43 protein-coding genes and 1 riboswitch (1 of these 44 only partly in view) are annotated in these 57,671 nt (G+C 73.4%); of the genes, 8 read left to right on the top strand and 35 right to left on the bottom strand.

Annotation, left to right across the window (positions count from 1 at the left end; translation table 11 throughout):
- The 12 genes from ACF1CT_RS20620 to ACF1CT_RS20565 all read right to left on the bottom strand — a co-directional run.
- A protein-coding gene (locus ACF1CT_RS20620; protein ID WP_391785332.1) for an NAD(P)/FAD-dependent oxidoreductase crosses the window boundary here: on the bottom strand, positions 1–199 show its beginning. Its footprint begins 1,187 nt before the window's first position; the window shows 199 of its 1,386 coding nt (coding positions 1–199); the start codon lies at positions 197–199; its stop codon lies beyond the left edge, outside the window.
- A gap of 494 nt (positions 200–693) precedes the next feature.
- Entirely contained in the window at positions 694–1,647 is a 954-nt protein-coding gene (locus tag ACF1CT_RS20615) for an exopolyphosphatase (RefSeq protein ID WP_391785331.1), read from the bottom strand.
- Positions 1,648–1,784: 137 nt separating this feature from the next.
- On the bottom strand, positions 1,785–2,324 hold the full coding sequence (locus ACF1CT_RS20610; RefSeq protein WP_391785330.1) for a DUF501 domain-containing protein: 540 nt from the start codon (positions 2,322–2,324) through the stop codon (positions 1,785–1,787).
- A gap of 114 nt (positions 2,325–2,438) precedes the next feature.
- Complete coding sequence (locus ACF1CT_RS20605; RefSeq protein WP_391785329.1) at positions 2,439–2,909, bottom strand: septum formation initiator family protein; 471 nt, start codon at positions 2,907–2,909, stop codon at positions 2,439–2,441.
- 150 nt (positions 2,910–3,059) lie between these two features.
- Positions 3,060–4,346, bottom strand: a complete 1,287-nt coding sequence (eno, locus tag ACF1CT_RS20600) for a phosphopyruvate hydratase (protein ID WP_391785328.1) — start codon at positions 4,344–4,346, stop codon at positions 3,060–3,062.
- A gap of 319 nt (positions 4,347–4,665) precedes the next feature.
- Positions 4,666–5,439, bottom strand: coding sequence for a transglycosylase family protein (locus tag ACF1CT_RS20595; protein WP_391785327.1), 774 nt, complete (start codon positions 5,437–5,439; stop codon positions 4,666–4,668).
- A 3-nt stretch (positions 5,440–5,442) separates the two neighbouring features.
- A riboswitch (cyclic di-AMP (ydaO/yuaA leader) is annotated at positions 5,443–5,613 on the bottom strand.
- A 299-nt stretch (positions 5,614–5,912) separates the two neighbouring features.
- Positions 5,913–6,914, bottom strand: a complete 1,002-nt coding sequence (locus ACF1CT_RS20590; protein ID WP_391785326.1) for a transglycosylase family protein — start codon at positions 6,912–6,914, stop codon at positions 5,913–5,915.
- Between the two features lie 115 nt (positions 6,915–7,029).
- Positions 7,030–8,322 carry a cytochrome P450 gene (locus tag ACF1CT_RS20585; protein ID WP_391785403.1) on the bottom strand — a complete coding sequence of 431 codons (1,293 nt, stop codon included), beginning with the start codon at positions 8,320–8,322 and terminating at the stop codon, positions 7,030–7,032.
- Positions 8,323–8,580: 258 nt separating this feature from the next.
- Positions 8,581–9,555: a nucleoside triphosphate pyrophosphohydrolase gene (locus tag ACF1CT_RS20580; protein ID WP_391785325.1), complete on the bottom strand. Its 975-nt coding sequence runs from the start codon at positions 9,553–9,555 to the stop codon at positions 8,581–8,583.
- A gap of 102 nt (positions 9,556–9,657) precedes the next feature.
- Complete coding sequence (locus ACF1CT_RS20575; RefSeq protein ID WP_391785324.1) at positions 9,658–10,314, bottom strand: SurA N-terminal domain-containing protein; 657 nt, start codon at positions 10,312–10,314, stop codon at positions 9,658–9,660.
- Between the two features lie 230 nt (positions 10,315–10,544).
- Positions 10,545–10,943 (bottom strand): GtrA family protein, encoded by a 399-nt coding sequence (locus ACF1CT_RS20570; RefSeq protein WP_391785323.1) that lies wholly within the window; start codon positions 10,941–10,943, stop codon positions 10,545–10,547.
- Positions 10,940–11,923, bottom strand: a complete 984-nt coding sequence (locus ACF1CT_RS20565; protein WP_391785322.1) for a glycosyltransferase family 2 protein — start codon at positions 11,921–11,923, stop codon at positions 10,940–10,942. Before ACF1CT_RS20565 ends, ACF1CT_RS20570 begins: the two co-directional genes overlap by 4 nt.
- A 123-nt stretch (positions 11,924–12,046) precedes the next feature.
- On the opposite strand from ACF1CT_RS20565, the gene ACF1CT_RS20560 reads away from it, so the two are divergent.
- Positions 12,047–14,698, top strand: a complete 2,652-nt coding sequence (locus tag ACF1CT_RS20560; RefSeq protein WP_391785321.1) for a YfhO family protein — start codon at positions 12,047–12,049, stop codon at positions 14,696–14,698.
- A gap of 271 nt (positions 14,699–14,969) precedes the next feature.
- Here ACF1CT_RS20560 and ACF1CT_RS20555 read toward each other — a convergent pair whose 3' ends face one another.
- The 3 genes from ACF1CT_RS20555 to ACF1CT_RS20545 all read right to left on the bottom strand — a co-directional run bounded on the left by ACF1CT_RS20555 (position 14,970) and on the right by ACF1CT_RS20545 (position 19,568).
- A complete protein-coding gene (locus ACF1CT_RS20555) occupies positions 14,970–16,574 on the bottom strand; it encodes a protein kinase (protein WP_391785320.1) in 1,605 nt (534 codons plus the stop codon).
- Positions 16,571–17,245, bottom strand: a complete 675-nt coding sequence (locus tag ACF1CT_RS20550) for a hypothetical protein (RefSeq protein ID WP_391785319.1) — start codon at positions 17,243–17,245, stop codon at positions 16,571–16,573. The genes ACF1CT_RS20555 and ACF1CT_RS20550 overlap by 4 nt, the downstream gene beginning before the upstream one ends.
- A 127-nt stretch (positions 17,246–17,372) precedes the next feature.
- Positions 17,373–19,568, bottom strand: coding sequence for an N-6 DNA methylase (locus ACF1CT_RS20545; protein WP_391785318.1), 2,196 nt, complete (start codon positions 19,566–19,568; stop codon positions 17,373–17,375).
- A gap of 260 nt (positions 19,569–19,828) precedes the next feature.
- Here ACF1CT_RS20545 and ACF1CT_RS20540 point away from each other — a divergent pair, with 260 nt between their 5' ends.
- Together ACF1CT_RS20540 and ACF1CT_RS20535 are read left to right on the top strand one after the other, a co-directional pair.
- Positions 19,829–20,221, top strand: a complete 393-nt coding sequence (locus ACF1CT_RS20540) for a hypothetical protein (RefSeq protein WP_391785317.1) — start codon at positions 19,829–19,831, stop codon at positions 20,219–20,221.
- Between the two features lie 77 nt (positions 20,222–20,298).
- The gene (locus ACF1CT_RS20535) at positions 20,299–21,042 is read left to right on the top strand and encodes a hypothetical protein (protein WP_391785316.1); all 744 of its coding nucleotides are present in this window, start codon (positions 20,299–20,301) and stop codon (positions 21,040–21,042) included.
- Positions 21,043–21,136: 94 nt separating this feature from the next.
- Here ACF1CT_RS20535 and ACF1CT_RS20530 read toward each other — a convergent pair whose 3' ends face one another.
- Entirely contained in the window at positions 21,137–21,949 is an 813-nt protein-coding gene (locus ACF1CT_RS20530) for an HNH endonuclease family protein (RefSeq protein ID WP_391785315.1), read from the bottom strand.
- Positions 21,950–22,075: 126 nt separating this feature from the next.
- On the opposite strand from ACF1CT_RS20530, the gene ACF1CT_RS20525 reads away from it, so the two are divergent.
- The gene (locus ACF1CT_RS20525; RefSeq protein WP_391785314.1) at positions 22,076–22,381 is read left to right on the top strand and encodes a hypothetical protein; all 306 of its coding nucleotides are present in this window, start codon (positions 22,076–22,078) and stop codon (positions 22,379–22,381) included.
- A gap of 68 nt (positions 22,382–22,449) precedes the next feature.
- Here ACF1CT_RS20525 and ACF1CT_RS20520 read toward each other — a convergent pair whose 3' ends face one another.
- Positions 22,450–23,277 carry an MOSC domain-containing protein gene (locus ACF1CT_RS20520; protein WP_391785313.1) on the bottom strand — a complete coding sequence of 276 codons (828 nt, stop codon included), beginning with the start codon at positions 23,275–23,277 and terminating at the stop codon, positions 22,450–22,452.
- A 159-nt stretch (positions 23,278–23,436) separates the two neighbouring features.
- The gene (gene mfd / locus ACF1CT_RS20515; RefSeq protein WP_391785312.1) at positions 23,437–26,970 is read right to left on the bottom strand and encodes a transcription-repair coupling factor; all 3,534 of its coding nucleotides are present in this window, start codon (positions 26,968–26,970) and stop codon (positions 23,437–23,439) included.
- 738 nt (positions 26,971–27,708) lie between these two features.
- Here mfd and ACF1CT_RS20510 point away from each other — a divergent pair.
- Entirely contained in the window at positions 27,709–28,707 is a 999-nt protein-coding gene (locus ACF1CT_RS20510; RefSeq protein WP_391785311.1) for a helix-turn-helix transcriptional regulator, read from the top strand.
- Positions 28,708–28,754: 47 nt separating this feature from the next.
- On the opposite strand, the gene ACF1CT_RS20505 is transcribed toward ACF1CT_RS20510, so the two are convergent.
- Together ACF1CT_RS20505 and ACF1CT_RS20500 are read right to left on the bottom strand one after the other, a co-directional pair.
- Positions 28,755–29,030 (bottom strand): hypothetical protein, encoded by a 276-nt coding sequence (locus tag ACF1CT_RS20505; RefSeq protein ID WP_391785310.1) that lies wholly within the window; start codon positions 29,028–29,030, stop codon positions 28,755–28,757.
- Positions 29,027–30,370 carry an amidohydrolase gene (locus tag ACF1CT_RS20500; protein ID WP_391785309.1) on the bottom strand — a complete coding sequence of 448 codons (1,344 nt, stop codon included), beginning with the start codon at positions 30,368–30,370 and terminating at the stop codon, positions 29,027–29,029. The genes ACF1CT_RS20505 and ACF1CT_RS20500 overlap by 4 nt, the downstream gene beginning before the upstream one ends.
- A gap of 411 nt (positions 30,371–30,781) precedes the next feature.
- Between ACF1CT_RS20500 and ACF1CT_RS20495 the strand changes: the two genes are divergently transcribed.
- Positions 30,782–30,958 carry a thiazolylpeptide-type bacteriocin gene (locus ACF1CT_RS20495; RefSeq protein WP_073790073.1) on the top strand — a complete coding sequence of 59 codons (177 nt, stop codon included), beginning with the start codon at positions 30,782–30,784 and terminating at the stop codon, positions 30,956–30,958.
- A 117-nt stretch (positions 30,959–31,075) separates the two neighbouring features.
- Here the strand turns inward: ACF1CT_RS20495 and ACF1CT_RS20490 are convergent, their stop codons facing one another.
- The 13 genes from ACF1CT_RS20490 to ACF1CT_RS20430 all read right to left on the bottom strand — a co-directional run bounded on the left by ACF1CT_RS20490 (position 31,076) and on the right by ACF1CT_RS20430 (position 52,348).
- Complete coding sequence (locus ACF1CT_RS20490; RefSeq protein ID WP_391785308.1) at positions 31,076–33,052, bottom strand: TOMM precursor leader peptide-binding protein; 1,977 nt, start codon at positions 33,050–33,052, stop codon at positions 31,076–31,078.
- On the bottom strand, positions 33,049–33,804 hold the full coding sequence (locus ACF1CT_RS20485; RefSeq protein ID WP_391785307.1) for an ABC transporter permease: 756 nt from the start codon (positions 33,802–33,804) through the stop codon (positions 33,049–33,051). Before ACF1CT_RS20485 ends, ACF1CT_RS20490 begins: the two co-directional genes overlap by 4 nt.
- A gap of 236 nt (positions 33,805–34,040) precedes the next feature.
- Positions 34,041–35,015 (bottom strand): ABC transporter ATP-binding protein, encoded by a 975-nt coding sequence (locus ACF1CT_RS20480; RefSeq protein ID WP_391785306.1) that lies wholly within the window; start codon positions 35,013–35,015, stop codon positions 34,041–34,043.
- A 163-nt stretch (positions 35,016–35,178) separates the two neighbouring features.
- Positions 35,179–36,315 carry a M50 family metallopeptidase gene (locus tag ACF1CT_RS20475; RefSeq protein ID WP_391785305.1) on the bottom strand — a complete coding sequence of 379 codons (1,137 nt, stop codon included), beginning with the start codon at positions 36,313–36,315 and terminating at the stop codon, positions 35,179–35,181.
- Positions 36,312–37,406, bottom strand: coding sequence for a lantibiotic dehydratase C-terminal domain-containing protein (locus tag ACF1CT_RS20470; RefSeq protein WP_391785304.1), 1,095 nt, complete (start codon positions 37,404–37,406; stop codon positions 36,312–36,314). The genes ACF1CT_RS20475 and ACF1CT_RS20470 overlap by 4 nt, the downstream gene beginning before the upstream one ends.
- Positions 37,403–40,189 carry a lantibiotic dehydratase gene (locus ACF1CT_RS20465; RefSeq protein ID WP_391785303.1) on the bottom strand — a complete coding sequence of 929 codons (2,787 nt, stop codon included), beginning with the start codon at positions 40,187–40,189 and terminating at the stop codon, positions 37,403–37,405. Before ACF1CT_RS20465 ends, ACF1CT_RS20470 begins: the two co-directional genes overlap by 4 nt.
- Positions 40,190–40,240: 51 nt before the next feature.
- Complete coding sequence (locus ACF1CT_RS20460) at positions 40,241–41,830, bottom strand: nitroreductase family protein (protein WP_391785302.1); 1,590 nt, start codon at positions 41,828–41,830, stop codon at positions 40,241–40,243.
- A 92-nt stretch (positions 41,831–41,922) separates the two neighbouring features.
- A complete protein-coding gene (locus ACF1CT_RS20455; protein WP_391785301.1) occupies positions 41,923–43,950 on the bottom strand; it encodes a TOMM precursor leader peptide-binding protein in 2,028 nt (675 codons plus the stop codon).
- The gene (locus ACF1CT_RS20450; RefSeq protein WP_391785300.1) at positions 43,940–46,255 is read right to left on the bottom strand and encodes a TOMM precursor leader peptide-binding protein; all 2,316 of its coding nucleotides are present in this window, start codon (positions 46,253–46,255) and stop codon (positions 43,940–43,942) included. Before ACF1CT_RS20450 ends, ACF1CT_RS20455 begins: the two co-directional genes overlap by 11 nt.
- 6 nt (positions 46,256–46,261) lie before the next feature.
- Positions 46,262–48,283 (bottom strand): BTAD domain-containing putative transcriptional regulator, encoded by a 2,022-nt coding sequence (locus tag ACF1CT_RS20445; RefSeq protein ID WP_391785299.1) that lies wholly within the window; start codon positions 48,281–48,283, stop codon positions 46,262–46,264.
- Positions 48,284–48,292: 9 nt separating this feature from the next.
- Positions 48,293–48,556 (bottom strand): hypothetical protein, encoded by a 264-nt coding sequence (locus ACF1CT_RS20440; protein WP_391785298.1) that lies wholly within the window; start codon positions 48,554–48,556, stop codon positions 48,293–48,295.
- Positions 48,557–48,983: 427 nt separating this feature from the next.
- Positions 48,984–51,563 carry an ABC transporter permease gene (locus ACF1CT_RS20435; protein WP_391785297.1) on the bottom strand — a complete coding sequence of 860 codons (2,580 nt, stop codon included), beginning with the start codon at positions 51,561–51,563 and terminating at the stop codon, positions 48,984–48,986.
- Entirely contained in the window at positions 51,560–52,348 is a 789-nt protein-coding gene (locus ACF1CT_RS20430) for an ABC transporter ATP-binding protein (RefSeq protein WP_391785296.1), read from the bottom strand. The genes ACF1CT_RS20435 and ACF1CT_RS20430 overlap by 4 nt, the downstream gene beginning before the upstream one ends.
- A 639-nt stretch (positions 52,349–52,987) precedes the next feature.
- On the opposite strand from ACF1CT_RS20430, the gene ACF1CT_RS20425 reads away from it, so the two are divergent.
- Both ACF1CT_RS20425 and ACF1CT_RS20420 read left to right on the top strand, forming a co-directional pair.
- Positions 52,988–53,494 carry a DUF485 domain-containing protein gene (locus ACF1CT_RS20425; RefSeq protein WP_391785295.1) on the top strand — a complete coding sequence of 169 codons (507 nt, stop codon included), beginning with the start codon at positions 52,988–52,990 and terminating at the stop codon, positions 53,492–53,494.
- Positions 53,491–55,110, top strand: coding sequence for a cation acetate symporter (locus ACF1CT_RS20420; protein ID WP_391785294.1), 1,620 nt, complete (start codon positions 53,491–53,493; stop codon positions 55,108–55,110). Before ACF1CT_RS20425 ends, ACF1CT_RS20420 begins: the two co-directional genes overlap by 4 nt.
- Positions 55,111–55,174: 64 nt before the next feature.
- On the opposite strand, the gene ACF1CT_RS20415 is transcribed toward ACF1CT_RS20420, so the two are convergent.
- Positions 55,175–56,005: a cellulose-binding protein gene (locus ACF1CT_RS20415; RefSeq protein ID WP_391785293.1), complete on the bottom strand. Its 831-nt coding sequence runs from the start codon at positions 56,003–56,005 to the stop codon at positions 55,175–55,177.
- Positions 56,006–56,285: 280 nt separating this feature from the next.
- Positions 56,286–57,671: SUKH-4 family immunity protein (locus tag ACF1CT_RS20410; protein WP_391785292.1), on the bottom strand; the 1,386-nt coding region annotated here is incomplete at its 5' end.

Below are 57,671 nucleotides of genomic sequence, written 5' to 3'. Positions count from 1 at the left end.
GGACGACGACATGCCGAGGAGAGATGCTGCCTGCGGCAGCTTCGGGGAGGAAGGGCTGGTACGTCATGTACGAGCGCGGGTCGACGACCGTGACGGTCGCCTCTCCGTAGCGCATCTTCTTCAGAATGCGTCGAGCTGCGTACAGGCCTACGTACCCACCGCCTACTACGAGGATCCTGGGACGCTCCGTGGTGCTCATGCCATCGAGTATCCACCCCTCTCCCGGGGACCCCTCGTGAGCCCCTTCACAAGGTTTCCCACACCCTCTGCTACACTTCGCCGCCCCCGTGACCGAGGTCATGGCTCCCATGGGGAACCAGGCAGGGCGGGTGCACGTTGTTCACCCCCTGTGAGCTGGCCCTTGTGCCCGGCGGAGCGGCGAACCGACGTCCCGGTTCACGCTCCGGTGACGCGCCCGGAACACCCCCGTATGGACACGGAACGACCCCGTGGACGACTCCGCGTACCCGTACGGGTCGCAAGCGCCCCTCCGTGAGCCGAATTCCTTGTGAAGAAGTTCACGAACTTCGTCGCGGCGCGGCGCGCAAAGAGCCCCCAGAAGCCCACCACACCTCAAAAGTGCAGGCGGGGATGCGGATGAGCGAGGCCGGGAACCGACGCGACGCCCGCCGCGCCCCGCCGCCCGTCGTGCGTCGGCCGCCGAGGCGCGGTCGGTGCCGTCGGCGCCCGTCCCTACCGCGGCTCCGCCGCCGCGTACCAGGCGATCCCGTCGAGGATGTCGTGCTCGCTGACGACGACCTCGCGGGCCCCGGCCCGTCGCATCACGGCGAGCAGGATCAGCGCGCCGGAGGTGATCACGTCGACCCGTCCCGGGTGCATCGCGCCGATCCGGGCGCGTTCGGCGTGCGTGGAGGCGGCGAGCCGCGCGGTGATCTCCTCGACCTGTTCCAGGGAGATCCGGGAGTGGTGGATCGCCTCGGAGTCGTAGCGTTCGAGCCCGAGGGCGATCGCGGCGACCGTGGTGACCGTCCCGGCGAGGCCGACGAGGGTGGCGGCCCCGGTGAGCGGGACGCCCTCCTCGGCCAGGTCGAGCGCCGCTTCGATGTCGGCGCGGATCGCGTCGAGCCGTTCCGGGGTCGGCGGATCGGTCACCGCGCCGTCGTGCACCAGGTGCCGTTCGGTCATCCGGACGCAGCCCATGTCCACGGAGCGGGCCGCCCGCACGTGGTCGTCGCCGACGACGAACTCGGTGGAGCCGCCGCCGATGTCCACGACGAGGTACGGCTTCGCGAGGTGGTCGCGGCCCGCGAGTTCCCTGGTGGCGCCGGTGAAGGAGAACTCCGCCTCCTGGTCGCCGCTGATCACCTCGGGCTCGGCACCCAGGATGTCGCGCACGCCGCGGACGAACTCGTCCCGGTTCTCCGCGTCGCGGGAGGCGGAGGTGGCGACGAACCGGATCCGCCGTGCCCCGTGCTCCTCGATCACCTCCGCGTACCTGCGGCAGGCGGCGAAGGTCCGCTCCAGCGCCTCGGGGGCGAGCCGGCCGGTGCGGTCCACTCCCTGGCCGAGGCGGACGATCTCCATCCGGCGGTCGAGCTCGACGAACTCACCGGTGGACGGATCGGCGTCGGCGACGAGCAGACGGATGGAATTGGTACCGCAGTCGATGGCGGCCACGCGGGTCATGGATGCTCCTGCTCCTGTGGAGAGTCGGGCCCCTCCGGTCCTGCCGGGGAGCACGGGTCCGGGGCGCGGCCGCCGGGCCGGGTCCCGGCGTACGACCGGACGACCGGGCCGGGGGCGCGCGCCCCGGGGCGGGACGGTCAGCTCCCGCCCGGCGTGTCCGGCGCGCAGGGCGTGACGCACGGGCCCTTGCGCCACCACTCGGGCAGCATCGCGATCGCCTCGTCGCCCAGCGGGTTCACTCCGGGCCCCGCGGCCAGCGAGTGCGCGACCAGGACGTGCAGGCACTTCACCCGGTCCGGCATGCCGCCCGCGCTGGGGAAGCCCTCCAGCACCTCGATGGCGTCGCGCCGGGCGATGTAGTCCTCGTGGGCGGCCCGGTACGCGGCGGCCAGCTCGGGATCGCTGCCGAGGCGCTCGGTCATCTCCTTCATGACGCCGTTCGCCTCCAGGGTGCCGATCGCGGACGCGGCACGCGGGCACGTCAGGTAGTACGTCGTCGGGAACGGGGTGCCGTCCTCCAGCCGGGGCTGTGTCTCGACAACGTCCGGGTTGCCGCACGGGCAGCGGTGCGCGATCGCGCGCAGCCCGCGGGGCGGGCGGCCCAGCTGCTCCCGGAACGCGGCGATGTCCGCCTCGGTGGGCTCGGTGGGCTCGGTCTGCGGAGGGGGGGTTTCCATGCCTGCCTAGTTCTGGGTTCTGGTTCTGGTTCTGGTTCTGGTTCTGCCGACGGGGACGGGCGGGAGGAGGACGGAGCCGGACGGGACGCGACGGGGAGGCGAGCGGCGGACGGATCAGCCGCGGTCGGCGCCGTCGACGCCGTCCCAGAGGTTGGAGTGCCACGGCCGGCCGGAGGAGTCCGTCTCGCCGTTGCGTTCCTTGACCGCGTCGGGGTCGATCACCGTGTAGCCGGTCTCCCCGGGGAGAAGATAGTGCAGGTGCTTGCGGGCCAGCTGCCTGATGTAGGCGTCGTCCTGGAGCCGTGCCTTCTCGTCGCGCAGTTCCTCGGTGCGGACGCGGGCCTCGCGCGCCAGGCGCTCCTGGTCGGCGATCTCGTCCTGCTGCGACACGTACTGCCGCATCGGGTACGCCAGCGCGACCACGAGGGAGCACACGATGAGGGCCAGGAAGGCCGCCCGGCCGGTGAGCCGGGAGCGGCGGTCCTGGCGGCGGCTCTGCGACCGGTAGACACGGGCGGCGGTCTGCTCGCCGAGCAGCCGCAGCCGGGTCGCGGTGGAGAACCGGTCCCGGTCCTTCGCGGCCATGTCTCCGCCTCCCCACTACACACGTCCGTCCCCGCACACGGTACGGGACCGGGTGCGGGGACGGACGGAGGCCGACCCCTTCGGGTCCGAACGGCCCGAAGGGGTCGGCCCTCGCGGTGCCGGTCGGCTCGCGGACGGCGTGCCGGTCGGTCAGTCCGCCGGGCGGAACCGCGGGAACGCCGAGCGGCCCGCGTACACCGCGGCGTCGTCGAGGATCTCCTCGATGCGCAGGAGCTGGTTGTACTTGGCGACACGGTCCGAGCGGGCCGGGGCGCCGGTCTTGATCTGGCCGCAGTTCACCGCGACGGCGAGGTCGGCGATGGTGACGTCCTCGGTCTCGCCGGAACGGTGCGACATCATGCACTTGAAGCCGTTGCGCTGGGCGAGCTCGACGGCGTCCAGGGTCTCGGTCAGCGAGCCGATCTGGTTGACCTTGACGAGCAGGGCGTTGGCGGAGCCCTCCTCGATGCCGCGCGCCAGGCGCTCCGGGTTGGTGACGAAGAGGTCGTCGCCGACGATCTGCACCTTGGCGCCGAGCTTGTCGGTGATGATCTTCCAGCCGGCCCAGTCGTCCTCGAACAGCGGGTCCTCGATGGAGACCAGCGGGTACGCGGAGACGAGCTCCTCGTAGTACTCGGTCATCTCGGCGGCCGAGCGGGACTTGCCCTCGAACTCGTACTTCCCGTCCTTGTAGAACTCGGACGCGGCGACGTCGAGCGCGAGCGCGATGTCCTTGCCCGGGACGTAACCGGCCTCCTTGACGGCCTCGACGATGAGGTCGAGGGCGGCGCGGTTCGACTCCAGGTTCGGCGCGAAGCCGCCCTCGTCGCCGAGGCCGGTCGACAGGCCCTTGGTCTTCAGGACCTTCTTCAGGGTGTGGTAGACCTCGGCACCCCAGCGCAGGGCCTCGGAGAAGGACTCCGCGCCGATCGGGGCGATCATGAACTCCTGGATGTCGACGTTGGAGTCGGCGTGCGACCCACCGTTGAGGATGTTCATCATCGGAACGGGCAGCAGGTGCGCGTTCGGGCCGCCGAGGTAGCGGAACAGCGGCAGGTCCGAGGCCTCGGAGGCGGCGTGCGCGACGGCCAGCGAGACGCCGAGGATGGCGTTGGCGCCGAGCGAGCCCTTGTTCTCGGTGGCGTCCAGGTCGAACATCGCCTGGTCGATCAGCCGCTGCTCGGTGGCGTCGTAGCCGACGAGCTCCGGGCCGATCTGCTCGATCACGGCGAGGACGGCCTTCTCGACGCCCTTGCCCTGGTAGCGGTTGGGGTCGCCGTCGCGAAGCTCAATGGCCTCGAACGCGCCGGTGGAGGCGCCGGACGGCACAGCAGCACGGCCCGTGCTGCCGTCGTCGAGGCCGACCTCGACCTCGACCGTGGGGTTCCCCCGGGAGTCGAGGATTTCTCGGGCTACGACGACGTCGATGGACGGCACGAGGCATCTCCTTCTGGGATATGACGCTGGTTCTGCAGGGTCACTTTGGCCTTGCGACAAGAGCCTAACCGGCCCGGCCCGCTCGGCCCGACGACCGCCCGCCCCCTGGGACGAAAAAGGGCCCGAGAGGGCATGATCCGGGGCAAACGGCAGGTTCATTACGGATCAGTAACTACAAAGGTTGAACCGACGGGCGCCGCACACCGCGCCCCTCACGCAGAAACCCCGGCCCGGCGCGTACGGGGAAACGCGCGCCGGGCCGGGGTGGCTCGGGGAGGAGAGAGCCGGGCCGGGATGGCCCGGGGGGAGGGAGCCGGGACTACTTCGTCAGGTGCAGCTGCTGACCCGGGTAGATCAGGTCGGCGTCCTCGACGATGTCCTTGTTCAGCTCGAACAGCCGCTGCCAGCCGCCCTTGACCTTGTGGTCCGCGGCGATCTTGCTGAGGGAGTCGCCGGAGACGACCTTGTACTCGCCGTCGCCCTTCTCGACCTTCTCGCCGGTCGGGGTGGTGACGGTCTTCTTCGACTCGGCGCGCGGGGCGGCGTGGCGCTCCGAGCGGGAGGCGGCCGGGGCCTCGGTGCGCTCGGCCTTCTTCGGCTGGGCCTTCTTCGGCTGGGCCTGCTGCGACTGCTGACGCTTCGGCGCCGAGGGGGTGCTCTGCTGCTTGGCGGCACCGGAGTTGGCGGAGGAACCGGTGTCGACACCCGGGTCGACACCGTCGTTGCGCAGGTTGCCGGCCCAGGCGCAGCCCCAGGCACCCGGACCCTGCATGGCGAGAAGGCGCTCGGCGGTGGCGATCTGCTGGGCCTTGGTGGCCAGGTCGGCGCGGGGGGCGTACTGCGTACCGCCGGCGGCGGCCCAGCTGGACTGCGAGAACTGCAGACCGCCGTAGTAGCCGTTGCCGGTGTTGATGGACCAGTTGCCGCCGGACTCGCACTGGGCGACGGCGTCCCAGGTGGAGACGGAGGCGGCGGAAGCGCCGGTCGCACCCATCAGCGGAACGGCGACGGCGGTGCCGGCGACACCGGCGAGCGTGGCGATCCGGACGGCCTTGGACGGGCGGCGGTGCTTGCCCTTGCCGGAAAACAGCATGGAACTTCTCCTCACCGACGCCTACGAGGTGAGCTGTCGGGTTCGGGCCAAGTGAGTTGCCCGGTCGCACGTCCTAGCGCGCGACTTCACCCCTAGCCGGTCCTGATGCGTCCTTCGACGACCGGGCCGACGCCTACCTGGGTCCCCCGCTCCTGCCTACGGCGCTTTCGCGTCTGTTCCCCCCGACCGACGGCAGGATTCGGCGTGACGGTCGACGGGGCCCGCGGTGCGAGCGGTTTCGAACGTAAACATACGCAAGCCCTACATTCAAAGATGGACACATCGGACAATATGCCCTTACTTGCATCCGATGAACTGCCGTTTCCGCAGGTCGGGAGCGATGCGCGAGAACACCTCGGACACGACACGCCAATACACGCAAAGAGACCCATGTCTCACTTGGACACAAGTGGACATAGGCCCCTGAAGCACCCCAGACTTTGAGGCTCTTTCAGTCGATTGTCAGGCAGTTCTCAGCCTGCCCTCACATCGAGTTCGAGGTTCTGGCCAGGGAGGATGAGGTCCGGGTCGGAGCCGACGACGTCCTTGTTCGACTCGTAGAGCGCGGTCCACCCACCGGGAACCTTCTGTGCGTCAGCAATCGCCCAGAGATTGTCACCGGGACGGACGGTGTAGGTGTCGTCGGCGACCGGGGCTCCCGTGTCGCGGGCCCCGCCCTCGCCCCGGGAGGCGTGACGGCCCGACTCGCGGTCGTCGCCGCCGGACGAGTCGCGGCCCTCCTCGGCGGCCGGGGCGCCGCGGTGCTTGCCACCCGTGCCCGCGGCACCGTCCGTTCCGGACGGGGCGGAGGAACCCGAGGGATCGGAGGAACCCGAGGAACCGGGGCCTGACGAACCGGACGCGTCGTTCGCGCCGGGGGAACGGGAGGCGTCCGCGGACGGGGACGCCGACTCGGTGGCCGAGGGGTTCGCGGACGGCTCGGTGCCGCCCTTCGGCTCCTTGGCGTCGTCCGCGGGCGTGGCGCCGTCGGACGGGGACGCCGACGCGCCCTTCGCCGGCTGCTCGCTCCCCGTCGCCCCCGCGGACTGAGCCGGGTCGGCGGAGGGCGTCACTCCCGGGTCGACCCCGGGCAGCGCCCCGCCCGTCGCGAGGCCGGAGATGACCGCACAGCTCGGCCACGCCTTCGGGCCCCGGGCGTCGAGGATCTTCTCGGCCACCGCGATCTGCTGCGCCCGGCTGGCGAGGTCGGCCCGCGGGGCGTACGACTCACCGCCGTACGCCTTCCAGGTCTCCGGGGAGAGCTGGAGGCCGCCGTAGGAGCCGTTGCCGAAGTCGGCGCTCCACGTGCCCCCGCTCTCGCACTCGGCAACCCGGTCCCATGTCGTGGCGTCGGCCGCCTGCGCGGCGCCCGCGCCGAGCAGCGGGATGGCGATGGCGGATCCGGTCACACCCGCGGCGACGACGATGGCGGGTGCCTGACGAGGGCGGCGGTGTCGGCCGTTCGCGGAGCCCATGGGATTGCCTTCCGTGTGACGGACAAGGTCTGACGAGCGACTGGTGGGTCGAACGGTGAACCTAGCCGGACCCGAACGCGTGTCACAAGTCGATGCAGCACGGATCACGTCAAAGTCACAGAGTTGACGCGGCGTCAGTCCCAGGGGCTCCGGGGCGGGGCGTGAACTCAACCGGCAGGGTGCGCAGTCCGCGCATGATGAGCCCTCCGCGCCACCGCAAATCGGCAGGTTCTCCCGCGAGTCGCAGGTCCGGAAGGCGGGTCAGCAGCGTGGCGAGTGCGGTCCGTCCCTCCAGTCGGGCGAGCGGCGCGCCCAGACAGTAGTGGATGCCGTGCCCGTATCCGAGGTGCTGATTGTCACGCCGTGCGAGGTCGAGCGTGTCGGGGTCGTCGAAGCGCGCCGGGTCGCGGTCGGCCGCCGCGAGGACGACCAGGACCGGGTCCCCCGTCTCGATGTCCCGGCCGCCGAGCGTCAGCGGTTCGGTGGCGAACCGCCAGGTCGCGAGTTCCACCGGCCCGTCGTACCGCAGCAGCTCCTCGATCCCGGTCTCCAGCAGCCCGCTGTCCCCCGCGTCGAGGGAGCGTTGCAGCCGTGCGCGCTCCGCGGGGTTGCGCAGCAGCGCGTACACCCCGTTCCCGATCAGGTTGACGGTCGTCTCGAACCCGGCGAAGAGAAGGATGAAGGCCATGGCCGCCGCCTCGTTCTCGGTGAGGTGCTCGCCGTGGTCGCTCGCCCGGATCAGTCCGGAGATCAGGTCGTCCGACCCGTCCTCCCGCAGCTCCTCCCGCTTGCGGTGGATCAGCTCGGCGAGGTAGCCGCGCATCTTCTTCACCGACCTGGCGACCCCGCCGCGCGGGCCGCCGCCGTGCCGGATCATCATGCCCGCCCAGTCCCGGAAGTCGTCCTGGTCCTCGCGCGGGACTCCCAGCAGGTCGCAGATGGCGTAGATGGGGAGCGGGAACGCGAAGTCGTGGATCAGGTCGGCCCGCCCCTCGGCGGCGAAGCGGTCGATGAGCCGGTCCGTCAGTTCCTGCACGCGCGGCGCGAACTCGGCGACCCGGCGCGGGGTGAACGCCTTGGACACGAGCCGGCGCAACCGGGTGTGGTCGGGCGGGTCGATGTTCAGCAGGTGCGTCATCAGCTCCGCCTTGCGCTCGCCGGGGATGCCGGTCTTCCCCCTGGCGTGTGCCGGTTCGGCGTGGTGGGCCGGGTTCTTCGAGAGCCGGGTGTCGGCGAGTGCCTGCCGGGCGTCCGCGTACCGGGTGACCAGCCACGCCTCGACGCCGCTGGGCAGCGCGGTGCGGTGCACGGGGCTGTGCTCGCGCAGCCAGGCGTAGGCCGGATACGGGTCGGTGGCGAACTCCCAGGTGAAGAGTTCGGGGGCGCTCGCGGGACAGGCGGCGGGCAGATCGGCCGGGCGGTCGGCGGGGCCGTGCTCGGGGCGGTCGGCGGGGCTGTGGTTCACCCCCCGACGTTATCCGCCGCCGTCCGGGCCCCGTCCTCGCGGTGCCGGCCCGGCCGGTCCCGCGGGTGCCGTCCCGGACGTCGGCCGACCTCCGCGGCCCCGGCGGCGCCGTCCCGGGCGTCGGCCCACCCGGTGCCGTCCTGGTCTCAGAGCCTGTCGGGTGACCTCTGACCGGGCGGGCGAAGGCCACCCGACAGGATCTCAGCCGACGCCCTCGGCGGCGCGAATGGCGTCCCGGTAGGCGCGGCCCGCGGCCCGCAGCGCGGCCTCGGGGTCCACCCCGTCGCGTTCCGCGCGCACGGCGAGGGCGAGGAGTTCGTAGCCGATGCCCTCGCCCGTGGGCAGGGGAACGTCGAGCCCGGCGGTACGGACCCGGGAGGCGAGTTTCGCCGCCAGTGCCAGACCGGGCTGACCGACCGGCACCCCGTCGGTGACCGACGCGCGCCGCTTCTCGATCGCCTTGGTCCGCAGCCAGTGCTCGCGCACGTCCTCGGCGGTCTCGGCGGTCTCGTCGCCGAAGACGTGCGGATGGCGGTGGATGAGCTTCTCGACGATGGTCGCGGCCACGTCGTCGACGGAGAACGCCTCCTCCCCGTCCTCGGGGCGGCCCTCCTCGGCGATCCGGGCGTGGAAGACGACCTGGAGGAGCACGTCCCCCAGCTCCTCGCGCAGTTCCTCGCGGTCACCGTCCTCGATGGCCTCGACGAGTTCGTACGCCTCCTCGACCGCGTACTTGGCCAGGCCCTCGTGGGTCTTCTGCGAGGTCCACGGGCATTCCCTCCGGATCCGGTCCATGACCTGGACCAGGTCGAGGAGCCGCGCGCCGGGCAGGTCGTAGGAGCCGGGAAGCAGTTCCAGGTCCGGCATGTCCACCCGGCCGGAACCGGCGAGCCGGGCGAGCCCGTCCGTCAGGGGCCGGTTCCCCTCCCCGCCGGTGAGGACGACCACGCTCCGGCCGCCGGCGCAGGCGTCGACGAGTTCCTGGGCGGTGGGGGCGGCGTGCTCGACGGCGACGCCCGCCTCGCGCAGATAGGGGAGCTGCGGGTGGTCCGGCTCGGCGCAGACCACCCGGTCCGCGGCGTGCAGCGCCTGCCATGCGGGCCAGGACAGCAGTCCGGGCGCCACCCGGTGGCTGGCGGTGAGCAGGACGATGCGGCCGGGGTCTTCAGCGTTCACTGTTCGAATCTACCTCCGGCCACCCTGGCCTCGTCCCCGCGGAGCCGTGCGCCCGGCCCCGTGCGCCCGGCCCCCGTACCCACGAGGACCGGGCGGGCGTCGCTACGCGCCCGTCTCCGGCCCCGCACCGGCGGGCTTGGTGACCTGGGAGATCCAGGGGGCCCGGTAGCCGGCGAGCTGGGTCTGCTCGTCGTTCCAGGTGCCGTAACGCGGGTTGACGTCGACCTTCAGCGCCTTCGACGCCTTGCTCAGGGCCGCGCCGACGGCCTGCTGCCCCTCGGGCTGCTGCAGGTCGGCGCCGAGCGCCCGGGCCAGCTTCGTCAACTGGACCTGCTCACGCAGCACGGCGTCGATCTGGTCGGGCGCGACCCAGCTCTGCTGGAGCATCGCCGTCCGCAGCCGCTCCTCTCCCCCGGACTGGGCGACCGCCGCCTTCCGCATCTGCTGGATCTCGTTGCGGTTGACGGTCACGCCCGCGTCCCGCGTCGCCCGGTCCAGGACCCGGTCGAAGATCAGACCGTGCAGTTTGGCGCGGCCGAGCTGCCCGGAGTTGTCGATCAGCTGGTCGGCGTCCGGGGCGTCGCGCTGGGCGTCGCGCACCGCCGCCACCTGGCCCTGGAGGGTGGACACCTCGATCCGGTCACCGCCGACGAGGGCCGCGGCGCCCGGATGGGCCTCGCCGCCGCAGGCGGTCAGGAGCGGGGCGCCGGCCAGCAGGGCGGCGGATACGGTGAGCGCGGTGCGACGGCGGCGGTGCAAAGGAACCTCCCGGGGAGACTTTGTGCATCAGTGCACAAGACCTTGCGGTGATCGATGGTAGGCAGTGGACGGGATCGGGGCCACTGGTTCGACCAACGATTCGGGAGGAGTTGGGGATGTGGGCCCCGCACGGCGCCCGGCGCGGCACCCGGCGCGGCCCGCCGACGACCGCCCCCGGCCCCACTCGTGAGGTGTTTGCCGGAGACCGCCGGCGACCGCCTCCGGCCCGCTCACGAGGTGCTTGCCGGGAGCCGGTCGGCGTCCGGGCGCAGCATGATCGCCCGCGAGACCACGAAGGTGATCGGGATGGCGGCGGCCGCCGCGACCAGCGGCGCGTACCGGCTGCCGAGCCCGGCGACGTCGACCAGCAGATACACCCCGCCGGTCGTGATGACGAAGTTGGCGGCGTTGGTGAGCGGGAAGAGCAGGAACTTCCGCCAGGTGGGGCGGGTCCGGTAGGTGAACCGGCAGTTGAGGAAGAAGGAGCCGGTCATGCTCAGCGCGAAGGCGGCCACATGGGCGGCGACGTACGGCAACGGGTTCAGCAGAAGCAGGTAACAGCCGTAGTACGTAGCGGTGTTCACGACACCGACGGCGGCGAAGCGCGCCATCTGGGCGGTGACCGTCATCGGCGTACGAGCTCCCGGCGCTCCCGTGCCGACGCGGATGGTGTCGGGCTGCTGGTGGCCCTCACCACGTTGGTGGCCTTCACCAGGAAGTGCGGGCGCCGCTTCACCTCGTAGTAGATGCGGCCCACGTACTCGCCGACCACGCCGAGCATCACCATCTGGACCCCGGCCAGAGCGGTGACCACGACGATGAGGGTGACGTATCCGGGGGTGTCGACCCCGCGCACCAGCGCCACGCCGACGATCCACGCCGCGTAGGCGAGGGCGACCGACATCAGCAGCATGCCCAGGTAGAGCGCGGCCCGCAGGGGTTTGTTGTTGAAGGAGAGCAGCCCGTCCAGACCGTAGTTGAGCAGCTTCCCGAAGGTCCAGGCGGAACGGCCCTCCTCGCGTACGGCGTTCTCGTAGCCGAACGTGGTGGTGCGGAACCCCACCCAGGCGAAGAGGCCCTTGGAGAACCGGTTGTACTCGGTGAGTTCGAGCACGGCGTCGACGGTGCGGCGCGACAGCAGCCGGAAGTCGCCGACGCCGTCCACGAGTTCCACGTCGACGAGGCGGTTGACCAGCCAGTAGTAGGCGCGCGCGGTGACGGTGCGGGTGACCCGGTCGCCCGTGCGGGTGCGCCGGGCTATCACCTGGTCGTAGCCTGCCGCGTGCTCCTGGAGCATCCGGCCCACGAGCTCCGGCGGATGCTGGAGATCCGCGTCCATGATGACGACCGCGTCGCCCTCGGCATGCTGGAGACCGGCCAGCATGGCGGCCTCCTTGCCGAAGTTGCGGCTGAAGGAGACATACCGGGTCCGGGGATCGGCGTCCGCCAGCTCCTGGAGGATCGCAAGGGTCCGGTCGGCGCTGCCGTCGTCGACGTACACCAGCCGGAATTCGTGCCCCAGCCGGGCCATTTCGTCCGTGACGCGCTCATGGAAGCGCGTCAGGATCTCTTCCTCGTTGAAGCACGGCACCACCAGCGAGATCAGCACACTTGTACAGCACCCCGGCCACATGTCGGAACTTGGGGCTCCGAATGGCCGACGGACGTCCATCACATGAACTGGCCCAATTCACAAGGGGTTTGGGCGTTCGGGGCTGGCATATTCCTGCGTATGCCGACTTCACGCCCCCGCTTGCGCGCGGGCTCGCTCGCCGCGCTGCTCACCGTCGCCGCCGTGTGCGCGGGCGACGCCGCGGCGCGCAGTTTCCCGTTCGGGTCGCGCACCCGCAGCATCAACGACCTCGGCAACCAGTTCGTGCCGTTCCACGCGAGACTGTGGGACCTGCTGCACGGAAACGCCGACGGCGGGCTGCTGTTCAACTGGTCGTCGGGGTTCGGCACGAGTTTCCTGCCGGATCTCGGCACCTATCTGACCAGCCCGTTCGCGCTGCTCGTCGGCGTCTTCCCGCGCGACCGCATCGACCTCGCGGTCTATGTGGTCACCGTCCTGAAGATGTCCGCGGCGGCGGCGGTGATGGCCGCGCTGCTGCTGACGCTGCGCGGCGGGCGGTGGTGGGCGGCGGGGGTGCTGGGGGGTTCGTACGCGCTGTGCGGCTGGTCGGTCATCGAGGCGTCGTCCAACCCGATGTGGCTGGACGGGCTGATCGCCCTGCCGCTGCTCTGCCTGGCCGGTGAGTGGGCCAGGACGGGACGGCACCGGGTCGCCGCGCCGCTGCTCGTCGCGCTGGCCTGGGCGGCCAACTTCTACACCGCGTACATGGCCACGCTCGGGGCGGCGCTGGTGCTCGCGGTGCGGCTGTTCACCGAGCGGGCCGACCGGCCGGAGGCGCCGCGGGGGCCGGGACTGCAGAAGACACTGCGCGGGCCGGGGCGGGCGGAGGCGCTGCGCGGGCCGGGACCGGCGGAGACACTGCGCGGGCTGGGACGGGCGGTGGCGACGGTGGTGCTGGGCATCGGGATCGCGGCACCGGTACTGCTCCCCGTGTACCTGGGGACGCGGCACGCGTACCCGGGGTGGACCCGCTCGTTCGGGCCCGCCGCCTGGGCCGACGTGTTCGCCCGGCTGCTGCCCGCCACATACAGCTTCTTCACCCCGGCGCTGTTCCTCGGCACCGGCACCCTGCTGCCGGCCGCCGCCCTCGCCTTCCAGCGGTCGGTGCCCCGGCGCGAGCGGTGGGTGTGGCCGGGGCTCGTGGTGGGGGTGGCGCTCTCGTTGCAGTGGGAGCCGACCCATCTGCTCTGGCACGCGTTCGCCACCCCCAACGGCAGCCCGTACCGGCAGACGTTCGTGCTGGCCGGGATCGTCGTGATCGCCGCCTGGATCTCGGTGGCGCACGCGTGGCCGGACCGGCGGGCGCTGCTGGGCGGGGCCGCGGTGGTGGGACTGATCGCGGCCGGGGCGGGGTTCAGCGATCTGGTCACCTTGTGGACGTATCCGCTGTTCGCGGCGGGTCTGGTGGCGGCCGTCGCGGCGCTGACCCTGGTGACGAAGGGGCGGAGGTACGCGGTGCTGGCCGCGGTGCTGCTGATCGGCGCGCAGGCCGGGCAGGCCGCCGCGACCACCGCGTACGGCGACTGGCAGAAGCGGCGCCGGCTCGACCACTACGCGCCCTGGGGCGAGCGGCAACGGGCCCGGGCGGCGGCCGTCGCCGATGTCGGGGACTGGCCGCGCCACCGTACCGATCCGGGCCGGCTCCAGGCCACGGGGAACGATCCGCTGCTGGTGGGCGGGCAGGGCGGCGGGTACTACAGCAGCCACACGCCCGCCGTGCTGACCCGCACACTGCGCTCGCTGGGCGGCGGCTGGACGTCGAACGGCCGGTCCCTGCAGAGCCTGGACAACCCCGTCACGGACGCGGTGTTCTCCGTCGGCGCCCGGCTGCGCAGCACCCGCGTCCCGGGCCGAAGCGCGGACGCCCCGGACGGCTGGGCGGTGACGACGAGCCGGACGGACGTGCCGCCGCTGGTGACGGTGCGAAGGCCGGGCGGGCCCGCGGTGTACGGCCGCTCCCCCTTCCGGAACCAGGAGAAACTGCTCGGCGCCGTCGTCTACACGGTGCCCCGGACGGTGCTGCGCACGGCGGCCGGAACGGCGGTACCGGCGCCGGGACGGGGCGGGACCGACTACCGGGTGGGCCGCGGTGCGTACACGCTGACCGCGGCGTGCCCGGCGCGCTCGGAGGCGTATCTGTGGGCGCCGGACCTGTACGGCTCGGCGCACCTTGACGCGTCCGGACCGGAGGTCGCGTTCAGGGGCGGGCTCCCGGCCCGGCGTGCCGCGGTGGAACGGCTGGGAACGGCCGGCGCCGCCTCCTCCGTGCGGGTCGCCCTGACCTCCGCCGGCGAGGGCACCGTTCCGGTGGACGCGATCGGCTGCCTGGACCGCTCGCGCCTCGCCTCGGCCGTCGCCGGGCTGAAGCGCACCGGGGCGACGGCCGTGCACGTCACCGCGCACGGCATCCGGGCGGTGCTGCCGCCCGGCAGCACCGGAACTGCCGTGATCGCGGTGCCCCGGATCGCGGGCTGGAGCTGCCAGGGGCGGCCCGCCGACAGCCGTCTCGGTCTGCTCGCCACGCCGGTGCCGCCGCGCGGCGGGGCCATCGACTGCACGTTCCGCCCGCCGGGTCTGCGCGCGGGCGGGGCGACGGGGGCGGGCGCGGTGCTCGCGCTGGTCTCGTTGACGGCGTGGGGCGCACGGCGACGGAACCGGGCCGTGCCCGGTGCGGGCCCGACCGGGCGCGGAGAACAGGCGGGAACGGGCGAAAAGAGGAGCAAGGAAGAGGAAGGAGCAAGGGAGGGGTGAGCGAGGGGTATGAGGCCGACGGGGCAGGCGAACTCGTCAGCCGCCCCGGCGGCTGAAGCACGATCTCATGTCGCGGTCGGCCGGTGTTCCCGGCCGACGGGTTCCGAAGTGCCCCATTGCGGAAACTTGGCGTGTCCATTACTTATCTGACCGTCCCGACGACCTCACCCGTCCGGTCTCGTCCGGTGTCGGCCCGTCCGGTGTCGGCCCGTCAACCGCCGGTGGGTCCGCCACCGGCCTGTCCGCTACCGGTCCGTCAACCGCCGGTCCGTCAACCGCCGTGCAGTTCCGCCTGCCGGTCCAGGCGTCGGCGCAGCTCCACGGGGAGCGGATGGTGCGGCCCGTACGCCCGCTCGGTGTCGTGGAGCAGCCCCTGGAGCTGCACACGCGCGCCCGCGTGGTCGCCGAGGGCGAGCAGCAGGTGCCCGACGCGGTTGCGGATCTCGAAGGAGCGGGCCGGGTCGTTGCCCGCGGCACGATGGCTCTCGTAGTGCGGGAGAACGGCCCGGTACTCGGCGAGCGCGGCGGCCGGTTCGCCGAGTTGCTCCAGGCACTGGGCCGCGTCGTGGCGGAACTGGAGCACCTGGGGGTCGGCGGGTCCGGCCTGCGCCGCGCGGTCGTCGGCGAGGAGGCGCAGCTCGGGCAGGGCACGGCGGTACTGGCCGTCGTCCATGAGCGTCGCCGCGTACTGCTTGCGAAGGATGCGGACCACGGCGGAGTCCTCGCCGTGCTGTTCGGCCGCGACCGGGAGGATGGACCCGAGGATGTCCACGGCCTGGGTGACGCGGCCCTGGCCGAGCAGGTGCTTGACGTCGTCGACGGCGGCGGCGACATCGGGCCGGACGGGCGCCGGACCGGGCGGCGCGGCGGACGGGAGCGGAGACGGGAACGGAGAGGGAGACGGGGACGGGACCGGGGAGGGAGACGGGGACAGAGGCGCGGACGGGGTCACGGACCGGTCGGGCCATGGGGCGTGCGGGCGCAGGAACGGGCGCGTCGGGTCGAGGGGGCCGGTGGGCAGCCCGGCTCCCCGCGCGGGGAGCAGCGGGGCGAGGTGCGCGTACACCTCCTGGGCGTCGGCCGGGCGGTGCTGCGGGTCCTTGGCCAGCAGTCGCAGTACCAGTGCTTCGAGCGGTTCGGGGATGTCGGCCCGCACGCGTCGGACCGGGAGCGGCGGTTCGTGGAGGTGGCGGTGCAGCACGCCCAGCGCGGTGGTTCCCGCGAACGGCACCTCGCCGCTGAGGAGTTCGTGGAGCAGCACGCCGAGGGCGTACAGGTCCGTGTACGGGCCGACGGCGCCGCCCATCGCCTGTTCGGGGGCCATGTAGGCCGGGGAACCGATCGGTGAGCCGGTGTGGGTGAGGCGGGTGGTATCGGTGTCCAGGACGGAGGCGACGCCCAGGTCGAGGACGGTGACGGTGCCGTCCGGGCGCACGATCACGTTGCGGGGCTTGAGGTCGCGGTGGACGATCGGCACCGCGTGCACGGCGCACAGGACGGCGCACAGTTGGGCGGCGACGGACACGGACCACTGCCAGGGGTACGGGTCGTGCTCGGCGAGGTGGTCGGCGAGGTCGGCACCCTCGACGTGCTGCATGACGAGGTACAGGTCGTCGCCGTCGCTCCCCGCGTCGTGGACGGTGACCAGGCCGGGGTGGTCGACCTGCGCGGTGACCCGGCACTCGCGGACGAAACGGCGGCGCAGTTCGTCCGCGGCCCGGCTGTCGGCCGGTCCGGTGACCCGGTCGGGGCGGAGCAGCTTCACCGCGACACGGCGGTCAAGGCGCTGGTCGTAGGCCGTCCACACCTGGCCCATGCCGCCCTGGCCGAGGATCGTCGCCAGTTGGTAGCGCCCGCCGATGACGCGCCCGCTCACCGGCCCTCCTCCTTGCGGAGGTAGGCGCTCAACTCGTCGAGCTCGGCGCGGACCTGCTCGATGCGCTGCGGCGGGGGCGAGGACGGGGACGGAGGGTGCGGCGGGGTCCCCGGTCGGGACGGGGGCGCGGCCGGCTGCCCCATGGCCGGTGCCGGACCGTACGACGGCGGTTGCGGTACGGGCGCCGGACCGGGCATCGGACCGGATGCCGGGGCGGGCGCCGGAGCGGACGGCCGCATGGGCATCGTTGTCGCGTACATGTGCGCGTGCCCTGCGGACCGGGGCGGGTACCCGCCCGCGAGGTGCTGTGCCGCGAGGTGCTGTGCCGCGAGCCGCTCGTGGTGGCGGACGTCCCCGACGAAGTAGTACGCGAGCGAGGCCGCCGTCGTCAGCAGCAACAGCGCGATGAGGACACCGTCGAGGGCGGTGGGCTCGTCGTCCCCCTCCCTGCCGAGGACCGGCAGCAGGACGCAGACGAACACGAACCCGGCCCCGGCCAGCCACGTGTCGAGGGCCCGGCGGCGCACGACGGCGAGGCGGAGCAACGGGCTCCACAGCAACAGCCCGAACGAACCCACCGAGAGCACGGTGAACAGCACCCGCATCGACACGGTCCACGCCCGGCTCGGAACCCGGCGCGGCGGCGTCGGCGGATGACCCGGGGCGTACATGACTGCTCCTGAGGACCTGGTCGTCGGACAACGTCTGCGCGCGCACGCGCACACGCGCACGCGATCCGAGCGTAGAGGTCGACAAGGACAGCCCGCGCCGGGTTGTACGGAACGGCTGTGTCCCGGGTCACCGCGGAGGGTCGCGGTCGGGTCGCTCCGGCCTGACCGTACCGTCCGTCAGCCCGTCGTACATGCCCTGGACCAGCTGTCCGCCGAGCCGGCCGACCAGCCGGAGCGCGTCCTCGAACTCGGCGAGGGCCCGGAAGCGGTCCCCGTAGCGCCGCTGTTCCGCCAGGGGCAACCGGGGAACCCGGAGGCGGCGGGCGTCCAGCCTGGTCGCGGTGGAGGCGTAGCTGCTGGCCCGGCGGTTGTTGGCGGTGCCGCGCAGGAACCCGGCGAGGAACCAGGGGTCGAGCGCGGTCGGATCGGGGCGCAGGAGGTGGAGGTTGCGGCCGAGCGCGGCGCCCGCGGTCGCCTCGTCGACGACGCGGGCGACGGAGCCGCCGCCGAGCACGGGGACGACGACGTCGCCCGGCTCGACGAGGACCGGCTCCTCCGGGGGGCCGTCGGTGGGCAGGTTTCCCGAGGGCGCGGCGGAACCGAGGACGTCGTGTTCCGTGAGGACCCGGGCCGTACCGGTGCCGGTGCCTCCGGTACGGAGCCGGAGCGCACCGGCGCGGGCGAGTTCGCCGACGGTGGTGAGGGACCAGTGGGCCGGGTCGGAGGGCAGCACGGCCGGAGGGGTGAGGGTGCCGGTGAGACCGAGTGTCTCGGTGAGCCGTCGCCGCACATCGGCGAGTTCGGCGGGTCCGCCCGCGGCGGCGGGGGGCGGCAGATGGCGGGCGGGGGTCAGGTCCACGTCGTCGTCGAGCAGTTCGATGACGGGGACGGTGCGTCCGATGTCCGGGCGCCCCTCGGCGAAGGCGCCCTTGGCCGCGCGAGCGGCGCCGTCCGCACCCGCGCCGCCACCACCGGCACCACCGGCACCACCGGCGGCGGCAAGGGCACCGTCGTCGAATGATCTCCAGGCGTCCAGGACGGCGCCGTGCACCACCTGCCAGTCGGGCCGGTCGCGCCCGCCGGAGGGGACGGCGGGCCCCGGAACGGCCGAGGGCGGTTCGACGGGTTCGGCGGTGTCGACGAGCAGCAGCTCGGGCGAGGGGGGCGGGCCTCCGCCGGGCCTGCGGAGCACCCAGAGGTGGAGCGGGATGCCGTACGGGGGCGCGGCGCCCGCCGGAAGGGCGATGACGGCGCGCAGGGCTCCGCGGCGCAGCAGGTCGGCGCGGATCCGGCGGCCGGAACGGCGCGAGGCGGCGGCCGGCGGCATCAGCAGCACGGCGATGCCGCCCTCGCGCAGATGGGCGAGGGCGTGCTGGACCCAGGCGAGTTCGGACTCGGTACGGGCCGGGAAGCCGTACTCCCAGCGCGGATCGTAGGCGAGTTCGTCATGGCCCCAGTTGCGCTCGTTGAACGGCGGGTGGCACAGCACCGCGTCGGCCGTGAGCCGCGGGAAGGCGTCGGCACGCAGGCTGTCACCGCTCCGTGCCGTGAGGGCGCGGCCGGTGTCGGCGTGCAGGGCCAGCCGCAGCGCGGTGAGCGCGGCGAGGCCCGGATCGTTCTCCTGGGCGTGCAGGGCGGCCGGTCCGGCGACGGCGCGCAGCAGGGCGCCGGTGCCCGCCGCGGGATCGAGGACGGTACGGGCGGGCCGCTCGCCCGTCTCCGCCAGGGCGGCCATGAGGCGGGCGAGTCCGGGCGGAGTGAGTGTGTACTGGCGCGGATTGGCGTCGAGTTGACGGCCGAGCAGGAACTCGAAGGTCTCCGGGACCCCGCTCCCGGTGGCGAGTTCCGCCGCGCCCCGGAGCAGGGGGACGGACGGGAGGAGTTCGGCACGACCGGGGGCGCGAACGGCCCGGCCCGCCTCCGCGGCAGGTCCGAAACAGGCGGTGAGCGTGTCGTCGAGAACGAGGGCCAGCGCATCGGCCATCTCCTCGTCCGGCACGCCGCCGATCTCCCGCCAGGTGGCGGGGTCGTTCCGCAGGACCAGCAGCGCGCAACCCGTGTGGACGAGGGCGGTGACGGGTCCGGCGGGATGTCCGACGAGCTGCTGCCAGACGCGTTCGCGCAGCGGAACCTCGGCGAGTTTCCCTTGGTCGCGCAGCCATTGCTCGATTTCGGACAGTGCGAAGGAGGGGCTCGTCTCGGTGCCTCCGACGGGCCTGGGGAAGTCGGCGTGGCGGCGGCGCCAGTTGCTGACCGCGGCGCGCCCCACCCCCGCGAGCCGTGCGATTCCGGCCGCGGTCACCTCTGTCGAGTTCTCCGGCACTGACTGTCCTCCAGGTCCGTCGGCGCTGTGTCGACGAGCATACCGACCTCCTGTCGGCCACATCGGTTCACAGTGTGACTCGACCAATCGAACATGATTGATGTTGACTCGGTTCACACACTCTGCTGTGATTGACGCGTCACCGTCACCGACGGGTGCGCACCGTCGTCGGCGGGCGTTCACCGCCACCGGCGGGTGCGGCGCGCGCCACCGTGCGCGGCCGCGCGTGTCCGCCTCCGCATTCGTTGAAGGGCCCCGCCATGTCCGGCCACTCGTCGTCCCCGCCACCACGGGAGTACGTCCCCGCGCGTGCGCCGGGCGAGCCGTCGGCGCGCAACGGCCTGGGCACCGCGGCGCTCGTTCTCGGACTCGCCGGCAGCGTGATGGGCCTGGTCTGGTCGCTCTTCTGGCTCGCTGCGGCGCTTGGCGTGTTCGCGCTCGCCCTGGGCCTCGCCGGCCGGGGTCGCACCACTCGCGGCAGGGCCGCCAATCGCGACGTGACGACGTTCGGGGCCGTGCTCGGCCTGATCGCCCTCGCCCTGTCGGGCGTGGGCGCGATGCTCCTGTGCAGGGCCGCGGAGGACACCACCGGTCCGCCCGCCGACACCTCGCACCGGTCGATCGAGGCACGGGCCGCCTCCGGTCCGCACTGAGACCCGACGCACCACCCCGCCGACCCGCCCCCGCCCGGCCCCCCTTCCCGCACCACCCGCTCCTGGAGTCCTCTGTCATGCGTCTTCTCGCCCGTACCACCGTCAACGCCGTCTGCGCCCTTTCCCTGTTGGGTCTGGCCGCCTGCGGCACCGGCACGTCCTCCTCGTCGAAGCCCGCCGGTCCCTTCGCGGGCATGTCGGGACCCGAGATCGCCAACAAGGCCGTCGAGACCACGAAGAAGGCGAAGTCCATGACCGTCGTCGTCGACACGACGACGGACGAAGGCAAGGTCTCCGCCCATCTGTCCACCGCGGCCTCCGGCGACTGCGCCGGAACCATGGCCATCGGACCGGCCGGGACCATGGAGATCCGCAAGGTCGGAGCCACCGTCTACACGAAGTTCGACGAAGCCCTGCTGCGCGAGCAGTCCAAGGGCGAGCCCGCGGAGGACGTCGACGCCGCGGTCGAGATGCTGGCGGGCCACTGGATGAAGTCGAAGGCCTCGGACCCCGACAGCAAGGACATGCTCGAACTCTGCGATCTGGGCACGCTGCTGAAGGACTTCGAGGCGAACGACAACGCGGCCGAGAAGGGCGGCGAGACCACCGCCGACGGCAGGCCCGCCCTGCGCCTCACCGAGAAGGACGGCAAGGACACCTACACCATGCTGGTGGCCACCGGGGGCGAGCCGTACATCCTCCAGGTCGATGCCAAGGGCAAGGAACCGATGACGATGAAGCTCTCCGACTTCGACAAGCCCGTGGTGGTCGAGGCGCCTGCCGTCAAGGACATCGTCGACCCGGACAAGCCGAACGGCTGACCGGGCCGGAGGGCCGGCGGGGCGGCACGGCGGACGACCCCGCCCTGCCGCCCCACCGGCCTCTCCCGCACCGCGTACGTCCCCCGTCCGGGGGTCAGCCGCCGCACTGGGCCAGCATGGCCGTCTTGTCGTCGGTGGTGACGGGGAGTTCGTACTTCAGCGCCACCTGGGCGAACCGCACCGCGTAGGCGCAGCGGACCGGCTCGTAGGGCGGCAGCCAGGTCGCCGGGCCGAAGTCCCGCTTGGCGTTGTTGGCGGGGCCGTCGACCGGGAGGAGGTTCAGCGGGTCGTTGGCGATCTGCTGACGCTTGGTGTCGTTCCAGCGGGAGGCGCCCATCTGCCAGTCGTACGACAGCGGCATGACGTGGTCGATCTGGACCCTGGTCGGCTTCTCCTTGCGCCAGTCGATGGTCGTGCCGGTGTACGGGTCCTTGAGGGTCATCGACACGACGACACAGGTGGAGCCGGAACGGAACTTCACGTCCTTGCCGTCCCGGGCGAGAAGGTCGTTGCGGGTGTCGCAGTGGTTCCGTGCCAGCGGTATCCCGTCGACCGTGTCCTTCCAGGCGGAACCGAACTTCTCGCGGGCGTACCCGGTCCTCGCGCCCCGGCGCTTCGTCGCGACCTTCTCGATGACCTTCCGGCCGGCCGCCCGGTCCGCCTCGGTGGTGAGCGGCGCCAGCCCGGGCTTCGTGCCGTCGGGGTTCTCCAACGGGCTGGCGCCGAACCCGGAGGCCGCCTGCCCGCCGCCCTGCGAGCCGTCCCCCTGCGAACTGCCGCCCCGCGCACCGCCGTCCTTCCGCCCGGCCCCGGAGGACCCCTCCCCGGCGTCGCAACCGGCCAGGGCCAGCACGGTTGCCGCGCTGAGCGCGGGCAGCATCACTCGGTACACACGGGGAGATATCACTCGAAGCCGTCCTGAGAGGAAGAAAGCCGAACGCGGAAATCGTACGGATGTCTTCCCTTCTGACAGTCGTTCAAGAGCGCGCGTCGGTCAAGGTGCGGCCGGAATCACATGGTTCGCGGTCCGCGCGTGCGGCCGGCTCCGTACGGCCCACCGGAACACGGCGGCTGGTGGAACCGCGGCAACAGCCATGAGTACGACGTCGTCGTTCCTGCGGCGAGCGGTGGAAGGGCGTTGCTGCCCGGCTCCGTCAGATGGCGCGAGAACAACCGGTTCGGCCCTCGTGACCTGACGCGTCCGACCGGGGGAAGGGCCGTCGTCCCGGGTGCGGCCGAGGCCGCGTTGCCGGCGGTGTGCCCCGCCGGGCTCTCCGACGGCGTGGGCGTGGACCTGACGCCCACCCCGCGGGATCTGCCGGCGGCCCGGCGGGCCTGAGACAGGGCCCCGCCCCGCGCCGCCCGGAAGGGAACGGGGGCACGGGCCCCGGCAGCACGGCACCCGCCCTACAGTTCCGGCTCGCCCCACGAACCGACGACCACCTCGTCGCCCACGGACAGCTTCCCCGGCCGGAGCACGGCGAACTTCGCGCCGAAGGCGACACCGCCCTGCGCTGCCCGCCGGTAGCCGGCGAGCGTACGCAGCGGCTCCGGGCCCGCCTTCGCGCCGGTGTCCTGGTCGACCATCGTGACGGCGCACCGGATGGCCGGCTTGGCGTAGCCCAACTCCGCTTCTCCCAGGGCGAGATGGCGCACCCGGTCCTCGGTGTGGGGCTCGTCCCAGCCGTCGACGACGATGTTCGGGCGGAACCGGTCCATGGGCAGCGGCGCGCCTCCTCGCCGGGCCGTCCGTTCGTTGAGCAGGTCCAGCGTGGCCACGGAGAGGATGTGCACGGCGCAACTGTCGGCGTAGCCGGAGGTGCCGGGCGTCCGGCCGTCGGTCACCCGGTCGTGCTCCGGAGGCACCCGCATCAGCCGGCTCGGCGTGCCGAGGATTTCCGACAGCCACCCGGCGGCCTCGTCGCCCTGGTCGATGCCCTTGAACGGGTCCCCGAACAGGTCGACGTCACGGCGCGCGCCGGAGACGTCGACGTCGATGGCCAGCGGGCTCGTTCCGGGACAGCGCAGCACGAGGCGACCGCCGTCGGCGCCGATGTCCGGACTGATCACCGCCAGTCGCGGATCACGGCGCTGGCTGCGGAACACCCCGTCCACGCCGGTGACCATGAAGCTGCGGTCGTGGGCGAGGCCCGCGGGTGTCAGCGTCGCGCCGTTCGTCGAGACGCCGGCGCACCCCTTGACGGGGTAGTACGACAGTGCGGCGATCCTGGCCACGCCCGCCCGCCCTCCCTCGTGCTCGGGCCACCGACGGTCGCCCGAGTCCGCTCCGCGCCGCACGGTAGCGCGTCGGCACAGCCACGCGTCTCCCCGGCCCGGCCGGACGTGCCGACGGGGCCGGGGAACGCGCACGCCCCGGGGCCCGCGGGGCAGTCCTCACGAGCCCAGGATCGTCGTCAGGAACTCCCCCGTCCACGCCAGCAGTTCGCGGCCCACGACCGGCTTGCCGCCGATCCTGCCGGTGGTGGGGCGCGGGACCAGGATCTGGTGGGCTGCCGGTTTGATGACCGTCTTGGGATAGAGCCGCTTGAGGCGCAGCTCCTGGGATTCGCGCAGTTCGACCGGGGCGAAGCGGATGTTCGGGCCCTGGAGCACGATCTCGCCGACGCCGCAGGCGCGGGCCAGCATGCGCAGGCCGGCGACCAGGAGGAGGTTCTCGACGGGTTCGGGGAGCTTGCCGTAGCGGTCGGTGAGCTCCTCGCGGACCGCCCGGATGTCCTCCTCGGAGTTGGCGGAGGCGATGGCCCGGTACGCCTGGAGGCGCAGCCGCTCGCCGGGGGCGTAGTCGTGCGGGACGTGGGCGTCGACCGGGAGCTCGATCTTGACCTCCAGCGGCGGTTCCTCCTCGACGCCGCCTTCGAGGGAGGCCCGGTAGTCGGCCACCGCCTCGCCGACCATGCGGACGTAGAGGTCGAAGCCGACGCCCGCGATGTGGCCGGACTGCTCGCCGCCCAGGAGGTTTCCGGCGCCGCGGATCTCCAGGTCCTTCATCGCCACGTACATGCCCGCGCCCATCTCGGTGTGCTGGGCGATCGTGGCGAGGCGTTCGTGGGCGGTCTCGGTGAGGGGCTTCTCCGGCGGGTAGAGGAAGTAGGCGTATCCGCGCTCGCGGCCCCGGCCGACCCGGCCGCGGAGCTGGTGGAGCTGGGAGAGGCCGAAGTTGTCGCCGCGTTCCACGATCAGGGTGTTGGCGTTGGAGATGTCGATGCCGGACTCGACGATCGTCGTGGAGACCAGGACGTCGAACTTCTTCTCCCAGAAGTCCACCACCACCTGTTCCAGGGCCTGTTCGGACATCTGGCCGTGGGCGGTCGCGATCCGGGCCTCGGGAACGATCTCGCGCAGCCGGGCGGCGGCCCGGTCGATCGACTCGACGCGGTTGTGGATGTAGAACGCCTGGCCCTCGCGGAGGAGCTCGCGGCGGATGGCGGCGCCGATCTGCTTCTCCTCGTACGGGCCGACGAAGGTGAGGACCGGGTGGCGCTCCTCGGGCGGTGTGGTGATCGTCGACATCTCGCGGATGCCCGTCACGGCCATTTCGAGCGTACGGGGGATGGGGGTCGCGGACATGGTGAGAACGTCCACGTTGGCGCGGAGCTTCTTCAGCTGCTCCTTGTGCTCGACGCCGAAGCGCTGTTCCTCGTCGACGATGACCAGGCCGAGGTCCTTGAACCTGGTCTCGGAGGAGAACAGGCGGTGGGTACCGATGACGAGGTCGACGGCGCCGTCGCGGAGCCCTTCGAGCGTCGCCTTGGACTCGGTGTCCGACTGGAAACGGCTGAGCGCCCGGACGTTGACGGGGAACTGGGAGTAGCGCTCGGTGAACGTGCCGTAGTGCTGCTGGACGAGGAGGGTGGTGGGGACGAGGACGGCGACCTGCTTGCCGTCCTGGACGGCCTTGAAGGCGGCCCGGACCGCGATCTCCGTCTTTCCGTAGCCGACGTCGCCGCAGATCAGCCGGTCCATCGGGACGGACTTCTCCATGTCGGCCTTGACCTCGGCGATGGTGGAGAGCTGGTCGGGCGTCTCCGCGTACGGGAAGGCGTCCTCCAGTTCGCGCTGCCAGGGGGTGTCGGGGCCGAAGACGTGGCCGGGGGCCGCCATCCGGGCCGAGTAGAGCTTGATCAGGTCGGCGGCGATCTCCTTGACGGCCTTCTTGGCGCGGGCCTTGGTCTTCGTCCAGTCGGCGCCGCCGAGCCGGTGCAGGGTGGGGGCCTCGCCGCCGACGTACTTGGTGACCTGTTCCAGCTGGTCGGTGGGGATGTAGAGGCGGTCTCCGGGCTGGCCGCGCTTGGCGGGGGCGTACTCGACGAGCAGGTACTCGCGGGTGGCGCCCTGCACGGTGCGCTGCACCATCTCGATGTAGCGGCCCACGCCGTGCTGCTCGTGGACGATGTAGTCGCCGGTCTCCAGGGTCAGCGGGTCGATCGTCTTGCGGCGGCGGACCGGCATCCGGCCCAGGTCCTTGGTGGCGGTGCGCTGGCCGGTGAGGTCGGTCTCGGTGAGGACGGCGAGCCGCAGCTCGGCGTCGACGAAGCCGTGGTCGATGGCGCCGCAGGAGACGTGGACGACGGACGGGGAGATCTCGCCCAGGTCGGGGTCCAGGCGGGCCGGGACACCCTCCCCGCTCAGCACCTCGACGGTGCGGGAGGCGAGGCCCTGCCCCTCGGTGACGTACACCGTGCGCCAGCCGTCGGCGATCCAGCCCTTGGTGTCGGCGAGCGCGCGGGCGGTGTCGCCGCGGTACGCCTCCGGGGCGTGCATGCCGAGCTTGAGCGTGTCGGTGTCCTCGACGGCTTCGTCGGCGGCGAACGGGGAGACCGACCACCACATCATGCCGAGCTCGCGCGCCCGGTCCCGGACGTCCGCGATGCCCCGCAGCGAGGCCGCGCCCACGTCGATCGGCGCCTGTCCCCCGCCCGCGGTCGCCGCCCACGACGCCTGGAGGAACTCCTGACTGGTGGCGACGAGGTCGGCGGCCCGGGTACGGACCCGCTCCGGGTCGCAGACCAGCGCCATCGACCCCGCGGGCAGCACGTCGAGCAGCAGTTCCATGTCGTCGACGAGGACCGGGGCGAGGGACTCCATGCCCTCCACCGCGATGCCCTCGGCGATCTTGCCGAGCAGTTCGCCGAGCTCCGGATGCTGTTCGGCGAGGGCGGCGGCCCGGCCGCGCACCTCGTCGGTGAGCAGCAGTTCCCGGCAGGGCGGTGCCCACAGCCCGTGTTCGGCGACCTCCAGCGACCGCTGGTCGGCGATCTTGAAGTAGCGGATCTCCTCGACGTCGTCGCCCCAGAACTCCACCCGAAGGGGGTGCTCCTCGGTCGGCGGGAAGACGTCGAGGATGCCGCCGCGCACGGCGAACTCGCCTCGCTTCTCGACGAGTTCGACCCGCGAGTACGCGGCTGCCGCGAGTGCGTCGACGATGCTGCCGAGGTCGGCGTTCTGCCCGGTGCGCAGCGCGACGGGTTCCAGGTCGCCGAGCCCCTTGACCTGGGGCTGGAGCACCGAGCGGACGGGCGCCACGACGACCTGGACCGGGCCGGTCTCCGGGTCGTCCGCGCGGGGGTGCGCGAGTCGCCGCAGCACCGCCAGGCGGCGCCCCACGGTGTCGGAGCGGGGCGAGAGCCGTTCGTGCGGCAGGGTCTCCCAGGACGGGTATTCGGCGACGGTGTCGGGCGGCAGCAGCGTGCGCAGTGCGGCGGCCAGGTCCTCCGCCTCCCGGCCGGTCGCGGTGACGGCGAGCACGGTCCGGCCGGACTCACGGGCCAGGGCGGCCACGGCGAAGGGGCGGGCGGCGGCCGGGCCGACCAGGTCGACGTGCATCCGGTGGCCGTCGCCCGCGGCCCTCACCGCTTCGGAGAGTGCCGGGTCACGAACGACGACATCCAGCAGACCGTGCAGACTCATGAAGGGCTTCCGTCCGGGTAAACGAGGCAGGGTCCCGGCAGCCGGCTGCTGCCAGGGGTCGGGACAACGCGAAGGACCCGACACATGTGCGAGGGCGGCTTCCGGGTCGGACCGGTCCGGACCGGGGAGCGCGGGCGGTGCGCGCGGTCCACGGCGGAAACCGGGACGCGCGCGGAGCGTGGGCGATCGACGGGAACGTCACGGACGCGCGTGCCCGTCATGTCGCCGTCACGCCCTCGCGGGCCGGGCCCGGCATGATCCAGGAGCCACCCCCGGCGGGCCGGGGACCACCAGCCTACGACTCTCCCGTGACGGCCGCGCCCGCAATTGTGCCGGGCGGGAACGGGACGGGAACGGGACGGGGGCGAGAAAGGGAACGGGGCGGGGGCGGGAACGGAGCGGGGGCGCGGTCCCGGCCGGTCGGCCGCCGTCCGTGCCGTGGCCGGAATACGTCGGACGCCCCGCCCGCCGGGCGGCGGGCGCCCGTTCCGGCGGGCGCCCGGCCCGTACCGTCCGTCGCACGCGCGGGGCCGCTCGTCGCGGGACGCGCACCGTTCATCTTTGTCTCGCACACAGTTGTGTTCGAGACCCTCACAGAAATGATCTCAGCGTCTACTCTTTGGCCGAAAGATTCCACAAACAGTTGCACGGACAGTCAGTACGGCAGCCGCAGACCAGTGCTCACGGGCGACCCCCGGGAGTACGCGGCCGCGCAGGGACCAGGCAGCGGGGGCACACGTGGGCGACAACGAGATGTCCGTGTTCGGGGTCTCGGAGGCCGAGGAGGAGATCTACCGGCATCTCCTGCGCAACCCCGGCACCGCCACCGATGATCTGCACCTCCTCCTGCGCACGGACCGGGCATCCGCACGCGCCCACGTCGCCCGGCTCCAGGAGCTGGGGCTGCTCCATCCCGAGGGGCCCGATCTGCGCGTCTTCCCGACCGACCCCGAGGTCTCCGTGAGCCGGCTCATCGATCTGCGTCTGCACGCCCTGCACCAGGAGTTGCAGCGCGTCACCCGGTCCCGGCACGTCATCGACGGTCTGCGCGCGGAGCAGGGGGCACGAAGACCTCCGCCGCCGGGCATCGAGCAACTGGAGGGGCTCGCGCAGATCCGCAACCGGATCGACGATCTCGCGTTCTTCGCCAGGGACGAGATCCTTTCCGTGGAGCCGTACACCAAGCTGTCGCCGGAGAACATCGCCCGCTCCCGCCCGTTGGACCTGCGCTGTCTGCGGCGCGGCGTAAGAATCCGGAACGTGGTGATCCGGGCCGCGCTGCGGGATCCGGCGACGGCCTCCTACCTGCGGGAGCTTGCCGATAACGGGGCCATGATCCGGGTGACCGAGCACAGTGCCGAGCGGCTGCTGGTCTACGACCGCAAGGCGGCGCTCGTTCCGCTGGACCCGCACGACACCTCGCGCGGTGCGCTGCTGGCCCACCGCGGCGGCCTGGTGCGCAACATCATCGCCCTCTTCGAGAAGATCTGGGACCAGGCGGACGATCTCGCGCGGGCGGGCGACGAGGACGACGGGGCCCCGGACGCCTGCCTGTCGGAGACCGAGCGCCGGGTGCTGGTGTCCATGTGCACCGTGGGCAAGGACGAGGCGGGCGCGCGTGAGCTGGGCGTATCGGTCCGGACGTACCGGCGGCACGTGGCCGATCTGATGCAGACCCTCGGTGCCGCGAGCCGCGCCCATGCCGCGCTGCTGGCCCGGGAGCGCGGCTGGATCTGAGCGGTGTGCCCGCGACGGCGCCACCGGGCGCGTCGCGGACGCGGGGCTCACCGTTCCTCCGTCCAGCCGTCGAGTGCCCGGTCGGCGAGGGCGCCGGCGACGGCCCGGCGCACCGCGTGGTGATCGACGGCGTCGTCCAGGGCGATGCGCAGGACGATCCGGTCCGGGCCCACGGACCGGGGGGTGCAGGTCCAGTGGGCGGGCAGCAGGCTCAGCAGCCGGACGACGGTGGTCTCGCCGGTCGCGGCCGTGTCGTCGCGGCGGACGGTGACCAGGTCGACATGGCCGGCGCCGGGCGCCGCCCCGTCGCGGTGGCCGGTCACGGGGTGTCCTCTTCCGGAGCCTCCGGGACCACTGAGGCCGCAGGGACCGCTGGAACCGCCGGGGCCAGGAACCGCCTCGCGGCCGACGCCATGGCCACGATCCCGGTGGGCAGGGCGGTACGCACGTCGGGGGCGAACTCCGGCGTGTGGTTCGCCGGTACCGGCGGTCCGCCGTCGCGGGCCCGGCGCCACTGCCCCGCCCCCGTGACGCCGAGCATCCAGTACACCGTCGGCACGTCCCCGTCGCCGAACCTGGCGAAGTCCTCGGTTGCCGTGAGCGGGCCGCAGCCGGTGACCCGTTGCGGACCGAACGACTCCTCGTGCGCCCGGCGCACCGAGAGGGTGGCGGCCTCGTCGGTCAGCAGCGCGGGCGAGCGGGCGGTGACGGAGAAGTCCGGCTCCCTGGGGCAGCCGGACGCCGCGCACTCGGCCCGCACGATCCGCAGCGCGGCGGCCGTCATCCGCTCGACCACCGGACCGGACAACGCCCGTACGCACAGGGAGAGTTCCGCCGTGTCCGGGATCACGTTGCCGGGACCCCCGGCGCGCAGCGCGCCGACGGTCAGCACCGCGTGCTCGGCCGGGGCGGTCTCCCGCGCGACGACGGACTGGAGCCGCAGCACCGTGGCCGCCGCCGTGAGGACCGGGTCGACGGTGAGGTGCGGGGTTCCGGCGTGGCCGCCGCGCCCGTACAGCGTGACGTCCACCGACGCGCTCGCCGCCATCAGCGGCGTACGGAAGTCCACGGCGTGCGCGACGGTGCCGGCGGGGGCGGGCGAGGTGTGCTGGGCGAGGACCGCGGCCGGGGTGCCGAACCGTTCGTACAGGCCGTCCGCCAGCATCTCGCGCGCCCCGGCCAGGGTCTCCTCGGCCGGCTGGCCCGCCACCAGGACCGTGCCGCGCCACGCGGACCGGGTCCTGGCGAGTTCGTCCACGGCCCCGGCGACCGCGGCGAGATGGAGATCATGACCGCAGGCGTGCATCACGCCCGGCACGGTGCTCGCGTAGGAAAGGCCGGTGCGTTCGGTGACCGGGAGGGCGTCGAGTTCGGTGCGGAGCATGACCGTCGGACCGCTGCCGTTGCGCAGGACCCCGACCAGCCCGTGTCCGCCGCCCACCTGCCGGGCGACCGTGCAGCCGCTCGCCTCCAGCCGGGCGGCGAGCAGGTCCGCGGTGCGGCGTTCGCCCCCGGAGAGCTCGGGGTGGGCGTGCGCGTCGAGGTACAGCTCCAGCGCCGGACGCAGCACCTCCCGCGCCACCACGGGGGCCGGGGCCCTGGACCGGGCCGGGCTCGGGTTCGGGGGCGGGGGGCCGGGTGGGGATGCGGGTGTCTCCTGCATGTCATCTCACCTCGTTCCGCCGGCCGGGCCGGTCGTCGTCCCGGCCGGCCGGGCACGTGTGGGGCCGGCTCCCTCAGAGCCTGTCGGGTGACCTCCGACCGGGCGGCCACGTCCTGGCACGCACGCTTCCGGCGTTGCCGACATGACCGAGCAGCTCCGCCACTGGGCCGTCCCGGCGCCCTGGAACCGCACGCGCCATGCCGCGTCCGCCTTCCGGTCGAAGGTCATCCGACAGGCTCTCAGCCTGAGCCTCCCCGGCTTCAGGAATGCGGCGTTCCGCTGTCAGGGGGTGCCAGCGGTCTGACAGCGAAACCGCGGCCGATCTGACAGCGGTCCCCGCTGCAATGACGTCATCGCAGGGGAACGTCGCCGGAGCCGCCGGCCCGTCCCCGGGAACCAAGGGAGAAGACCATGGCCCCCAAGACCGAGCTCGCCACCCTCGCCGACGAGATCCTGGAGCTGGAGTCGGAGACCTTCGAGATCTCGGACTACTCGGACGCCGCGGAGGTCGTGCTGGCCGGTTCGACGTCCTGCTCCTCGACCTCGACCTGCTCCAGCACCACCAGCACCACCTCCTGCTGCGCCTGATCCGTTCGTCGGTCGCGCAGCGTTCGCAGGACCGCAGGCCCTCTCCGTGCCGTGAGCGCGGAGGGGGCCTGTGTGCCGACGGCCCGGCCGCACCGGCCGTCGGCACGACCCCGCCGGTCACGGGAAGGGGTGCGGGACGCGCTTGACCGCGGACTCCGGCAGGTCGTCGGCCCGCCTGCCCGCGGCCCGCAACGCGGTGCGCAGCCGGGGCATCAGCAGGGCCCGCTGCCGGGTCCAGCCGAAGTCCAGCGGAAGCAGGCCGGGGACGACGGCGGCGACCGTGTGCAGGCCCATCCGGCGCTGCTCGGGGGTGGTCTGGTCGACGGCGATGACGTCGTGCCCGGCGTTGACGAGCTGGTCGCGCAGCAGGTTCAGATCGTCGAACAGGTCCCCGGTGCGCGGGCGGTGGGGCTGCCAGTCGGCGAAGGTGTCGGCAAGCGGACGCACCGCGACCGGCTCCAGGTACTCCCGGGCGTGCACCGCCATCCCGGGCAGCCCGTAGAGCTGGGCGTGGTCCTTGAGCTGCCGTACGCGGGTGAAGTCGGCCGCCATGGCGGTGAGTTCGGCGTGGCGTTCGGCGACCTGGTAGGGCAGGTGCGGGATGTAGGTGAGGACTTCGGACAGCGCCGATTCGACGGTCGCCTCCGGGTCGAATCCGGCGGCGGCGGCGAACGACAGCGTGCCGTGTCCGCCGTCCCGGCGCACCGCGAGGGCGGTGACGACGGGGACGGCCAGGTCCATCCGGGTGTCGAAGGCGTGGACGTCGTAGCCGTGCAGCCCGGCCCTGTCGATCATGCTGCGGACGGCCGCGGACCGGCAGGTCGTGAGGTCGATCGCGGTGAGCGGGGTCCGGCCGTGCCAGGCGAGCAGGAAGGCGTCCCGTTCGACGATCTCCAGCAGCCCGTAGAGGATCGCCTCCTCCAGGCTGCCGCCGGTGGCGCAGCCGTTGGAGCATTCGAAGACGAAGTTGTCGGCCTCCACCCCGGCGCTGTAGTGGGCGAGCCGGGCGGGCACCAGGACGGGACGGTCGTCGCGCAGGGAGTGGCCCCACACCCACGGGATGGGCCGGTCCGGGTCGAACGGGGAGACCATCGGGTCGCTCGCGTAGGTCTCGGGGGCGTAGAGGCCGCAGGCCGCCGGGTCCAGGGCCCGGTCGGCGAGCCGGGTGTAGCTGTCCACGACGGGTGAGGTGCCGCGGCGGCGCGTGGTGCCCGCGTACCGTTCCAGGCCCTCCAGGTGGGCGAGGACGCGGCTGGTGTCGTAGCTGTTGGCCTGGCCGCTCCAGGTGACGTCGTTGAGACCGGCGTAGCCGCGGACGAAGTGGGTGCCGGCGGCGGGTGCGGTGGTGGTGGACGTCGGGTTGATCCACAGGTCGGAGCCGAGGGTGCCGCAGACCGGGTTGACGAGCGCGGCGGTCGGCAGCGGGTACGAGGACAGGGGCCGCAGCCGGTAGCCGTCCGGGTCCGGTTTCGGGGCCGGGCCGAGGCCCATGCGGGCCGACTCGGCCGTGTCGGGAACCTCCTGGACGCAGGCGGGGCAGAGCGGTTCGGGCAGGAGCGGGAACGTCGCGGTGGCCAGGGTCACCAGGTCGATCCGGCTGACCCGGGGCAGCGCGCGGTCGGCGGCGGTCGTGTCGGGAAGGCTGTGGGCGGTGGTGCCGAGGACCGCCCGGTAGAGGGCCCAGACGGCGTCGGCCGCGTAGGGGGTGAGGACCGGCCAGTGGGCGGCGCCGCCCGGGCGGCCGCCGAGTTCCAGTGCCTCGCGCTCCGAGCGGCTGCGCAGCCGCTGCCAGCGCATGGCGAGGCACTGGCCGCAGGCGGTGGTGCCCGGCTCGCCGCCCCAGGGGCCGATCAGCACGGCGCGGGAGGTGAGCTGGACATTGGCGGCCGGGCGGTGGCCGGCGTACGGGTCGGGGCTGCCGAAGCCGAGCGTGTCGGCGGCGCCGAGCGGCACCACACGGGGCGCGGGCAGGGCCGTCGGGCCGGACAGCTCCCGGTGGCGGCGGGTGAGTTCGTCGTGGAGGTCTGCGCGGGCGGCCTCCAGCGGGGTCTCGCCGCGCACCGGCGGTACGGCGGGCGCCGTGGCCGTCGTCATGACTTGTCGCTCCAGCGGAAGGTCTTGAGCGCGATCGCGCACAGGACGAGGGCGAATCCGGCGAGCACCGCGCAGGCGATGCCGATGTCACCGGCGCCGCCGGAACCGGTGAGGGCGCCGGAGATCCCGTCGTTGAGGTAGCGCAGCGGCAGCACCCGGGACAGGTTCTGCATCCAGCCCGGCATGGCGTCCAGCGGGAAGAACGAGCCGGACAGGAACGCCATGGGGATCATCAGGCAGTTGGCGACGGCGGCGACGGCCTCGGGGGTCTTGGCGTAGCTGCCGACGATGACGCCCAGGGCGAGGAACGCGGTGATGCCGATGACCAGGACGGGCAGGGCGAGCGGCCAGCGGCCGTCCAGCCGGAGCCCGAACATGGGCAGCAGCGCGATGGAGACGAACAGCACGGCCTGGACCGCGCCGATGCCGAGCGCCAGGACGTAACGGGAGGCGAGGACGGCGGAGACCGGTGTCGGCGTCATCCGGATGAGCCGCAGGATGTCGTCGCGCCGCCACTGCATGAGGACGAAGCCGACCCCGAACACGGCGGCGTTGCCGACGCCCCAGGACAGGACGCCGGGGGCGATGTAGTTGATGTAGGGCTTGCCGCTCTCCTCGACCGTCTGGCCGTGGAAGATCAGCCCGAAGACGACGAGGAAGATGAGGGGGAAGGCGAAGGTGAAGAAGAGCGTGGTCTTGTCGCGCGTGTAGGCCCGGTATCCGGCCTGGCTCAGCGCCGCGTATGCGCTCATCGGGGGTGTCTCCGTATCACTGCTGGGGATCGGTGCGGGGTGGAGGGTGGCATCACTGCTGGGGGCCGGTGCGGGGCGGGGCGACCGGCGGGGACGGTGCGGAGGGCGGGGGCGCGGCGGCCGCCGGGCCGTGTCCTCGAACCGCCTGAGGGCCTGTCGGGTGGCCTTCGGCCGGAAGGCGGGCGCGGCGCACGGCACGTGCGGTTCCGGGGCGCCGGGAGGGCCCGGCAGCGGAGCTACTCGGGGGTGCGCGTGGCGTCGGTCGGGGCGCCGGTGAGCGCCAGGTAGACGTCCTCCAGGTCGGCGGTGCGCGTCTGTACGCCCCGCAGTCCGGCCAGGGCGTCGATCGCGGCCAGCACCTTGCCGGATTCGAGGGTCTCCAGCACGAGCGCGCCGGGCTCCTCGGTGACGGCGTCGACGCCCTCGATGGCCCGTGCCTGGTCGAGGGTGATCCGGTCGTCGGGGACGACGAGCCGGGTGGTGGGGGCGGCGGCGGCGATGAGGTGGGCGGGGCTGTCGAGGGCGGCGACGGCGCCGTCGACCATGATGGCGACCCGGTCGCACAGCGCCTCGGCCTCGTCGAGGTGGTGGGTGGTGTAGACGATGGTGCGGCCCTCGCCCTTGAGGTCGCGCAGCACCTGCCACAGCGCGCGACGCGCCTGCGGGTCGAGGGCGGCGGTCGGCTCGTCCAGGAAGATCAGTTCGGGTTCGTGGACGAGTGCGGAGGCGATGGCGAGGCGCTGGCGCTGGCCGCCGGAGAGGTCGTCCACCCGGGTGTTCCCCTGTTCGTCGAGGCCGACGGAGGCGAGGGCCCGGTCGGCCGCCGCGTCGTCGGTGCGGTAGAGGGCGGCCATGGTGCGCAGGTGCTCGCGGGCGGTGAGGCGGACGAAGAACGCCGAGGTCTGGGTCTGCACGCCGAGCCGGGGCAGCAGGGCCGGGTTGCGCGGCCAGGGGCTGGAGCCGAGCACGGTGACGGTCCCGGAGTCCGCCTTGCGCTGCCCCTCCATGATCTCGACGAGGGTGGTCTTGCCCGCCCCGTTGGGGCCGAGCAGTCCGAAGAACTCGCCGCGCGGCACGGTGAGGGACACCCCGTCGACGGCGTGCCGGTCGCCGTACCTCTTGTGCACGGCGTCGAGGACGACTGCGGGCACGGACCCGTCGTCCGGGCCTGCCTGGTTCCCCGGGGAGGCGGAGGGGGCGGTGGGGGTCATGGAACTCTCCTTGTCCGCCGCTGATCGGCGGGTCGGTGCTTCGGCGCGGCGGTCGGCGGGCGTGCGGTCGGCGGGCATGGGGTCGGCGGGTGTGTCGGTGGCGGGTGTGTCGGTGGCGGGTGTGGTCGGCGGGGCCGTGCTCCCGGGGTGCGCGGCCGGGCGGTCAGGCGGTCAGCAGGTGGTGGGCCGCCGCGACGACGGCGGCCACGATGCCCACGAGGGTGAGCACCGCGCCCAGACCGTAGGCGCGGTACGCGGCCCGGGCGCGGCGCGGGTAGTCGGCCGCCGCGGGGTCGCGGCGGGCGGCCAGGCGCAGGTAGGCGCCGGTCGAGGCGGCCAGTTCGGTGGCCCCGCACAGCTGGCTCGCGATCCGGTAGCCGTCGAGCGGCGGGAGCGGGACGAGCATGGCCAGGGCCTGCACGCTGCCCAGGAGCAGCAGCGCGCCGAGCGCGTCGTGCGTGGCGGTGTCCAGGGGGGCGAACAGCCAGAGCGCGCAGAACGGGAGCAGGAACAGCAGGTTCATCACCGCGCCGGCGAGCGCGGTCTGGATGCGTTGCCAACGGGAGCCAAGATAGAGGTAGTTGTCGACCGTGCAATACATGATGATCACGGGCAGCCGCCAGCGCAGGCCGATTTCGGCCACCGTGCCGCCGTGGTGCCGGGCGACCACCCCGTGGGCGAGTTCATGCAGCGCGGTACTGAACCAGAGCAGCGTGGCGGCCGCCAGCAGCAGCACCGGATTGGTGAACAACTCCTTTGCCATGTCGAGCAGTTCACCGATCCGAAGGACGATCAACGCTTCCATCGCCAGCACCAGCGCCAGCAGCGGCACCAGCCATCCGGGCGCCAGCAGGAAGCCGACCACCCGGTGCAGCCGGTCGGTGGTGGCGTCCGCGTCGGCGACCAGCCGGATGCTGCCGCGCAGCACCCCGCGCTCCGGCCGGGCGTCCTGCCCGGGGACGGCCCCGGCCCCGGCGGCCGGGCGGGCGGGGGCCCCGGCCAGCAGCCCGCGTGTGCCGAGCATCCGCAGGATCTGCTGCCAGCGGGCGGCGTCCAGCCTGCGCCCGTACTCCCGCGCGTACTCCTCGCCGATCTCCGCCAGGCTGCGGCTGCCGTCCATCCGGGCGATCAGGAAGTGTTCCTTGGGGCCGACCCGGAAGGAGCCGCCGCCGTCCGTGTCCTTGATCAGGTGCACCGTCGCGGCGCCGTGCAGCATCGCGTCGCTCAGCAGGACCTGGGGCCGCAGTTCCGGCCGGTACTCGGCGAGACCGTCGACGGCGCCCGGCCGGGCGGTGCTCATCCCGGCTCCCGCAGCGCCCGGCCCAGGACGTGCGACAGGTACGCCTCGTCGCGGATCGTCACATGCAGCCGGTTGTTGGTCATATGCATGTACGGGGAGAGGAGGAGCGGCAGCGAGGCCGCCGGATCGGTGACCCGTTCGTCGCGCTCACCGTCCCAGGACCGGAACACCAGATCGCCCTTGAGCGTCAGCTCGACCGCCCGTTCCCGCAGTTCGGCGCAGTGCTCGGCCCACCCGGCGAGGAACCCGGGCAGCCGCGCCGACCCGGCCCCGTCGGCCCCGGCCGGCCCCTCGACTCCGCCGGGTCCGTCGGCAACGGCGGCACGGACGCGGGCGAAGCGGGCGGCCAGGCCGGGCGCCATGGCCGCGTAGTTGCGGTCGTACTCGTCGCTGCCGATGAATCCGGTGCCGGGGAACGCCCGGTGCCAGAACTCGTAGTAGCTGTCGAGGTAGTCGGCGAGTTCCTCGCGGCCGGGCAGGAACGCGGCGGCCATCACCATCATCAGCTGAGCGGAGGTGCCGAGCAGCACGGTCCGCAGGTGGAGGTTCTTCGTCCGGAACGCGTCGATGACCAGGTCGCTGGAGTGCCGGAAGTGCCATTCGGCGAGCTCGATCCCGGCCGGGCCGCCGTACTTCCCGTACTCCGGCTCGTACGGCTCGGCGCTGCGCGAGTTGTTGGGGCGCAGCCGCATCCGGCCCTGGTCGTCGGTGTAGTGGCCGCGTTCGGCGCCGGGGAACTCGATGTCGAACAGGGTGTTGTAGAAGTCGTTGAGGAACCCGGAGTCCACCTCGTACAGGGCGGGCCGTTCGGTGAGGAACGCGTCAACGGCCGCTTCCGTCCGGCGCCGCACCTCGGCCTCGGCCTCCGGGGCGAAGGGCCTGATCCGCAGCCGGACGTGCGGCCCCTCCAGCCAGTAGTTGATGAAGAAGTAGCCGTCGATCAGGCCGTCCGCCTCCAGTTCCTCGATCAGCGGACGGACGCACTGGGTCAGCATGGGGCGGGGGTTGGCGGCGTAGAAGATGTGCGTGGCCTGCCAGGCCCCCGCCCGGCGGGTCCCGGTGGCGGCCGGCGTGGGTGGGGCTGTGCTCATGACGGGTTGCTCCTCTCGGCGGGGGCTGCGGTCTCCACCGCGATTTCGGCGACGTGGCGGCCCCGGCCGGAGACGGTGTGCAGACCGTCCTCGTCGGGCAGCATCTCCCGGAACACGACCCGTGCCCCGGACGTCTTGATCAGGGACTCGAACGCGGCGAGCGAGAGCGGGCTGTCGAAGTCGACGTACGCGGGCTTGGCGCCGGTCGCGCCGCGCGCCCCGCTGTCGGCGACGGTCGCGAAGACCCGGTCCGGCAGGCCGTGGGCGCGGCGGAACGCGTGCCAGCCCAGGAACCAGGCGTCGTCCGCGTCGGCCGGTGCGCGCAGCGGCAGTTCGGCGGCGGGTGCGCTCCAGCTCCGCCGGGCGAGCACCACACTGCCGTGCCGGACCCGGGGCCTGCTGGTGACCCCGGCGACCGGGACGCCCTCGGGGACGCCGCCCCACACGTTCAGCGGGGACATCGAGGTCGGTGAGAGCAGGAGCAGGGTGCGCGGCAGTTCGGGCAGGGCGAGCGGGACGAGGTAGCCGAGGTAGACCGGCACCACTTCCTTGCCGAGCCGGGTGGAGCGCAGCACGAGGCGGTCGGTGTCGCGGTCGTGGACGAGGTGGAGGTCGTCCAGGTGGATCCGGTTCGGCTCGGGCAGGGTGCCGCGCTCACCGGGGCAGACGATCTCGTAGTCGGTGAGCCTGCCGTGCAGGTTGAGGTTGCTGGTGACGGGTCCGCCGGTGACCTCGGCGAGGACGGCGCCGTCCGGCAGCAGGTCCGCGGTGGCGGCGAGGAGCTGTTCGTCGAGACCGTCGAAGAGGTGGGTGAACCTGCTGAACGGGAACGACACCCCGCCGTAGGAGCGGTTGAGCACGACGAGCGGGTCGCCGGGCCGGTCCGCGATCTGCACATGGTGCGCGAGCGGGGCGAACGTGCCGCGCAGGGGCGCGAGTTCGTCGGCGACCTCGTCCAGGAGGGCGGCGTCCACCCGGATCTCCGCGCCGTCGGGGCCCGACCGGCCGCCGGGGTCGGCCTCCCACTGCGCCCACAGGGCGCGCATCCGCTCCACGAAGGTCTGCCGGGCCGTGTCGAGGGCCTTGAGCTGCGGCAGCGACAGCCAGTTCTCCTCGGGGACGTAGTTGCCGTCCGCGTCGAACGTGGTGTGCTTCGCGGTGAACGACATGTACTGGTCGAAGAAGTCCTCGTGGAAGTCGTGGACCAGCTTCAGCAGGTCGTCGCAGCGCCCGCCCTGCCCGTACCGGGCGAGGAAGAACCCCTTGAACGTGACGCGCTGCGGCAGCGTCAGGTCGAAGGCGGGCAGGACGCGTTCCACCGCTCCGAGCGGCGCGGCGGCGAGCTGCTCCCAGGCGGGGGCGGACAGTTCGGTGTGCCGGCCCGCGGACACGTCCTCGTAGAGCAGGGTCTGCGGGACGCGCGCCCCGTCGACGCCGAGCTCCTCCTCCTGGAGGGTGCGCAGCGAGCTCCGCAACTCTCCCATGAGCGCGCGCCGTCCGGCCGGGTCGGCGTCGGCGAACCGTTCGACGTGGGAGGCGGGGGCGTCCAGCCGGTCGGCGAGCCGGTCCGCCCACGGGCGGCCGAGGTCGCGCAGCGAGTGCTGGAGGGCGCGCAGCGGGTCGGTGTCGTGGACCTCGGTGCGCAGGCACGGCACCTGCACCATGCCGACGTCGAGGAGTGCCTGGAGGTACTGGGCGCACTCCTCGACGTCCGCGTCCCGGTCCTTCGCCAGCCAGTCGGCGAGTTCCCCGTAACGGAGGGTTCCGCGCTCCTCGAACAGGCCGAGGAGGCGTTCCAGGGTGCCGCTGCGGCGCAGGAAGAACAGCCGGTCCTTCACGGCGTCGAAGGTGACGGCGGTGTCCTCGTCGCCCTGGGTGACCCAGCGGCGCACGTAACGGACCCGGTCGTCGTCGCGGCCCCAGCCGGAGGCGGGCGCGACCGGCAGATCGGCCCGGCGCACCGGGTCCGCGATCACGGCCTCGGCGAGCCGGCCGACGGCGGCGACGTTCAGCCGCAGCCGCCCCCGCCACGCGTCGTCGACCCGGGCCCGCAGCCCCGCGCCCCGCTCCGCGCCGTCCTCGCCCCCGTCCCCGCTCTCGCCGAAGGTGCCGAGGGCGACGCCGGTGAACGTGGAGAACGGACTTGTCTTGCACGCCGTGCGGTACAGGTACGAGAGCAGCGAGCGCTCGATCTTGCGCCGCTTCTTGTCCGGGGGTGTGGCGGCGTCGCCGCGCGCGTACGTGTCGAGTTGCGCGTCCAGGGCCGGGGAGGCGAGCAGCAGCGCCCTGCGCAGCCGTTCCTCGCCCGCGAGCAGGCGCAGGTGTCCGCGGGCGCGGGCGGTCTCCCCGGCGAGCAGGGCGGCGCCCGCCGCCCGTTGCTCCTCCAGGCGGCGCCGGGCGGCCAGCCAGGCGGCCAGCGCCTCGCCGGTCGTCCCGTCCAGCCCGCGCACCAGGGCGAGGGCGTGATCGGCAGCCCCGGCCCGGGGAAGCCGGTTGTTGAAGATGTCGCGGCGCAGGGCGAGCAGGGTGCGGCGCAGCGTCTCGTCGTCGCTGCCGCCGACGAGGTCGTGGAGCAGGTCGCCGAGCCGTTCGCCGTCGGCGCGCAGCCGCTCGGTGGCGTGCAGGACGTCGTCGGCCCAGCGACGGCTGTCCGGGCAGCGCAGTCCCCGCACGGTGTCGACCGGCAGCCCGGCGACCCGCAGCATGAAGCGGGGGCGGGTGACGGCCGCGGGCGCGGTCGCGGGTGCGGCCGTGCGGGCGGTGGCCGGGTGGTCCGGCGTCATGGCGGGGTCTCCCCTTCTCGTTCCGGTCGTGGTTCTCACGGGTGGCCGCGCTCAGGCGATCTCGTACCGGAAGTCGGCCGGGGCGGGCCGCTCGTTGCCGATCATCATGATCAGCAGCGGGGCCTCGCCGGTGCCGTCGAGGCCGAGTTCCTCGATGTACGAGATGTTGTCGAAGCCGAGCGCGACCCCGCAGCCGATGCCGACGGCGGACGCGGTGGTGTAGGCGGTCTGGGCGATCGCCCCGACGGCGGCGTTGACCAGGCGGTATCCCCGGTCCCCGACGGCGTCGAGGACGGCGTCGGTGCGGACGGTGGGCACCAGGACGGCGCCCGCCTGCTCCAGGTTGTAGTTCGACAGGAAGTAGTTCTTCTGCAGGAACGCGCCGGGCGCGCCCGCCTTCACCAGCCGCAGGCTGTGCGCGTCGGGGTCGTACTCGTACGCGCCGGGCTCGATCCCGTCGACGTGGCCGACGAACGCGTAGAGCTTCGCCAGCCGCTGACCGCCGGTGTCCCCGCCGATCCGCGAACCGGCCGCGGAGGCCGCCAGGCAGGATGCCAACTGCTCTGCGGTGAGCGGGCGTTGGGACTCGAAGCGGCCGAAGCTGCTGCGGCGGGTGCGCAGGGCGGTGCGCACGTCGATGTCGAGCGGCGGGCAGGGCGGGAGCGGCGTTTCGGGGCGGTCCGGGTCGGCGGGGTGCGCGGCGGCCGGGGCGAGCGCCCCGGCGGCGGGGCGGTCGGTGGCCCCGGCGGCGGTCACGGCCTGCATCCGCCGGAGCGCGTCGAAGGCGAGGACGGTGCGCGAGCGCTCCAGGTCGCGGTGGCGCACCGCCACGGCGGCCGGGGCCCGGTCCGGGGAGGGGGTGCGGGGGGCCGCCGCCCCGGTCCACCTCAGCGGGACGACGGCGAAGACGCCCTCGTCCGCCGTGTCCACCCCGAGCAGCCGCCCGAGCCGTTCCTCGTCGAACCAGAGCGCGGGCTCGACGGACAGCCCGCGCGCCCCGGCCCACATCCGCCAGGTCTGGACACACGCCCCGAGGTCCATGGAGACGGCGTGGAAGGAGAAATTGTTGTACTTGAAGGCGTTCTGCCAGTACTTGATGGACAGCACCAGGAACTGGTCGGTGTCCGGGCCCGGCGCCCCTTCCCCGAGCGCCGCCCGCACCTCGCCGGTCACGTCACCGGTGAGCAGCCGCCGCATCGCGTGGTGCCGGGTGGAGTAGTGGTGCACCCCCGGCGGCACCGGGCCGCTGGGCCCGGAGACCCAGTGCACGGCGACCGGGTAGAGGCCGCCGCCCGACGCGGAGCCCCGGGACCAGTTGGCGAGCGGGTAGAACGGCAGGGCGCTCAGGTCGGTGTTGGCCTGGACGCCGAGACGGCGGCCGGTCAGCCCGTAGGAGTCGCGGAGCATCCCGCCCAGCAGCGCGAGGTCGAACTCGCCCCCGCCGCCGGTGTCCTGGGCGAGGCCGCGGTCCAGATCCGCGTGGGCCGGGTAGTCGCAGTCGGGCAGCGGCAGGGTGTCGGTGCCGGGGTAGAACTTGGTCTTGCGCGGGCCGTCCGACCAGTTCGGCACGTAGTCGGCGGGGTCCATCGGGACCCGGCCGCGCTGAAGGATCGCGGCGGCGTATTCATGGGCGTACCCCATGGCGGGCTCCTCGGTCACGGGAAGGGGTGCGGGGCGGGGATGCGGGGCGGGGGTGCGGGCGGGTCGGCGGGCGTACGGGGTCCGGTCGGCGGTCAGGGGAAGGGGTGCGGGGCCGGGTTGAGGTCGGCGTCGGTGAGGTCGTGCTCGCGCAGCCCGGCCACGCGCAGGGCGGTGCGCAGCCGGTCCATGCCGAGGGCGCGCTGTCTGCTCCGGCCGAAGTCGATCGGCAGCAGCCCCGGCACCAGGACGCTGACGGTGGTCAGCCCCAGCTCGCGCTGTTCCGGCATGGTCTGGTCGACGGCGATCACGTCGAATCCGGCGGCGGTGACCGCGTCCACGCACCGGGTCAGGTCCTCGCGCAGATCGTCGGAGACGGGCAGCACCGAGCCGTCCCCGTACAACGTGTCGAAGGACCGCTTCGGCGGGCGGGGCGCGCCCGGTCCACCGAGCAGGAAGTCCGCGTGGTGGCCCATCTCCGGCAGGCCGTAGACGAGCGGGTGGTCGTGGAGCGCCTCGACCCGGTCGAAGTCGGCGGCCATGGCGCGCAGCCGCTCCAGGTCGCGTTCGGTGCGCCGGGGCAGGTTCACCGCGTCGGTGGCGATCTCGCACAGCGCCCCGGCCAGTGCCGCCTCCGGGTCGAGCCCGGCCCCGGCGCCGAAGCACATCAGGCCCGGCCCGCCGTCCCGGCGGACCGCCACCCCGGTGACGACGGGGATCGGGAAGGTGATCCGGGTGTCGAAGAAGCGGGCCTCGTAGCCGTACATCTCCAGCCGGTCGACCATGTGCCGGGTGGCCGGGCGGCGGCTGGTGGCCGGGTCGATCTCCGGCAGCCCGGCCCGCCCGTACCAGGCGAGCAGGAACGCGTCGCGCTCGACGACCTCCATCAGCCCGAAGTAGACGGCCTCCTCCAGGCAGCCGCCGGACGCGCAGCCGTTGGAGCTCTCCTGGACGAAGCGGTTCTCCAGGCCGGGCGCGTGGTAGTACGTGAGGACCTCGGGCACCAGGACCGTGCGCCGGTCGCGCAGGGACCAGCCCCGCACCCAGGGGACCGGACGGTCCGGGGCGAACGGGGTGACCCGGGGGTTGGCGCGGTGGAAGTCGTCCGAGTACAGCCCGCACACCCGCGGGTCGAGCGCGTGCTCGCCGCGGGCCCGCAGGGCGTCCAGGCTGTCCGTGGTCCCGGCCCGCTTGGCCCGGGACCGCATGCCCGCGTACCGCTCCAGCCCCTCCAGCACACCGATCCGCATGCTCTCGGCGAAGGTGTCGGCGTGCCCGCCCCAGAACGTCTCGCGCAGGTACTCCCCCGAGCGCATGGAGAAGCAGCCGATGGTCGCGGACGTGGAGGTGGAGGAGACGTCCTGGACGACGGACGGGCCGAGCGACCCGCACACCGGGTTGGCGTACGGCTCGACCGGCAGGTCGTACGCCCCGATGTCCCGGACCCGGAAGCCGCCCGGGCGGCGCTTGGGCGCGGGCCGCAGGGTGAGCGTCGCGGCCTCGACGGTGTCGGGCTCGGTCACCCCGCAGCGCGGGCACTCGGGGTCGGGGACGAGCGGGTAGTGCCGGACCGTCAGGGTCTCCAGGTCCACCAGGTGCACGACGGGCCGGGCCCCGGGGTCCGGCCCGTTCCCGGCGAGCCCGGCGGCGACGAGTCCGGCGAGGGCGTGCGCGGCGAACGGTGTGGGGTACGGCGACTCACCGGCGGCCCTGGTCCCCGAGCCGAGTTCCAGCGCCTCGCGCAGCGCGACCGAGCGGACCGCCTGCCAGCGCCGCTCCAGGCACCGGACGCAGGCCCGCCCGGTGCCGCCGGGCCCCCCGGACGGAAGGGCGCCGACGGGTGCGAAGGGGCCGACGACGGCGTGCCGGCCGTAGAACCGCACGGGCACGGCGGCCCCGGCGGTCTGGCCGGTACCGGTGCCGGAGCCGCGGTACGGACCGGGGCGGTCGATGCCGCCCACGTCCGCCGGTTCGTCCGCGAAGGCGTCACGCACCCCGAGGGGAGCCACGTCCAGTGGGGGCGGCGTGCCGTGCCGTGCCAGTGCCTCCCGGAGCGCCTCCGCGAGGACGTGCGCGGACCGGGTCAGCGCGGGGGTTTCCCGGACCGGGGTGTCAACGGGCATCGGGGCCGCCCTCTCCTTCCGCCGCGCCCGCCGCGCCGCCGTCGACGGTCAGCAGCACCCGGGCGGTGCTGATGCCGCCCGCGGCGAGGTCGGCCGGGGTGGTCGGCACGTACAGGGCGTCCCGGCCCGCCTCCCGGAGCCCGTCGAGGACCGCGTCGAACGTGGTCGTGGGCCCGTCCACGGCGACCGGCCCGTCCGTGACCGCGATGCTCGCCGCCGCCAGGTCACGGACCAGCGGGTCACCGGTGTCCACCGGCGCGGCCGGGTCCTCGGCGTCGAGCTGTGCCCGCCCGAGCAGGTCCCGCAGCGCCGCGCAGGCCGCCGCCCGGCGCGAGAGCCCCGCACCGACCGCCCACCGGCCCCGGGCGTTCCCGCCGTCGGCCTCCCGGGCCAGCACCACGTGGGCCGTGGTGCGCTCCGCCTCGCCCAGGTCCAGCAGTTCCACCGCGAGGTCCAGGTTGGCCGCGGACTTCAGCAGGAACACCAGCTCCGCGTCGTCGCCGTCGGCGGCGACCGGGCGGACCGGTGTGGTGGAGCCGACCGCCCGCAGCAGCGCGTCGTGCGCCAGTGCCGACATCAGGCCGGTGCCGGCCGCCTCCCGGGCGTCGGCCCCGGCGCCCGAACCCGCCGCCGTCGCGAGGTGGACGCGCTCCCGGTTGTGCGCGCCGAAGCTCCGCACCGCCGCGGCGGGCACCCGGACCGGTTCCTTGCCGGTCAGCGAGGTGGCGACCGTCCAGGTGTCCGGGAGCGCCCCGGTGCCGCCGCCGGTCGTCAGCGCGTCCGGGCCGAGCACCCGGGCCGCGGCCCGGTCCGTCGCCCCGTCCGTGACCGCCGCGGTGTCGAGGGGCACCAGGTGCTCGACGTACACGGTCGCCGCCGCGTACAGGGCCCGCATCCGCGCGCCCGCCAAGTGGTGCACGTCGAAGGCGGCGATCCGGCGCCGCGCCCCCGCCCCGAGCGCCACCTCGACCCGGCTGATCTTCAACGGGGTCTGGGTCAGCGCCTCGTCGTCCCAGCGCCGGAAGATCCCGGTGTGCGGGCGCACCAGCGCCGCGCTGTGCCGGTTCAGCTCGTCGACCATGGCCTCCGCGTCGCGGGCGGTCTCCACGGTCGCGGTGACCGGCAGCGCCAGGCCGTCGGGCAGGGCCGCCGCGGGCTCGCGGTCGTCCGGGCCGGCGCAGCGTGCGCAGCGGGGGTGCGGGCGGACCGGTTCGGACATCACGTCGAGCGAGGCGAGGTCCTGGATCAGGACCTGGCGGTCGGTCTCGGCGGGCAGCGCGCCGGTGGTGAGGCGGAAGATCTCGTATCCGAGGAGGTTGCCGGCCATCGCGGCGACCGGGCCGCGGAGGGCGTCCTCGTCCACCGGTGCCGCGCCCGCCGCCTGGCTCCACAGCTCGGCGGCCGTGCCCGCGTCCACGTTGCCCGCCAGTCGCAGCACGGCGCAGGACCAGCAGCCGGTGGAGGAGGCGGTGGCCAGCGGGCCCACCACCAGGCGTTCGCCGAACAGCCAGGCGGGGATCAGGGTCCGGCCCTCCGGCACCCCGGCGGCCAGCAGCCGGTGGGTGCGCGGCCCGGCCCCGGCGCCGGTCACCACGACGACGTCGTACCCGTCCAGCTCCTTCCAGCCGGCCCCCGCACCGGCGGTGATCCGGTCGGCGCGGGCGGTCGCCCGGCCCGCCTCGGCCGTGACGTCGCCGAACTCCGCGGTCGTGCCGATCCGCACGCACCCGTTGCGCAGCAGGCTCAGCGCGCACCAGCGGGCGATCTCGTCGTCGCCGAGCACGGCGACCCGGGTGGCGCGGAACCGGGCGAAGCGTTCGGCGGCGCCGTCGGTGTAGTGGTCGATGTAGGCGATCTGCGCGGCGAACCGTTCGGCGACCTCGTCCGGCACCGCCTCGGGCCCGGTGCCGGGCTCGGGCACGTCGCGGGCGAACTCCCGCTCGTACAGCGTCTTGACGAGTTCCGCGGCCATCGCCCGCTGAGCCGGTCCGAAGCCCGCGCAGAGGTCGGCGAGGCGGTGGTGGCCGGTGAGGTGCGGGACGACGAGCGAGGCGAAGCGGTAGGCGGTGCGGCCGGCCAGGTGGAACCCGCCGTCGGCGTTGTGGAAGAGCACCCCGCCGGGGGTCTCGGTGAACAGGACGTCGCGGCGGATGCGCGGCCGGGTCGCGGCCAGCGCGTCGAACGTCGCGGTCCCGGCGGCGCCCTTCGCGGCCCCGGGTGCGGGCGACGCGGCGGGCGCGGTGGTTCCGGAGGCGTTCGCGACGGGCTCGGGGGCGCGTGCGGCGGTCTCGGCGGTCTCGGCCATGGGGAGTCACACCTTCTCTGTGCGGCGGATGCGTTCCTGGTCGGTTCTTCGTGCGTGGGCGCGGAGCAGTTCATGGATCCGGTACGGGCCGGGCGGGCCGTCCTCCAGCAGCCCGGCGTCGGCCAGCCGTTCCAGGGCCGCTTCGGTGACGGACGGGAGGTCGTCGGCGGTGAAGGTGCCCCCGGTGTCGGCGGCGGCCCGGAGGAAGACCGCGGAGAGCCGCGGGTCGAGCCGGTTCAGCGCACCGTCGAGCACGGCGGTCACGGACAGGCTCGGGGAGTCGGTGAGGGTGAGCCGGGGCAGCGGGTCGTCGCCGAGCCAGTCGACGGCGTCGCCGAGCCGCAGCGCGGGACGGGTCAGCAGCCGGGCCGTCAGGATGCGCAGGGCGAGCGGGAGGTGGCCGCACAGCTCGGTCAGCCGACGGGCCGCGTCCGGTTCCGCGCCGACGCGTTCGGGGCCGAGCACGGAGACCAGCAGCGCGTACGACTCGGCCCCGGTGAACACGGAGAGCCGGTGCACCCAGCCGCCGTGCGTGGCGACGAGCCCGGCGAGGCCCATCCGGCTGGTGACGATCACCGCCCCCTGCGCCTGGGCGACGGCGGGCAGTACCGGGCGCACCTGGTCGGCGTCCACGACGTCGTCGAGGACGAGCAGGACGCGCCCGCCGTCCCCGCCGGGGCGCAGGGCCGCCGACGCCTCCGCCGCGATGTCGGTGGCGGTCCGGGCCTCGCCGTCCTGCCGGGTGGCCCGGATGAGCGGCCTGCCGCCCGGGAACGCCTGCCGCACCAGATGGGCGACGTGGTGGGCGAGGGCCGACTTGCCGATGCCGGGCGCCCCCGACACCAGGATGGTGGGCGGGTGCCGGTCGGCGTCGTCGACGGACGCGGTGAGCCGGGCCGTCATGGCGGCGGTCTCGGCGTCGCGCCCGGTGAAGTTCGGGACCGAGGGGGCCGCGGGCGGCGCGGCCGTACCGGTCGGGACCCCGGCGGCCCGTGCCCCGGCGGCAACGGCCGTCACCGCGGCCGGGGGCGGCACCGCAGCCGCCGCCGGAACCATGACCGTGCCCGGCCCCCGGACGGGGGCCCGGACCGTCGCCGGGCGCAGGACCGGGGCCCCGGTGGTCGCCACCGCCCCCGTGCCGGTGCGTGCGGGCTCCCCGGCGGGGGCCGTCGGTGGCGGGACCGGGTCCGTGGCCGTGACCACCGGTCCTTCGAGCACCCGTGCGTCGCCGAGGGCGGTCCCCGCGACGGCACGGGACGGCAGGGCCGTCCGGCCGTCCCCCGGTCCCAGGTCCTCGCCGCGCAGGATCGCGAGCTCCAACTGCTGGAGGGCGGGCGAGGGGTCGACCCCCAGCTCGTCCAGCAGGAACCCCTTCACCCTCCGGTACTCGGCGAGGGCCTGGGTCTGCCGCCCCGTCCGGTAGAGCGCCTCGATCAGCTGCTCGTGGAGCCGCTCATGGCCCGGGTATACGCGCGTAGCGGTCCATAGTTCGACGAGCGCCTCGCCGTGCCGTCCGAGCCCCAGCAGCAGATCACAGACCCGTTCCACGCTGCGCAGCCGTTCCTCGGCGAGGCGCGGCACCTCGTCCCGGTGCAGCACGTCGGAGCGCACGTTGGCGAGCAGGGAGCCCTGCCACAGCGACAGCGCGTCCTTGAGCTCGCAGAGTTCCGACTCCGGGTCGTGGGACAGGACCACCGCGCGGCGCACCTGGTCCCGGAAGCCGAGCAGATCGAGGGTGCGCGGCTCGGCGGTGATCCGGTAGCCGCCGGGGACCGCCTCGATCGACGTCTCGGTCACCCCCTGCTTGGTGAAGAGCCTGCGCAGCCGCAGCACACAGGTCTGGAGCGCGGCCTTGGCGGTGGCCGGCTGTTCCTCTCCCCACACGGCCCGCTGGAGGTAGTCGGCGGACACCACGGAGTTGGCGTGCAGGAGGAGTGCCGCGAGCAGGATCGTCGGCTTCGACGGCTGGAGCACGACGGCCTCCGGGCCGTCGGTCAGGGTCAGCGGGCCGAGCAGCTGAAACCGCATCACCGCGGTCTAGTCCCAGCCGTTGACCAGCTTGCACACCGGCACCGACGCCGGTGCGGGCAGGGAAAGTTGGCCGAGAACCGCCTCCGGGCCGGTACAGACCCGGTCGGCGGCGTGCCCGGGGAGCTGCCCGGCCGCCGCGGTCTCCGGGGAAGCGGCCTGCGCCGCGGAGGCGGTGCCGGCGCCGAGCGCGAACGCGGCGAGGGCGAGGCCGGTGACGGCGGCGGTACGGGCGACGGCGGCCGGCCGCCGTGAAAGCGAAGAACTGAACACCTTTGTCCCCTTCGGCTGTTGCGTCCTGCCGGGGGGCTCCCGGCAGAACGACGATGCCAGCGAGAAGGGCACGGGAGCAGGGAGGCTCGTGTCAGCTTGCTGCACGGCCCGCGGCAGCTTCGTGCAACCGGGCGCGCCCGGTCCCGGAACGTCCGGTACGGACGCACGGGCACGGGCACGGGCACGCCATCGGCCCCGGGGGGTTGGAGGAACACCCCGGGGCCGGTCAGTCATCGTAGGGCGTGTTGCGAAAGTCCCGTCTGCCCGGGGGCGCCCGGTACGCACTAACGAGCCGGAGAGCGACAGGGGTGGAGCAGTGAGCGGCGTCATGCGGCTTCGGACTCCGGGGCGGAGGAGGGAGTGGGGGGGCGAATGGGGCCTCCCCCGTTCCCGCAGGCCCTCGGGCCGCCGCCGCGCGGCCCTCGCGTCACTCCGAGGCGATCGCGTTCAGGACGTTCATCCTGCCCGCCCGGAACGCCGGCACCAGGGCGGCGAACAGGCCGACGAAGGCCGAGGCGACGAACACCGTGAGGATCGTCGGCCACGGGATCTCCAGGACGCCGAGGCCCTCCAGGGCCAGCAGCTTCTGGGCCGCGGTGCCCCAGCCCATGCCCAGCCCGAGGCCGAGCAGGGCCCCGAAGACCGCGATGACCACGGACTCCAGCCGGATCATCCGGCGCAACTGGCGACGGGAGAGCCCGATGGCGCGCATCAGGCCGATCTCGCGGGTCCGCTCGACCACGGACAGGGCCAGGGTGTTCACCACTCCGAGCACGGCGACGACGATCGCGAGCGCGAGCAGCCCGTAGACGATGTTCAGCAGTTGGCCGATCTGGTCCTTCATCATCTCCTTGAAGTCGGCCTGGTTGCGGACCTCGTACTGCGGGTACGGGGCGAGGGCGCTCTTGAGGGCGGCGTAGACCTCCTTCTCCTTGCCGTCCTCCGCCTTCGCGAACATCAGCATGGTGTCCGGCAGGGCGTCGGCGGGGAGGTACCGCTCGGCGGTCGCGATGTTCGTGTACATCGCGCCCTTGTCGATGTTCACGTCGTCCGCGGTGATCGCGGCGACCTTCAGTTCCGCGGTCCGGCCGCCCTTGAACGCGACGGTGATCCGGTCGCCCACCTTGACGTGGTGCTCGGTCGCGTACGTCTCGCCGACGGACATGGCGTCCTTGCCGTACGCGTCGGCGAGCTTCCCGGAGACCGTCTCTCGGCGGACGTCGTCCCGGTAGGTGGGGTCGACGGCGGCCAGGATCTTGTCCCCGGTGCGGCCGTCGGGGGTGGTGAGCGCGGCGCCGACGGCCCGGTAGGAGGTGATGTGCTCGATGCCCGGTACGGACCGCACGGCCCCGGCTGCCTGGCCCACGATCAGCGAGCCGCCTCCGGTGGGCTGGACGATGAAGTCGGCGCCGACCGACTTGTCGAGCTCCTCGGTGGCCGAGGCGACCATGGAGGAGCCGACGACCGAGAGGCAGGCCACCAGGGCGAGGCCGATCATCAGGGCGGCGCCGGTCGCCCCGGTGCGGCGCGGGTTGCGCAGGGCGTTGCGTTCGGCGAGCCGTCCGACGGGGCCGAAGACCCGCAGCAGGACCACGCCGAGCACCCGGACCACGAGGCCGGCCAGCAGCGGCCCGATCACGATGAAGCCGATCAGGGTGAGCAGCACCCCGACCCCCAGGAAGAGCGATCCCCGGCCCGATTCCTCGGCACGCGCCGCGGCGTACAGCGCGGCGCCGCCGCCGAGGGTGAGGAGCAGGCCGATCGCGCCCCGGACCCGTCCGGAGCGGGCGTCGGAGGGGGTCCCGGCGTCGCGCAGGGCGGCCATCGGGGAGATCTTCCCGGCGCGGCGGGCCGGGACGTACGCGGCGACGACGGTGACGACGATGCCGAGGGCGAGGCCGACCACCGGGGTCGTCCAGGTCACGGTGAGGTCCCCGGTGGACAGCTCCATGCCCACGGCGCCCATGAGTTTCATCAGGCCGACGGCGAGGCCGATCCCGGCGGCGACGCCGAGGGCGGAGCCGACGACGCCGAGGAACAGCGCCTCGATCAGCACGGACCGGTTGACCTGCTTGCGGCTCGACCCGATGGCCCGCATCAGTCCGATCTCGCGGGTGCGCTGGGCGACCAGCATCGAGAAGGTGTTGACGATCAGGAAGATGCCGACGAGGAGGGCGATCCCGGCGAAGCCGAGCATCGCGTACTTCATGACGTCGAGGAACGAGCCCATCGAGTCCTTGTTCTCGTCCGCGGTCTCCTGCTGGGTCCGGACCTGGTACGTGGCCGGGTCGCCGAGCGCGGTGGCGACGTCCTTCTTCAACGCGGTGTGGGTGACACCGGATTCGGCGGTGACGGAGATCAGGCTGAAGACGTCGGCCCGGCCGAGCAGCTTCCGCTGGGCCGTGTCGGTGTCGAAGTAGACGACGGCCGCACCCGGGTTGGTGACCTTGAAGGCGGCGATACCGCTGATCCGGGCCTTGATGTCGCCGTGCGGGGTGATGGTGCGCAGTGTGTCGCCGAGCTTCAGGTGGTGCTTGTCGGCGGTGTCGGCGTCGACCATCACCTCGGTCGGGCCGCGCGGCGCGCGGCCGGAGGCGATCTCCATCGAACGCAGGTCGTTGCGCGTCCAGTTGCCCGCGATGGTCGGGGCGCCGGTGGTCGAGCCCATGTTCGTGTCGTGGGCGTCGACGACGGTGACGGACATGCTGGTGACCGCGCCCTCGGCGGACCGCACGCCGGTGATCCCGGCGACCTTCTCGACGGTGGCGGCGGGCAGCGTGGCGGGCCTGCCGCCCCCGGGGGAGGACGGTTCGTCGTCGGTCCGGGGGCCGACGGTGACGTCGGCGGCCGTCGCGGCGAAGAGCTTGTCGAACGTGGTGTTCATGGTGTCGGTGAAGACGAGCGTGCCGCACACGAACGCCACCGACAGCAGGACCGCGACGGCGGACAGCGCCATGCGCCCCTTGTGCGCGAGGAAATTGCGTCTCGATGTCTTCCAGACGGTCATGACGTCCGCCCGCGTGCGTCGAAGTTCTTCATCCGGTCGAGGACCTGCTCGGCCGTCGGCCGGCGCATCTCGTCGACGATGCGCCCGTCGGCGAGGTACAGCACCCGGTCCGCGTGGGAGGCGGCGACGGGGTCGTGGGTGACCATCACGATGGTCTGGCCGAGTTCGTCCACCGACCTGCGCAGGAAGCCCAGCACCTCGGCGCCTGCCCGCGAGTCCAGGTTCCCGGTGGGTTCGTCACCGAAGATGATCTCGGGACGGGCGGCGAGCGCCCTGGCCACCGCGACGCGTTGCTGCTGCCCGCCGGAGAGCTGGGTCGGCCGGTGCTTCAGCCGCCCGGCGAGGCCGACCGTCTCCACGACCTGCTGGAGCCAGGCCGCGTCCGGCCTGCGGCCCGCGATGTCCATCGGCAGCGTGATGTTCTCCAGTGCGTCGAGCGTGGGCAACAGGTTGAACGCCTGGAAGATGAAGCCGATCCGGTCGCGGCGGAGCTGGGTGAGCTTCTTGTCCTTGAGCCCGGTGATCTCCGTCTCGTCCAGGAAGATCTGACCGGAGGTCACGGTGTCCAGACCGGCCAGACAGTGCATCAGGGTCGACTTGCCGGAGCCGGACGGACCCATGATGGCCGTGAACTGCCCGCGGTCGATGTCGACGTCGACGTGGTCGAGGGCGACGACCCGGGTCTCCCCCTCGCCGTACGCCTTGACGACCTGCCGCGCCCGAGCGGCGACGGCCGTCCGCTTTCCGGTACCCCCGTGCCGGGGAATGGTCACAGCCGTTGTCACGGTTCGTCTCCTGTTGTCGGTAGGTACTCGGACGCGGCGGCACGCGCACCGCGAGCTCGTGGTACGCGTGCGGGGCCGTGCCGGTCCGAAGAGTTCGGCGCACCGGTCCGCGGCCGGTCCCCCGGGCGGGGTCGCCCCCGCCCGCCCCCCGGGGCCGGCCGCGTGCGGCGGATGTCCGCCGCTTCTCCGCGTGCATGTTCCACGCTAGAAAACGCCCCCGGTCATCACGTCCTCCGCCGGGACGAACCGCACCCGGGCAGAACTGGGGAGCGCCCCCTAGGGGGTCCGGCCCCCGAACCGGGCGGCTTCTCAGGGGTGGCGCCGACGGGCACGCGCCACCGCCGCCCCGCCCTGCCCGCCCCGTCCCGCCGTCCCGCCGCCCCGCCCCGCCCCGCCCCGGCAGCCGCACTCCCCGTGTCGCCTCGCGACACCGGCGTACCGGATGTTCACCGCGATCACGCCCGGAAGACTCCGTCCCCGCGCAATCTCGTGCAACTGAGCCAATCCGCTGGGCAGTTCACGCCAGGTACTCCCCAACCGAAGTACCCGCGAGTAATGTTCACGCTTCCGACCGCACTTCCCCCGCACTCCTGCTTGCCGTCCAGCCAGGATCCGAGCCACGCAAGGAGCAGCACCCCGATGTCGCACGGAAACCCCCCGCCACCGTCCCCGTACGCCTCCTGGCCCGGACAGCAGCACCAGCCGCCCCAGCCGCCGCACGAGTCGCCCCACCGGCCCCGGCCGCAGTCCCCGCCGCCGCAACACGCCGACTACCTGCTGCCCTGGCAACGCTCCCGGCCCGCGACGTTCCCGGACCCGCCGCACGATCACGGCGCCCCCCGCGCAGCCCCGGCCGCCGCCGCCGTCCGCCACGGCGACCTGCGTCGGCTGCGCACCTCCTACCGGCAGCTCAGGCGCGTCGCCGTCCTTACCGCGCTCGGCTGGTTCGTCGTCTTCCTGCTGCTCTCCGGCTTCGCCGGGGACCAACTGGAACGCCCCCTGTTCGGCGGCCTCAACCTCGGCCTGGCACTCGCGTTCTGCCAGCTCCCCGTGACCCTGCTCGCCGTCGTCCGGTACGAACGGACCGCCCGCCGCACGGTCGACCCGCTCGCCGCCCGGATCCGGAAAGAGGCAGCGGACCAGTGAACGGATTCGACGACTCCGCCCGGTCGATGTCCCTGGTGGCCTTCCTGGCCGTGGGCACCCTCGCCCTGCTGCTCTGCGTGATGACCGGCCCCGACCGCGACGACCTCGACGAGTTCTACTCCGGCTCCCGCACCCTGTCGCCGCGCCGCAACGGTCTCGCCCTCGCCGGCGACTACCTCTCCGCCGCCACGGTCCTCGGCACCACCGGCATCATCGCCCTCACCGGCTACGACGGGATGATCCTCGCCCTGAGCATCACCCTGTCACTGGTCCTGCTGATGTTCCTGCTCGCCGAACCCCTGCGCAACACCGGCGGGTTCACCATGGGCGACCTCCTCGTGCGCCGCGCCCCCGGACGGGCCGTCCGCGTCGCCGCCTGCGCCACCACCCTCGCCGCCCTCATCCCCATGATGGTCGTCCAGCTCGCCAGCAGCGGCGACCTGCTCGCCTTCATCCTGGGGTTCGACACCTCCGGATTCCGCTCCGGCGCCATCATCGGCCTCGGCGTCCTGATGATCGCCTACGCGGCGATCGGCGGCATGCGGGGCACCGCGCTGATCCAGATCGTGAAGACCGTCGTCCTGCTCGTCGCCGCGTTCACCATCGCCGTACTGATCATGAAACGGTTCGACTGGAGCACCGACTCCCTGATCGCGGCAGCCCGGCAGAACAGCGGCGAGGGAGCCGCGTATCTGCGCTCCGGGCTCCAGTTCCAGGGCAGCGGACTCGACATGGTGAGCTCCGAACTCACCGTGGTCCTCGGCGCCGCCTGCCTGCCCCACGTCACCATGCGCCTGACGAGTGTCCGCTCCTCCCCCGCCGTCCGCCGCTCACTGTCCTGGGCGATCGGCGTGGTGGCCGGAATCTGCCTGCTGCTCGTCGTGATCGGCTTCGGGGCCGCGGCACTCGTCGGCCACGACGGCATCACCGCCGCCGGAGCGTCCGGGAACAGCGCCGTCCTCCAGGTGACCGGTGCCGTCGCGAGCGGCGGCCGGGCGGGCGCCCTCGTCGTCACGACGATGACGACAGCGATCTTCCTGACCCTGCTCGCGTCCGTGGCCGGAATGATCCTTGCCTGCGCGAACTCCCTCGCCCACGACCTCTTCGCCCACGGCCTGCGCGGAATGCGCCGCCCCGGCGGGAAACCGCTGCCGGGCCGCTCCGAGATGCGCATGGCACAGGCCTCCGCGATCGTCGTCGGGCTGCTCGCCACCACCCTCGCCGTCGTGGCCCGGCACTGGAACGTACAGGCCCTGGCCACCCTCTCGTTCTGCGTCGGCGCGTCCGCCCTGGCCCCCGCCCTCGTCTACAGCATGTTCTGGCGGCGCTTCACCCGCACCGGCCTGCTGTGCACCCTGATCGTCGGCACCACCACCGTCATGGTGCTGATCACCGGCACCAACCTGGTCTCCGGCTCGCCCTCCTCGGTCTTCCCGAACCACGACTTCAACTGGTTCCCGTACACCACGACCGGGCTCGTCTCCATCCCCGCCGGATTCCTCGCCGGCTGGCTCGGCACCGTGCTGCCCCGGCACACCGCCCCCACCGCACGCAGGCTGTACCAGGGAGAGGAGCGACGCATCCTGACCGGCGCGTCACCGACGCCGCGCGACTGAACACCGCCGCGCACGACCGGTCCCGGCGGGCCCGCCCCGGCTCCCCGCCGGGACCGACGGGCCCTCAGTCCCCCGCCGGGTCCGGGCTCACCCGTCCGGTCAGCGCAGCGAGCGAGTTGCGCACGTGCGCCATGTGCGCGTGCACCTCCTCGCGCGCCTCCTCGTGCTCCCGCAGAAGCCGCTCCGTCTCCCGGACCACCCGCTCCTCGCGCAGCCGGCCCTCCGCGATCAGCTCCGCCGCCCGCGCCTCGGTGTCCTCCCGGCGGTGCCGCGCCTCCTCCTCCGCCCGGGCCAGCTCCCGCCGCGCCTCGGCCAGCCGGTCCTCCGCCCGGCCGGTCAGCTCCTCATGGTGCGCCACCTGCACCGCGTCGGCCTCGGCGAGTTCGCCCTCGGCCGCCTTCCACCGCTCCGTGTGCTCCTGCTCCTGGTGGGCGAGAACGCTCGCGGTACGACGGTGCGTCTCCTCCGTCATCGACCGGGACTCCGCTTCCAGCCCGTCCGCCTCCGCACGCGCCTCGGCGACGGTCTGCGCCGCCGACTCCCGGGCCCGGGACAACGTCTCGTCGGCGTACTTCCCGGCCGCTTCCCGCAGCGCCTCGGCGTCCGCCCGCGCCGACTCCCGCAGCACCCGGCCCGCCTCGTCCACCGCGTCCCACAGCGCCTGCGCCTCCTCCCGGACGGCCCCCCGCAAGGACTCGGCCTCCCCCTCCGCGAGCGCCAGAATCCGCTGGGCCCGTTCGCCGAGCGACGCGTAGTCCTGCGGAGCGAGCCCCGCGACGACCTCGCCCAGCCGCACCGCCTCGGCCGCCAGCTCCTCCACCCGCGCGGTCAGCCCGGCCAGCCGCTCCCGCGCCCCGTCCCGCTCCGCCTCCAGTCCGGCCAGAGCACGATCCACCTGCTCCGGACGGTAACCACGCCCCCGCATGCCGACGAATCCAAGCCCGGACACCGGTGCAGAACTCATCCCTGAAGCCCTCTTTCCGACTCGTCGACCATCAGCAATAGGTCAAGGATGCGGCAATTCGCACAGAAGTCGGAATCGATCAGTTGCTTTCAAGACGGAAGCGACCGGCATCACAGACCACACACGGTGCGGCACCCGCCCCCTCCCCGGGGGCCGGGAGCCGCACCCGCAAAACCACCGTCCCGATCGAATCCGACGGCACGGTCCCGAATCAGATCAGCCCGTCCCACATCTGCTCGACGAGAACCGACCACCAGCTCTCCGGCGACGCCAGGGCCGCCGCGTCCAGCGCCGCGAGCTGAGCCTGGAAATCGACGGTCCAGCGGCCCGCCTGCTCCGGATTCAGACCGAACCGCAGCCGCCACATCCGGCCCAGCAACGCCATCGAACGCTGAAACTCCGGCAGCCCCGTGTTCACGAACTGCGGCGCCACCGACTGCCCGCCCGGACCGGCCTCGACCGGCACCGCGACAATGTTGGCCGTGCCGTACTGGACACAGATCGCCCGCCCGAAGTCGGTCCCCATCACGAGATACGACCCCGCGTCGGGCGCGGCCTGCACCTGCCGCTGCGCGGCGAGCTCACCCAGCGTCGGCACCACCGGCTGCCCGGGCTGCGCCCAGAAGAACGGCCCGAAGTCGGCGGGCAGCCCCGCCCACACCAGCGTCCGCGCCACCGGCTCCGGCACACCCTGCCGGGACACCGCACGCTGATCGAAGCGCAGGACGCCCTGCGGCCCGAAGCTCTGCAGCAGCTCCTGGGCGATGGCCTCCGGCGGCACCGCCGGAGCGGGCGGCACCTGCGGCAGCGGCGCCCGCACCGGGGCCGGACGCGACGGGCCGTCCGCCACCTGGTGCAGCTCGCCCTGGTGCGTCAGCAGGTGCTGCATGCCCTGCTGCCGACTGGCGTGATCGGTGCCGTACGGGGCGACGCTGGTGATCCGCACCTGCGGCCACGTCTCACGGATCATCCGCGCGCAGTAGCCACCGGGCAGCTCGCACGACTCCAGCTCGGTGTGCAGCTCGATGACCTGCTGCGGCGGCACGTTCATCGCCTGCAGCTCGTACAGCATCTGCCACTCCGGGTGCGGGGTGCCCGGCGCCGAACGGCGGATCAGCTGCTGCTCGCTGCCGTCGGGCGCGCGGTAGCGCAGCACGGCCTGGTAGCCGGGTCCGACGGTCGGCTGCCCGGTCTGCTGCGGATACCCGTACGCCGGAGGAGGCGGGGTGTGCCCGGGGGGAGGCGTGTGCCCGGGAGGAGGCACGGAGCCCGGCCCCCCCTGCGGCATCCCGGGCGGGCCGGGCGGCTGCGGAGCTCCCTGGCCGCCCATGCTCGGGTCCGCGAGCATCGTCGCCGCATGATGCACCCCACCACCCGGCGGAGGCGTCGCACCCGGCGGCGGAGGCGGCACCGGCACACCGGGCGGCGGAGTCGCCCCACCCGGCACACCCGGCGCACCCGGCGCACCCGGCGGACCGGGAGGACCGGGAGGCCGCAGCGCACCCTGGCCGCCCATGCTCGGGTCCGCGAGCATCGTCGCCGCATGATGCACCCCACCACCCGGCGGAGGCGTCGCACCCGGCGGCGGAGGCGGCAC

This window comes from Streptomyces sp. NPDC014734 (assembly GCF_043083325.1).
Taxonomy (GTDB): domain Bacteria; phylum Actinomycetota; class Actinomycetes; order Streptomycetales; family Streptomycetaceae; genus Streptomyces.
The sequence above is the reverse complement of the archived record's forward strand: the minus strand, read 5'-3'. Positions and strand labels throughout refer to the sequence as shown.

Coding starts and splice junctions, on each gene's coding strand:
- ACF1CT_RS20535 (WP_391785316.1), top strand. CDS start 20,299: ATGCGTCTTCTCGCCCGTACCACCGTCAACGCCGTCTGCGCCCTTTCC.
- ACF1CT_RS20550 (WP_391785319.1), bottom strand. CDS start 17,245: ATGTACGCCCCGGGTCATCCGCCGACGCCGCCGCGCCGGGTTCCGAGC.
- ACF1CT_RS20445 (WP_391785299.1), bottom strand. CDS start 48,283: ATGCGGTTTCAGCTGCTCGGCCCGCTGACCCTGACCGACGGCCCGGAG.
- ACF1CT_RS20540 (WP_391785317.1), top strand. CDS start 19,829: ATGTCCGGCCACTCGTCGTCCCCGCCACCACGGGAGTACGTCCCCGCG.
- ACF1CT_RS20455 (WP_391785301.1), bottom strand. CDS start 43,950: ATGCCCGTTGACACCCCGGTCCGGGAAACCCCCGCGCTGACCCGGTCC.
- ACF1CT_RS20435 (WP_391785297.1), bottom strand. CDS start 51,563: ATGACCGTCTGGAAGACATCGAGACGCAATTTCCTCGCGCACAAGGGG.
- ACF1CT_RS20425 (WP_391785295.1), top strand. CDS start 52,988: ATGTCGCACGGAAACCCCCCGCCACCGTCCCCGTACGCCTCCTGGCCC.
- ACF1CT_RS20480 (WP_391785306.1), bottom strand. CDS start 35,015: ATGACCCCCACCGCCCCCTCCGCCTCCCCGGGGAACCAGGCAGGCCCG.
- mfd (WP_391785312.1), bottom strand. CDS start 26,970: ATGAGTCTGCACGGTCTGCTGGATGTCGTCGTTCGTGACCCGGCACTC.
- ACF1CT_RS20475 (WP_391785305.1), bottom strand. CDS start 36,315: ATGAGCACCGCCCGGCCGGGCGCCGTCGACGGTCTCGCCGAGTACCGG.
- ACF1CT_RS20610 (WP_391785330.1), bottom strand. CDS start 2,324: ATGGAAACCCCCCCTCCGCAGACCGAGCCCACCGAGCCCACCGAGGCG.
- ACF1CT_RS20560 (WP_391785321.1), top strand. CDS start 12,047: ATGCCGACTTCACGCCCCCGCTTGCGCGCGGGCTCGCTCGCCGCGCTG.
- ACF1CT_RS20595 (WP_391785327.1), bottom strand. CDS start 5,439: ATGCTGTTTTCCGGCAAGGGCAAGCACCGCCGCCCGTCCAAGGCCGTC.
- ACF1CT_RS20465 (WP_391785303.1), bottom strand. CDS start 40,189: ATGACGCCGGACCACCCGGCCACCGCCCGCACGGCCGCACCCGCGACC.
- ACF1CT_RS20460 (WP_391785302.1), bottom strand. CDS start 41,830: ATGGGGTACGCCCATGAATACGCCGCCGCGATCCTTCAGCGCGGCCGG.
- ACF1CT_RS20470 (WP_391785304.1), bottom strand. CDS start 37,406: ATGAGCACAGCCCCACCCACGCCGGCCGCCACCGGGACCCGCCGGGCG.
- ACF1CT_RS20495 (WP_073790073.1), top strand. CDS start 30,782: ATGGCCCCCAAGACCGAGCTCGCCACCCTCGCCGACGAGATCCTGGAG.
- ACF1CT_RS20490 (WP_391785308.1), bottom strand. CDS start 33,052: ATGACGACGGCCACGGCGCCCGCCGTACCGCCGGTGCGCGGCGAGACC.
- ACF1CT_RS20450 (WP_391785300.1), bottom strand. CDS start 46,255: ATGGCCGAGACCGCCGAGACCGCCGCACGCGCCCCCGAGCCCGTCGCG.
- ACF1CT_RS20590 (WP_391785326.1), bottom strand. CDS start 6,914: ATGGGCTCCGCGAACGGCCGACACCGCCGCCCTCGTCAGGCACCCGCC.
- ACF1CT_RS20570 (WP_391785323.1), bottom strand. CDS start 10,943: ATGACGGTCACCGCCCAGATGGCGCGCTTCGCCGCCGTCGGTGTCGTG.
- ACF1CT_RS20605 (WP_391785329.1), bottom strand. CDS start 2,909: ATGGCCGCGAAGGACCGGGACCGGTTCTCCACCGCGACCCGGCTGCGG.
- ACF1CT_RS20615 (WP_391785331.1), bottom strand. CDS start 1,647: ATGACCCGCGTGGCCGCCATCGACTGCGGTACCAATTCCATCCGTCTG.
- ACF1CT_RS20500 (WP_391785309.1), bottom strand. CDS start 30,370: ATGCAGGAGACACCCGCATCCCCACCCGGCCCCCCGCCCCCGAACCCG.
- ACF1CT_RS20485 (WP_391785307.1), bottom strand. CDS start 33,804: ATGAGCGCATACGCGGCGCTGAGCCAGGCCGGATACCGGGCCTACACG.